We start from the raw sequence: 57,671 nt of genomic DNA on the forward strand, positions 1-57,671 counted from the left end.
GACGCGGCGGCGGTGTGCAGCGGCGCCGCGCCTGCGCGCAACTGCGCCTGGGCCTGCGCCGCCGCGGCGCCGGGCTCCGCACGGGCCTGGCCGGCAGGCAGCATGGCGATGGTCTGGCGCAGTTCCACGCCGCGCTGCACCTGGTGCTGTGCCAGTTGAGCCATGGCCAGGAGCTGCGCCGCAATCGCGACCAGCGCCACAGCGAGGAACAAGCGCGGCCAGCGCGGCGGCGCCGATGGCGAGGAGCGCGAAGGGAAAGGGGTCGGCAGGGCTGGTGGCATGGTGTAAAAGCTGCGCGGGGCAGCCGCAAGGAACATGGCACGAATGCTAGGCAGCGGCGCGGCCCGCCGGGCGCGGCACAACACCCATTGCACTGTAGGAGAGGGCCGGCAGTGGCAGCGCTACAGTCATGGGCATGCCCGAAACCCTGCCTCCACCCCCTTCTCTTCCACCGTCCGGCCGGCTGCTCGACGGCCCCCACACTGCGGCGCGCCTGCCCTGGAACGCGCTGGCCGACGAGATCGCGCTGGTGCTGCGCGACCCGAGCGTCCGCGTGCCGGCGCGCCTGGTGCTGCCGCTGGGCGGCGGCGGCAGCCTGTTCGTGATGCCCGCGACCGATGCGCACGTGGCCATGACCAAGCTCATCAGCTTTACCCCGGCCAACGCCGGCACGGACCGCCCGACCATCCAGGGCGACGTGGTCGTGTTCGACGTTGCCAGCGGCACGCGCCGCCTGGTGCTCGACGGCCCCACGGTCACGGCACACCGCACCGCCGCGGTCTCGCTGCTGGCCGCGCGGCTGATGGCGCCGAAGCCGCAGGGCCCGCTGCTGATCGTCGGTGCGGGCGTGCAGGGGCTGGCGCACCTGCAGGGCTTCGTGCTTGGCCTGGGCGTGCGCGACGTCGTCGTCGCCTCGCGCAGCAGCGCCAGCGCCGAGGCGCTGGCCGAGCAGGCCCGCCAGCTCGGCGCCCGCGCGCGCACCACCGACGATCCCGATGCCGCGCTGGCCGAGTGCCCGCTGGTGGTCACCTGCACGCCCGCTGGCGCCGTGGTGCTGCGCGGCCTGCCGCGCGCTGACGCCTTCATGGCCGCCGTGGGCGCCTTCACGCCCGCCATGGCCGAACTCTCGCCCGCGCTGTGCCGCCACTTCGTGCAGGCCGGCAGCGTGGTCGTCGACACCGTGGACGCGGTGCACGAGGCCGGCGACCTGCTGCAGGCCGATATCGATGTGGGCGCCCTGGCCACCTTGGGCGACGTGATGCGCGGCGTGCGCGTGCCCGGGCCGGGCCCGGTGCTGTTCAAGAGCTGCGGCTGGGGTGGCTGGGACCTGGCCGCGGCGCGCTTGGCGCTGCGCACCTGAAGGCGGCGCAAACCGCTGGCCCCCTGTGGCGCGCGGTGCAGAGCCGCTGCCTATTATGTATAGCCTATTTAACGCAGATTGGCGTGCGCGGCGGGGGTGAATTTTGCAGAACATTCCCTGATGCAGGCGGCTGCCCGCTGCTGATAGGCTGCCACGGCGTTCCGCGCATTGACCCATCTCACTATTCCGCCGATCAGAAAGAGACACCGAATGAACCCACGCCCCTTCCTGCCGTCCCCGTCCTGCCTGGCCGTCGCCGCGCTCTCGCTGCTGGCCGCCGGCGCCAGTGCCCAGGACACCCGGACCGTGAAAATTGCCCACGCCGGTCCGACCTCGGGCGCCATTGCGCACATCGGCAAGGACACGCAAAACGGCGTCAGCATGGCGCTCGAAGAAATCAACACGCAGAACCTGGTGATCGGGGGCAAGAAGGTCAAGTTCGAACTGGTGGCCGAGGACGACGCGGGCGATCCGCGCCAGGCCACGGCCGTCGCGCAAAAGCTCTGCGACGCGCGGGTGGCCGGCATCGTCGGCCACCTGCAGTCGGGCACCACGATTCCCGCGTCAGTTGTCTACAGCAAGTGCGGCATTCCCCACATCACGGCGGCGGCCACCAACCCCGATGTCACCAAGCCCGGCTACAAGACCACCTTCCGCCTGATCGCCAACGACAACGCGCTGGGCGCGGCGCTGGCCATCTACGCCCACGACACGCTCAAGCTCAAGCGCGTGGCCATCATCGACGACCGCACCGCCTACGGCCAGGGCCTGGCCGACGTGTTCAAGGCCACGGCACGGCAAAAGGGCATGGAGGTGGTGAGCGAGGAATTCACCAACGACAAGGCCACGGACTTCATGGCCATCCTGACGTCCATCAAGGGCAAGAAGCCCGACGCCGTGTTCTTTGGCGGCCTGGACGCACAGTCCGGCCCCATGCTGCGCCAAATGGAACAGCTGGGCCTGTCGAATGTGAAGTATTTCGGTGGCGATGCGCTGTGCACCGAAAAGCTGCCCGAGCTGGCGAGCAAGGCCGGCACGCTGGCCAACGTGACCTGCGCCACCGGCGGCGCCTCGATCCAGAAGATGCAGGGCGGCGCCGAGTGGAAGAAGAAGTACGACGCCAAGTTCCCCGGCCAGTTCCAGAACTACAGCACCTATGCCTATGACGCGACCTATGTGCTGGTGGACGCCATGAAGCGCGCCAACTCGGCCGATCCGAAGGTCTATGTGCCCTTCATCGGCAAGGCCAACTACAAGGGCGTGACCGCCCCCATCACGTTCACCGCCAAGGGCGAGCTGACCCAGCCGGCCGTCACGCTCTATGCCTTCCGCGACGGCGCGCGCGTGCCGCTGAACTGATGCCGCAGCCGGGGCGCAGCCGCCCCGGCCCTGCCCAGCGCCGCCATTCCCGCGGGAATCAGGCCTTGGGCAGGGTCACGCCGTGCTGGCCCTGGTACTTGCCGCCGCGGTCCTTGTAGCTGACTTCGCAGACCTCGTCGCTCTCGAAGAACAGCACCTGCGCGCAGCCTTCGCCGGCGTAGATCTTGGCCGGCAGCGGCGTGGTGTTGGAAAATTCGAGCGTCACGTAGCCTTCCCATTCGGGCTCGAACGGCGTCACGTTGACGATGATGCCGCAGCGCGCATAGGTGCTCTTGCCCAGGCAGATGGTGAGCACGTTGCGCGGGATGCGGAAGTACTCGACCGTGCGCGCCAGCGCGAAGCTGTTGGGCGGGATGATGCAGCTGTCGCCATGGAAGTCGACAAAGCTTTTTTCGTCGAAGTTCTTCGGGTCCACCACGGTGCTGTGGATGTTCGTGAACACCTTGAACTCGGGCGCACAGCGGATGTCGTAGCCGTAGCTGCTGGTGCCGTAGCTGATGATCTTGCGCCCTTCGGCCTCGCGCACCTGGCCGGGCTCGAACGGCTCGATCATGCCGGTTTGCTCGGCCATGCGGCGGATCCACTTGTCGCTCTTGATGCTCATATTGCTTCCTCGCAAGACTATTGTTTTGATAGCTATCAGCGCTTGACCAACAAGCGTTAGAGCCGTATTTTGCTCCATAAATGCCGCAACCCGCCAGCCGAGCACGGACACCAGGCAGGCCTGCGCTGCGGCCCAGGTGCAGCGCCGCAAGCTTAGCCGCCCGGCGCAAGCGGGCCCCGCAGGGCATGCGGGGGAATGGGACCGCACGCCCTGCACCCTGCTGCGCTGCGGCGCCCCATCGCGGAAAAGCAGCGCCCCGGCCCTATTCCACGAACAGCAGTGCCGGCGTTTCGAGCAGCGCACGCATGGCCTGGATGAACTGGGCGGCGTGCAGCCCATCGACCACGCGGTGATCGAACGAGGACGACAGGTTCATCAAGAGGCGCCCCACGACCTGCCCCTCGCGCAGCATGGGGCGCAGGGCGATGCGGTTGACGCCGACGATGGCCACTTCGGGGTGGTTGATGACGGGCGTGCTGGCAATGCCGCCGAGCGCCCCCAGGCTTGTCAGCGTGATGGTCGAACCCGACAGCGCCGCGCGCACCGCCTTGCCGCTGCGCGAGTCCTCGGCCACGCGCGCGATGCCGGCCGCGCAGGCCCACAGGTCGAGCGCCTCGGCGTGGCGCAGCACCGGCACCATGAGGCCGAGCACGGTCTGCGTGGCGACGCCCAGGTGCACGGCCGCATGGCGCGTGACCACGCCGGCCTCGTCGTCAAAGCGCGCATTGATCTGTGGAAACTCGCGCAGCGCCAGCACCATGGCGCGCACCAGGAAGGGCAGCAGTGTGAGCTTGCCACGCGCCGCACCGTACCGTGCGTTGAGCTCGGCACGCAGCGCCTCGAGCGCGGTCACGTCGATTTCTTCGACGTAGCTGAAGTGCGGGATGCGGCGCTTGGACTCCTGCATCTTCAGCGCAATCTTGCGGCGCAGCCCGATGACGGGAACGGCCTCTTCGCCCTCGCGCTCGGCATAGGCCGTCGGACCCGCCTGTGGCGCCGGCCGGCTGGCCAGCAGATAGGCGTCGAGGTCGGCGTGCTGGATGCGTCCGGCCAGGCCGCTGCCGTGCACCTCGTGCAGCGCAATGCCCAAGTCCCGCGCGCGATGGCGCACAGCGGGTGCGGCCAGCGCGCGCTCGGCGGCCTGCGGCGCTGCCGCTTCGGCACGCGACGCTGGCGGGAGTCGCGCCGCAGCAGGTGCTGACACGGGCGCAGCCGCCGGCGGGGTTGCCGCCGCGCTGGCCGTGGCCGCTGGCGACGGTACCGGGGCAGACGCGGCTGCAGGAGCGGGCGCGCTGCCCTGGAGGTTGCCCGCGTCTTCCACCTCCAGCCGCAGCAGCTCGGAGCCCACGGCCAGCGACTGGCCCACCTCGCCGCCGCGCGCCAGCACCTTGCCGGCCCGCGGCGACGGGATCTCGACCGTGGCCTTGTCGGTCATCACGTCGGCCAGCGGCTGGTCGGCGGCCACGGTGTCGCCCGGCTGCACATGCCAGGCCACCAGCTCGACCTCGGCAATGCCCTCGCCAATGTCGGGCACCCGGATGGCGTAGAGACCCATGGTCATGCCTCCACCGTGCGTTGCAAGGCCGCGCCCACGCGCGCCGGGCCCGGAAAGTAGGCCCATTCCTGGGCGTGCGGGTAGGGCGTGTCCCAGCCGGTCACGCGCTCGATCGGGGCTTCGAGGTGGTAGAAGCAGTGCTGCTGCACCAGCGCGACCAGTTCGCCGCCAAAGCCGCCGGTGCCGGTGGCCTCGTGCACGACGACGCAGCGGCCGGTCTTCTTCACCGACGCCACGACGGTGTCCAGGTCCAGGGGCCAGAGGGTGCGCAGGTCGATGATTTCGGCATCGATGCCGGTCTCGCGTGCCGCGCATTCGGACACCCAGACCATGGTGCCGTAAGTGAGCACAGTGACCGCGCTGCCGGGCCGGAACACAGCGGCGCTGCCGAGCGGCACCGTGTAGTGGCCCGTGGGCACCTTGCCCAGCGTATGCTGGGACCAGGGCACGACCGGGCGGTCGTGGTGGCCGTCGAACGGACCGTTGTAGAGGCGCTTGGGCTCCAGGAAGATGACCGGGTCGTCGTTCTCGATGGACGCGATCAGCAGGCCCTTGGCGTCGTAAGGGTTGCTGGGCATGACCGTGCGCAGCCCGCAGACATGCACGAACAGCGCCTCGGGGCTCTGGCTGTGCGTCTGCCCGCCATAGATGCCGCCGCCGCAGGGCATGCGGATGGTGATGGGCGCGGTGAAATCGCCCGCGGAGCGGTGGCGCAGCCGCGCCGCTTCGGAGACGATCTGGTCCATGGCCGGGTAGAAATAGTCGGCGAACTGGATCTCGACCACGGGCCGCAGCCCGTAGGCGCCCATGCCCACGGCCGTGCCGACGATGCCACCCTCGGAGATCGGCGCGTCGAAACAGCGCGACGTGCCGTACTTGGCCTGCAAACCTTCGGTGACGCGGAACACGCCGCCGAAATAGCCCACGTCCTGGCCATAGACGATGACCTGGGCATCGCGCTCCATCGCCACGTCCATCGCCGAGCGCAGCGCCTGGATCATGGTCATGGGAACGGTCTCTGCCGGGGCGCCCGGCTCCGGGGACTCTTGTGCGCGCGCTGCCATGGCTCAGACCCCCAGCTGCTGGCGCTGGCGGCGCAGGTGCGCGGGCAGCTCCTGGTAGACATCGTCGAACATGGTGGCGGCGCTCGGCACACGGCCGTCGAGCAGCGTGCCGTGGCTCTCGGCCTCCTTCTGCGCCGCGACCACCTCGGCCTCCAGCTCCTGCTGGGCCTGCGCATGGCGCTCGTCGGACCAGGCGCCGAGGGCGATCAGGTGCTGCTTCAGGCGCGCGATCGGGTCGCCCAGCGGAAAGCGCTGCCAATCGTCGGCCGGGCGGTATTTGGAAGGGTCGTCGGACGTGGAATGCGGCCCGGCCCGGTAGGTCACCCATTCGATCAGCGTGGGGCCGTGGTTGCCGCGTGCGCGCTCTGCCGCCCACTGCGAGGCCGCGTACACCGCGAGGAAGTCGTTGCCATCGACGCGCAGCGAGGCGATGCCGCAGCCCACGCCGCGCGCAGCAAAGGTGGTGCCCTCGCCACCGGCAATCGACTGGAAGGTGGAGATGGCCCACTGGTTGTTGACCACGTTGAGGATGACGGGCGCGCGGTAGACATGGGCGAAGGTCAGCGCCGTGTGGAAGTCGGATTCGGCCGTGGCACCGTCGCCGATCCAGCCCGAGGCGATCTTCGTGTCGCCCTGGATGGCCGACGCCATGGCCCAGCCCACGGCCTGCACGAACTGCGTGGCCAGGTTGCCCGAGATCGAGAAGAAGCCTGCCCGCTTGTACGAATACATGACGGGCAGCTGCCGCCCCTTGAGCGGGTCGCGCTCGTTGCTCATGAGCTGGCAGACCATCTCGGACAGCGGAATGTCGTCGCGCGCCAGCAGCAGGCCCTGCTGGCGGTAGGTCGGGAAGCACATGTCGCCCGGCGCCAGCGCCAGCGCATGCGCCACCGCGATCGCTTCCTCGCCGAGGCACTGGATGTAGAACGAGAGCTTCTTCTGGCGCTGCGCGATCAGCATGCGCGCGTCGAAAATGCGCGTCTTGAGCATGGCGCGCAGGCCCCGGCGCAGGCGCTCGGGCGCGAGGGCCACGGCCCAGGGCCCGACGGCACGGCCCTCGGGGTCGAGCACGCGCACCAAGTGGTTGGCGAGGTCGGCCGTGTCGGCAGCGGGGGTGTCGATCGGCGGACGCCGCACCGCGCCCGCGGGCGAGACGCTGAGGTAGGAAAAATCGGTCTTGCAACCGGGCCGCCCCGTCGGCTCCGGCACATGCAGCCGCAGGGCTGGGTGCGGGTTCATCCACGGTCTCCATGCGCGACGCTGTCGCGCCCTGGGTACAAGGATAGGCCCGCGCCAGCCCGTTCGGCCATGGGCATGCTGCGAGTGGGGTCAGCGCGCGATTTTCCCCTGCACGCCTTCGACCAGCCAGTTCATCTGCAGGATCTGCGCGTCGGTCAGCGCCTGGCCGCGCGCGATGACCTCGCGGCCGGTGTTGTCGCGCACGGCAGCCCCGGTCGCGCGAAATGGCTGCAGCTTGCCCGCGCCGATGTCCTTTTGGCGTGCCAGCACCTCTTGCTGCACGGCCTGGGGCACTTTGGAGCCAAACCCTTCCATGCGGATCATGCCCTCGCGCACCCCGCCCCAGACATCACCGCTTTTCCAACTGCCGTCCAGCACGGCGCGGGCGCGCTGCGTGTAGTAGCCGCCCCACTGGTGCGTGACGGCCACGATCTGCGCGTCGGGCCCGACGCTGCGCATGTCCGAGTGGTAGGCCACGGCGAGCTTGCCGCGCTCCTGGGCGGCGGCCATCACCGCGGTCGATGCGGTGTGGAACGAGACCACGTCCACGCCCTGGTTGAACAGCGCCATGGCGGCATCGCGCTCGCGCGGCGGGTCGAACCAGGTGTCCAGCCAGACCAGCTTGACCGTTGCCTTCGGGTTCACCGAGCGCATGCCAAGCGTGAACGCGTTGATGCCCTGCAGCACCTCAGGGATGGGAAAGCCCGCCACATAGCCCGCCACGCCGGTCTGGCTCATGCGCCCGGCCGCGATGCCGGCCAAGTAGCGGCCCTCGTAGTAGCGTGCATTGGCCGTGGCCACATTGGGCGCCTGCTTGTAGCCGGTGATGGACTCGAACTTCACGTTCGGAAAATCCTGCGCCACCTTGAGCGTGGGCTCCATGTAGCCAAAGCTGGTCGTGAAAATGAGCCGGTGCCCGGTCTGCGCCAGGTCGCGGATCACGCGCTCGGCGTCAGCGCCCTCGGGCACGCTTTCGACAAAAGTCGTCTCGACCCGCCTGCCCAGCGCCGCCTCCACGGCACGCCGCCCTTGGTCATGCTGGCGCGTCCAGCCGGCGTCGAGCACCGGCGTGACATAGACAAAGCCGATCCGCAGCGGTTCTTTGGACGGCGCCTTGGCGGCCGGGGTCTGGGAAAAAACGGGGAAGAAAAAACAGGCGGCCGCGAGCGCAGCTGCGAGGTTTTTGTACATGGTGTTCCTCTACATGGTCCTGGATGAAAAACGAAAAAGCCGCAGGACAACAGCCTTTCCGTGGGAAAAACGCAAGCAGTGCGTGGAGGGAGTTTGCTAGGGGATTACTCCCGCGCAATGAAAGCGATATTGCAACAATGTCGAGATAAGGGTCACCTCAGGCGCAGCGCCTGCGATGCCGCGCCCAGGCGGAAGGCGCCGACCACATCGGCTAGGCGCGATGCCTGATCCTTGAGGCTTTCGGCCGCGGCCGTGGACTCTTCCACCAGTGCGGCATTCTGCTGCGTCATCTGGTCGAGCTGGCTCACCGCCACGTTCACCTGGCCAATGCCCTGGCTCTGCTCGGATGCCGCGGCGCTGATCTCCCCGATGATGTCGGAAACACGGCCCACGGAGCTGACGATATCGGTCATGGTGCTGCCGGCATCCCGCACCAGCGCCGCACCCGACTCCACCTTCTCCACCGAGACGCCAATCAGCGTCTTGATCTCCTTCGCCGCCTGGGCAGAACGCTGCGCCAGCGAGCGCACTTCGCTGGCCACCACCGCGAAACCGCGCCCCTGTTCTCCCGCACGGGCGGCCTCTACCGCCGCGTTGAGCGCAAGGATGTTGGTCTGGAACGCAATGCCGTCGATGGTGCCGATGATGTCCGAGATTTTCTTGCTGCTGGCGTTGATCTCATCCATGGTGCTGACGACCTGGGCCACCACCGTGCCCCCACGTTGCGCCACCTGCGCGGCCGACGCTGCCAGCTGGTTGGCCTGCATGGCAGAGTCCGCACTCTGGCGTACGGTACTTGTGAGCTCTTCCATCGAGCTGGCGGTCTCTTGCAAGCTGCTGGCGGTCTGCTCGGTGCGTGCGCTCAGGTCCTGGTTGCCCGTCGCGATCTGGGTGCTGGCGGTGGAGATGCTGTCCACCACGCCGCGCACCTGCGACATGGACGTGTGCAATTCGGTGCGCATCACATCCAGCGCACGCAGCAGGCGGCCGGTTTCATCGCCAGCGTAGCTCGACTGGAGCGCTCCCGTGAGGTCCATGCCGGCGATCGACTCGGCAATCGCCTCGGCCTGGCGCAGCGGGCGCGTGATGCTGGTGGCCAGCAGCCAGGCCAGCAAGGCCCCCAGCAGCAGCGAAACGCCCGTGCAGATCGCCAACAGCATAGAGGTCTGGGCACGCAGTTCTTCGCTGTGTTTGCCTGCCGCATCCAGCTCGGTGCGCTGGGCGTCCACCATCTGTTGCACCCCAGCGAGGTAACTGCGCGACGTGGGCTCGAACCGCTCGTTGAAGACCTTGTTGGCGCCTTCGGCGTCACCGGCCTGCTTGAGTTTGCTCACTTCTTCGCGGGCTGCAAGGTAGTTTTTGCGCAACTCGGCCACCTTGGCAAACAGCTGCTTTTTTTCTGGCGTATCCATCTTGGATTCGATGAACTTCTGCAATTCATTGGTTTCCTTGATCGACGCGGCCGTGGCCGGAGCGAAATACGGAATCAGGTCGGCATCGCTGCTCTTGGCAATGGCCGCCGCGCGCTGTACGCCCGATGTGGTGTGGCGCAACCAGTCGGAGCCCGCACGCTCCGCCTTGATGTTGCCATTGACCATGGCGTCGATCTCTTTGCCCAGCTGGCTCAGCTTGACCACCGCCACCACGCTGCTGGCCAGAAACAATGCCAGGATCAGACCCAGCACCACGGCCAAGCGCTTGCCGATGGAAAGTTGATTGAGAAACATGGAACGACTCCGATAAGGAACAAGGCTGAGGGTGCGCGCAGACAACAGCCGCCGGGCGAGCGACATACCGCGCCACGCTACAACCTGCCAATCGACGCGTACAAAACCTCACAATTCTAGTTTTTTCCAGGGTTTACCCGAAAACTCATTGCGCCCTCCAACGCCACGGATGGGTCGCAAGCCGGTGTCTGAGCCCGTGTTTCCACAGGCAATTTGCCGTTCCACCCGATTTTTTCCGGTGCCTCGCAGTGTTGCGCGGCAAACACATCGCAGCCGCACAACACCAGCCTTTTCGCCACAGCTCAGCCGTCGTGCGCGACAAAACGCTCGAAGGTTTCCTTGAGTTTGTGCTCCCACAAACGCTTGTCGGAATTGCTGGCAAAGCTCGCCTCAAAGCTGTTCAAAGCAAGCTGGTAGGCATCCTGCGCGGTCATGCCTGTGGCCGCAAACACCTGCGTGAAGTTTTCGTTGATGTAGCCACCAAAGTAGGCTGGGTCGTCGGAATTGACGGTGGCGGCCAGCCCTGCTTCCAGCAGCTTGCCCAGGTTGTGGTCTGCAAGGTTCGGGAACACGCGCAGTTTCTGGTTCGACAGCGGACACACGGTGAGCGCAATACGGTCCTGCGCAAGGCGCCGCATCAGCACAGCGTCATGCACTGCCTGCACGCCATGGTCGATGCGTTCGACCTTCAGCACATCCAACGCGCTCCAGATATAGGCCGGAGGGCCTTCCTCTCCCGCATGGGCCACAAGGTGCAGGCCCAGTTCGCGGCAACGTGCGAACACCCGCGCAAACTTCTCGGGCGGGTGTCCGACCTCGCTCGAATCGAGCCCCACGCCCACGATCCTGTCGAGGACCGGCAATGCCTGCTCGAGGGTTTCAAAGGCCGACTCCTCACTCAGGTGGCGCAGGAAGCACAGGATCAGCGCGGCGCTGATGCCCAGCTCGGCGCGCGCATCGGCGCAGGCGCGGTGCAGGCCATTGACCACGGCCGCCATCGGTACGCCGCGCGCCGTGTGGGTTTGCGGGTCGAAGAAAATTTCCGTATGCACTACGTTATCGATAGCAGCCCGCGCAAGATAGGCGCGGGCCATGTCGTAAAAGTCCTGCTCATGCAACAGCACGCTGGCGCCGGCGTAATAAATGTCGAGAAAGCTCTGCAGGTTGCTGAACGCATAGGCGCTGCGCAGCTCCTCCACGCTGGCGTAGGGCAGCGGCACGCCGTTGCGCTGTGCCAGGGCAAAGATCAGCTCGGGCTCCAGCGAGCCCTCGATGTGGATGTGCAGCTCGGCCTTGGGCATGCTGCACAGCAGTGCGGGCAGCCGGTGCGTGGCGATGGGCGGGACCTGGAACATCAGCAGACTCCAAAGGTGGTGCCGCTGGCCTTGAGGAAGCGGCGGTAGGCCGACGAGGCCTTGTCGGCGGCGGTATGCAGCTCGGCGCGCAGGTCCAGCGGCAGGCGCTTGGGATTCTGCGACTCGAGCACCGGCTGGTCCTGCGTGAAGATGGTGTGCTGGAAGGCCTGCAGCTTGGCATCGGGCGAATCGAAATCGGCCACGGCCAGGCGAAACCACACGCGGCTGCTTTCGGGCGTGAGCGGGCAGACATAAAGCGCGATCGACTCGCGCCAGCCCTGCACGGCCGTCGAGCCCTCTTCCGGCACCTTGGTCAGCACGGCGGTATACGGGCCGGTGACTTCATAGGTGTATTCGACCTGCGCCGGCGCCGTGGAATGCAGGTTGGACTGCGGCTGCCAGGCCTTGCAGCCCGTGGCGCGCAGGCCGGTGGGCGTCGGCTCGACGCGGTAGTCGTCGATCGCGGTGGCCGCGCGCGTGCCGAGCCAGCCTTCGTGGACGAAGCCAAAATGCGACATGTCGAGAAAATTCTCGATGATGCGCGGCGCGCTGGCGGCCACATCGTAGGGCCCGCAGTTGAGCTTGCGCAGGCGCGCGTCGCTCTCGGCCTCGAAGGCGGGTAGGCCCGCCGTGCCCGCTTCCAACCGCACCCAGACCAGGCCCTGGGCCTCGCAGGCTTCAAAGCGGTGCGCACAGTGTGCGGCGGAAGGCGTGAAGGTGGGCAGCGCCGGCACGTGTACGCACTGGCCGCTGGCGGCGAACTGCCAGCCGTGGTACGGGCACTCCAGCTTGCCGTCGTGCACGCGGCCCAGCGACAGGCGGGCGCCGCGGTGCGGGCACTGGTCGGCAAAGGCCTGCAGCGCGCCGGTGCCGTCGCGCCACAGCACCACATCGCGCTGCAGCAGGCGCACGGGCACGGGGGCCTGCGCCACGTCATTCGACAGCGCCACCGGGTGCCACAGGGTTGCTTCCATCATGGGAATTTCCTTAAGAAAAAAGGGCCGCCTGCTGGCGGCCCTGGTGCGTGCGGTGGGGCGCGCGCTCTCTTACTTCTTGTCGCCGCCCGGGACCTTGCCTTCCACGCCCTTGACGTAGAAGTTGATGCCGCCGAGGAACTTGTCGTCGGCGACCGCGTCCTTGGCGATCACTTCCGTGCCGCTGTTGTCGAGGATCGGGCCCTTCCAGATCGCAAAGCTGCCGTCCTTCAGGCCCTTCTTGACTTCATCGACCTTGGCCTTGGTTTCGGCGGGCACGTCTTCGGCAATCGACACCATGTCGATTGCCCCTTCCTTCACGCCCCACCAGGCCTGGCCGGTGCTCCAGGTGCCATCGAGCACGTCCTTGACGGCCTTGGTGTAGTAAGGCGCCCAGTTGATGATGGCCGAGCCCAGGTGGGCCTTGGGTCCGTAGGCGGTCATGTCGGAGTCCCAGCCGAAAGCGCGCTTGCCCTTTTCCTGCGCCGTCTTGAGCACGGCGGGAGAGTCGGTGTTCTGGAACAGGATGTCGGCGCCGCCGTTGATCAGCGAGGTGGCGGCTTCGGTTTCCTTGGGCGGGCTGAACCATTCGTTGACCCAGACCACCTTGGTCGTGATCTTGGGATTGACCGACTGCGCCCCCAGCGTGAAGCTGTTGATGTTGCGGATGACCTCGGGAATCGGCACCGAACCCACCACGCCCAGGGTGTTGGACTGGGTCATGGCGCCCGCGATCACGCCGGCCAGGTAGGCGCCTTCGTAGGTGCGGCTGTCGTAGGTGCGCAAGTTGGGCGCCGTCTTGTAGCCGGTGGCGTGCTCGAACTTGACGTCCGGATTGTCCGCCGCCACCTTCACCATCGACTCCATGTAGCCAAACGTGGTGCCGAAAATCAGCTTGTTGCCCTGGCCGACGAAGTCGCGCAGCACGCGCTCGGCGTCGGCAGACTCGGGGACGCTTTCGACAAACGTGGTCGCGATCCGGTCGCCAAACTCTTTTTCCAGCGCCTTGCGGGCGTTGTCGTGCGCGTACGACCAGCCGCCGTCGCCCACGGGGCCGACATAGGCAAAGGCAATCTTCAGCGGCTCCGCCTTGGGTGCAGGGGCGGCCGCAGGCGCCGCTGCAGGCGGTGCCGGCTCCTCCTTCTTGCCACAGCCCACCAGCGCGACGGCGGCGACGGCGGACAGCGCCGTCGCCTTGAGCAGGGAGCGTTTTTGAAGATCGGTCATGGTCTTTTCCTTAAAGGGTTCTCTGGATACAACAGGGGAAAGAGGCGGGGCATCGCAACGCTGCGTGCCGGTGGCTGCTCGGGTAAGCCCCGCAAATATAGGCAAAAAACACCGGGGTTTTCGCGGGTTCTCCCGAAAACGACAGTCTGGCCGGTCGCAGGCGCCCAGAAGAAAGGCCCCGCAGGGCCGCTCTTGCTCGGGCGTCGCGCTTATTTCGCGCCAGGCACCTTGCCTTCGACGCCGTGGACGTAGAAATCGATGCCGGTCAGGAAGGCGTTGTCGCCGACCTTGCCCGCGGGCAGCACTTCCTTGCCGGCGTTGTCCTGGATGGGGCCGGTCCAGACATGGAAGCTCTCGTCCTTCATGCCCGCCTTGGCCTTCGCGACCCGGTCCTTGACCTCCTGGGGCACGTCGTCGGCGATCTTCACGAGGTCCATCGCACCTTCCTTGACGCCCCACCAGAACGAGCCGCCTTCCCACTTGCCGTCGAGCGTGTCCTGGGTGACCTTGGTGTAGTACGGTGTCCAGTCGATCACGGCCGAGCCCAGGTGGGCCTGGGGCGCGAAGGCGCTCATGTCGCCGTCCTTGCCGAAGGCGCGGACACCGCGCTCCTGCGCCGTCTTGAGCACGGCAGGCGAGTTGGTGTTCTGGTACATCACGTCGACACCGCCATTGATCAGGCTGGTCGCAGCTTCAGACTCCTTGGGCGGGCTGAACCACTCGTTGACCCACACCACCTTGGCCTTGATGGCCGGGTCCACGCTTTGCGCACCGAGCACAAAGCTGTTGATGTTGCGCACCACTTCCGGGATCGGCACGGACGCCACCACGCCGATGGTCTTGGTCTTGGTCATGCCGCCCGCCACGATGCCGGCGAGGTACGCGCCTTCGAAGGTCTTGGTGTCGTAGGTCGCCACGTTGCCAGCGGTCTTGTAGCCGGTGGCGTGCTCGAACTTCACGTCCTTCAGGTCTGCGGCCGCCTTCTGCACAAACTCCTGATAGCCAAAGCTCGTCGCAAACACCAGCTTGCTGCCCTGGCCGGCCATGTCGCGCATCACGCGCTCGGAGTCGGCACTTTCGGGCACGCTTTCGACGAAGGAGGTTTCGATCCGGTCACCGAATTTTTCCTGGATGGCGCGGCGGCCCAGCTCGTGCTGGTAGGTCCAGCCGCCGTCGCCCACGGGGCTCACGTACATGAAAGCGATCTTCAGCGGCTCGCTCTTGGCAGGCGCCTCGGCCCCCGGGGCTGCGGCGGGAGCGACCTCCTCCTTCTTGCCACAGCCCACCAGGGCGGCAACTGCCACGGCGGTCAGTGCGACCGTCTGGAGCAGCGAGCGTTTCTGCAGATTCGTCATTGGATTTCCTTGCGAGTAAAAAAAACGGGGAACGGCTGGCTCAGGAGCCCGGATAGAACGGTTTGCCGAGCGAGGCCGGCATGTTGACGCGAATCCAGGTCGGATTGCGCGAAATGAGCGCCAGCACCACGATGGTGGCCACATAGGGCAGCATGCTCAACAGCTGGCTGGCCACCTGCACGCCTGTGGCCTGCAGATGGAACTGCAGCATGGTCACGCCGCCGAACAGGTAGGCGCCCAGCAGCACGCGCGCCGGCCGCCATGTGGCAAAGGTCGTGAGCGCCAGCGCGATCCAGCCGCGGCCCGCCACCATGCCTTCGACCCACAGCGGCGTGTAGACGGTGGAAATGTACGCACCGGCCAGGCCGCACAAGGCGCCGCCCGCCATCACGGCGGCCAGTCGGATGCGGCGCACCGGGTAGCCCAGTGCATGCGCCGATTGCGGCGACTCGCCCACCGAGCGCAGCACCAGCCCCGCGCGCGAGCGGTACAGGAACCACACGAGCGCGGCGGCAAAGGCGATCGTCAGGTATACCAGCGGGTGCTGGCGAAACAGCGCGGGCCCGGCGAGCGGAAGGTCGCCGAGCACGGGGATGGCGTATTTGGGCAGCTCGGGCAGCTTGGCCTGCACATACTGGATGCCGGCAAAGGCCGAAAAGCCCACGCCAAACAGCGACAGGGCCAGCCCCGTGGCGTACTGGTTGGTGCCCAGCCAGATGACCAGCACGCCGAAGATGGCGGCCAAGAACGCGCCCGCGGCCATGCCGGCGGCAAAGCCCAGCCAAGTATTGCCTGTGTGCACCACGGTGGCAAAGCCGGCGATGGCGGCGCACAGCATCATGCCCTCGGCCCCCAGATTGACGATGCCGGCCTTCTCGTTGATGAGCAGGCCTAAAGCGGCAATGGCCAGCACGGTGCCCGCGCTCAGCGTGGCGCCGATCAGCAATGCATAGGATTCCATGTCAGAGCCCTCCCTTCAGGGCCGTGGGGGTGCGCACCCAGCGGATGCGGTAGGCGATCAAGGTGTCGCAGGCCAGCAGCGTGAACAGCAGCAGGCCCTGGAACACGCCCGTGAGCGACTTCGGCAAGCCCAGGCGCGACTGCGCCAGCTCGCCGCCGATGTAGAACATGCTCATCAGGATGGCGGAAAACACCATGCCCACCGGGTGCAGGCGCCCGACAAACGCGACGATGATGGCGGCAAAGCCGTAGCCGGCCGGCACATAGGGCGTGAGCTGGCCGATCGGCCCGGCCACTTCCAGGGCGCCCGCGAGGCCGGCCGCGCCGCCCGAGATCAGCAGTGCGGTCCACAGCGCGCGGCGCGTGGAAAAGCCCGCGTAGCGCGCCGCCGCCGGTGCCAGTCCACCGACTTGCAGCGCAAAGCCCGAGCGCGTGCGAAACAGGAACACCCACAGCGCCCCCGCGCCGGCCAGCGCCAGCAGCAGGCCGATGTTCATGCGCGAGCCGGCCATCAGGCGCGGAATCTGCGTTGCCTTCTCGAAGGTCTTGGTCTGCGGGAAGTTGTAGCCCATCGGATCCTTCCACGGCCCGAACACCAGGTAGCCCAGCACCAGCGTGGCCACGTACACCAGCATCAGGCTGACCAGGATTTCGTTGGCGTTGAAGCGGTCGCGCAGCAGGGCCACGAGGCCCGCCCAGACCATGCCGCCCAGCACGCCCGCGAGCAGCACCACCGGCATGATCCAGGGGCCGGTGGTCTTGTCGGCCAGCAGCGCCATGCCGCCGGCCGCGATGGCGCCCATGACGAACTGCCCTTCGGCGCCGATGTTCCAGATATTGGAGCGAAAGCACACGGCCAGGCCCAGCGCTATCAGCAAGAGCGGCGTGGCCTTGACCATCAGCTCGCCGAGCGCGTACGGCGACTTGATGGGCTCCCAGAAGAACACCTGCAGGCCGCGCACCGGGTCCTTGCCCAGGGCGGCGAACAGCGCGATGCCGATCAGCACCGTGATCGCCAGCGCCAGCAGCGGCGAGCCGTAGCTCCACCCGCGCGAGGCCTGGGGGCGGGGTTCAAGCTTGAGCATGGGGGGTCTCCTGGTCCAGTGCGTGCCGCTGCGCTGGGCTGCGGGCCAGGTGGGCCTGCACGTCGGCGTGCCACAGGCCACTCATCCACTCGCCAATGCGCTCGACCGTCGCTTCGGCGCGGTCCACCGAAGGCGACAGGTGCCCCTTGGCCATGACGTAGAGCCGGTCGCTGACGTCGAACAGCTCTTCGAGTTCTTCGCTGAGCACCAGCACGGCGCAGCCGGCGTCGCGCAGCGCCAAAATGGCGCTGCGGATCTGCTGCGCCGCGCCCACGTCCACCCCCCAGGTGGGCTGGGAGACGATGAGCAGCTTGGGGTTCGCGTCGATCTCACGGCCGACGATGAATTTCTGCAAGTTGCCTCCCGACAGCGACTGTGCCGCTGCATTCGGGCCGCCGGCCTTGACGCCAAAGCGCGCGATGATGCCCCGCGCCTGCGCCTGCAGCGCGCCCATGCCGATCCAGCCGAAAGCGCCCACGGCGTCGCTGCGCGTCAGCAGCAGGTTGTGCGCCAGGCCCATGCCGGGCACCGCGCCACGGCCCAGGCGCTCTTCCGGCACAAAGTGCAAACCCAAGGCGCGGCGTGCGCGCGGCGAAAGGCGCCCGGCGCGCCGGCCAGCCACCTGCACCATCGCCGGCTCGGCGCGGGGGTCTTCGCCCGAGAGCGCATACAGCAGCTCCTTCTGGCCGTTGCCCGACACCCCGGCAATGCCCACCACCTCGCCGGCGCACACCTCCAGTTGCAGGTCGAGCAGATCGACCCCAAACTGGTCGGCCCGCGGCAGGCTCAGGCCCTGCACGCGCAGCACGGCGGCGCCGGCGTGCACGGGGCGGTGCGTGAGCGCTGGGGGCTCGGCGCCGATCATCAGGCGCGAGAGCGAGGCGTTGGACTCTTCGGAGGGATTGCACACGCCCGTGACCTTGCCGCCGCGCAGCACCGTGCACGCGGTGCACAGGGCGCGGATCTCGTGCAGCTTGTGGCTGATGTACAGGATGCTGCAGCCCTCCGACGCAATCTTGCGCAGCACCACGAACAGCTTCTCGACCGCCTGGGGCGTCAGCACCGAAGTCGGTTCGTCGAGGATCAGCACCTTGGGGTCGGTGAGCAGGGCACGGATGATCTCGACGCGCTGCATCTCGCCCACGCTGAGCGTGTGCACCGGGCGCAGCGGGTCGATGTCGAGGCCGTACTCGGCCGCCTTGGCCGTGATGCGCTGCGTCACTTCGGCCAGGCCCAGGCGCTTGTCCAGCCCCAGCCACACATTCTCGGCCACCGAGAGCGTGTCGAACAGGCTGAAGTGCTGGAACACCATCGCAATGCCCAGGGCGCGCGCCTCCTGCGGGTTGCGCACCTGCACCGGCTTGCCGTTGAACGCCACCGTGCCCTCGTCGGGGCGGGTGGCGCCATAGATGATCTTCATCAGCGTGGACTTGCCCGCGCCGTTTTCGCCCAGCACGGCATGGATTTCGCCCGGCTGCACGGTCAGCGAGACGCCGCTGTTGGCCACCACGGCGGGGTAGCGCTTGGTGATGCCGGTCAGCTGCAGCCGCGGCGGCGGCGCGCCCGGGCTGGGGGAGGGTGCGGTGAAACTCATGCGGGCGATTGTCTCTCAGTTTGATTTTGGCATTCGATGAAATAGGCCTCTGGCGCAGCATGGACGTGCGCTGAAAGCTATTGTTTTCGTAGCGACTCCGCCACCGCCTTCACACACTCGCGCAGCCACATGGCGGCGGCAGACTGGTGCGTGCGCGCATGCCACAGCTGGTAGTACATGAGCGGCGGAAAGGGCACGGGGCACGGCAGGATCGCCAGCGGCAGCTGCTCGGTGTAGCGCTCGCAGTACTGGCGCCCGGTGGTCAGCACCAGCAGGCTCGACGCCACGATGTCGGGGATGGCGCTGAAGTGCGCGCAGCGCGCCGTGATGCGGCGCGACAGGCCCAGGCTTTCCAGGTGCGCATCGATCACGCCCCGCGCCCCCGGGTGCGTGGGCGTGGGCGCAATGTGCTCGGCCGCCAGCCAGTCCTCCGGCACCCAGCCGCGGCGCACGGCCGGGTGCTCGCAGCTGACCAGGCAGACCACTTCGTCGGCGAACAGGCGGCCCATGTGCAGGTCGCTCGGCGGCTGCGGCCAGTTGCCGATCACGACGTCGACCTCGCCCTGCTCCAGGTGCGCGTGGTAGTGCGCGTCGGGCGTCAGCGCCAGGATGTCGATGGGGCACAGCGGCGCCTCGGACTTGATACGCGCCACCAGGCGCGGCAGGAAGCGGGGGTCGAGGTAGTCGCTGGCGGCCACGCGGAAGGTGCGCGTGGCGCTGCGCGGGTCAAAGCCGCGAGCGTCGGAGAAAAGCGCCTCGGCCGCGCGCAGGATGGCGCCGGCAGGCTCGACCATGCGCAGCGCCGCATCGGTGGGCAGCATGGCGGCGCCCGAGCGCACCAGCAGCGGATCGCCCGCCAGGTCGCGCAACCGCTTGAGGGCGCCGGACACGGCCGGCTGGTGCATGCCCAGGCGCACGGCGGCGCGCGAGACGCTGCGCTCGGTTAGCACCGTGTGCAAGACCCGGATGAGGTGCAGGTCTATCTTGTCTAGAAGGGCTTGGTCTCTCATGGGGGATGGTGCTTCCGGTCTGGTGCGCAGGCCTGTGCGGCGCCGTCTTTCCAGGCCCGCAGGCGTGCCCCGCACTTCGTCCGAAGCGGCCAGCCCCGGGCGGCGGCCAATGTACCACTGGGCGGCACCGGGGCCGGCCCGCGCGCCTAAACGTCCACGGTCCGCGGCGCACCAGGCGCTGCGTGCACCACCACCTGGTTCCGGCCCGCGCGCTTGGCGTCGTAGCAGGCCATGTCGGCGGCATGCAGCACGGCCGCCACGCCGTGCGCGCGCGCGTCCAGCACCACCATGCCCACGCTCACGCCCAGCGTGAAGCTGCGGCCCTGGTACACGGGCTCCCAGGCCTGCACGGCCGCGCGCAGCTGCTCGGCCACCAGCGCGCCGTGCGCCGCCGTGCAGCCCGGCAGCACCACGGCAAATTCGTCGCCACCGAGCCGGGCGACCCAGCCGCTCTGGCGCACCTGGCCCTGCAGCAGCTGCGCCACATGGCACAGCACGTCGTCGCCCGCGCCGTGGCCGGCGACGTCGTTGACCACGGTGAAATGGTCGATGTCGAGGTGCAGGAACACGCCGTCGCAGGGCGCCGCATCGGGCGCTGCGGGCGGCGAGCCCTGCCCGGCGCGGTCCAGCCGCTCTGCCAGCAGCAGCTGCAGGCGCTGCTCGCAGCCCAGCCGGTTGGCCAGCTGGGTCAGCGGGTCGTGCGTGGCGGCCCAGGCGTTTTGCTGGCGCGCCTCGTGCGCCGCGGTCAGGTCGTCCAGCGTCCAGACGTTGCCGCCCTCGAGGCCTTCCACCCGCACACTGCGCCCTTGCACGCGCGCCCAGACGGCGCTGCCGTCCTTGCGCCGCAAGCGCACGTCGCCGGCATAGGCGCCGTGCGCGGCAAAGCCGGCGCGCACGCGGGCGGCGGTGTCGGCGTAGTCGGCGTCGGACAGGTAGAGCATGCGCAAGGGCCGGCCCCGCAACTCGGCCTGCGCATAGCCCAGCATCTGGCAGACCTGCCGGCCCAGCACCTGCAGGCGGCCCTGGCGCGTCACCACGATGCCGATCGAGGCATGGTCCAGGATGGCCTGGAACTGTCCGCCCACGGCCTGCTGCAGGCGCGCCTGGTGCGCGCGCTGCCCCTGCAGCGCCTGCAGCACCTGCACCAGCGCATCGACCTCGCCCGGGGAGGCGGGCCAGGGCAGGTCGGCAGCCGCGTCGTCGTGCAGCAGCAGCGCGGCACGGTCGCGCAGGCGCTCCAGGGGCAGCAGCAGCCACCACAACAGCGCCACCGCGAGCGCTGCGCTGAGCGCAATGCCCGCTGCGGCCAGCCCCCAGGCGCGTTGCTGGGCGCCCTGCAGCGGCTGCAGCACCTGCGGCGTGTCGCTGACGCGCGCCACCATCCACTGCGGCAGCGGCATGCCGGCCATGCTGACGATGTGCCCGGGCAGCACCGTGGTGCTGCCCGGTCCCGGCACGGCGCGGGCCTGCGCCAGCCACTGCGCGTAGACCGCGGCGAGGCCGGGCTCGTCGCTCACATTGCCCATGACGCGCTCGGGATCGGAGTGCGACAGGATGGTGCCGTCGCGCGTGAACACCACCAGGCGCGAGTCGCTGCGCTGCGGCTGCGCGATGTAGGCGGGCAGCAGGCCCTGCGACTGCAAGCGCAGGGCGCCGGCCAGCGCCCCCGTCACCGCGCCGTCGGCGGCGTGCAGCGGCATGGTGAACATCACGCGCGCCTCGCTCGTTCCGCCGCCCACCAGTTCGGAGACCATGGGCTTGCCCCCGACCAGCGTGCGGCGCAGGTAATCGCGCTCGGCCGGGTCGAGGTTGGCCACGCCCTCGAGGCGGCCATGCTGCAGGTTCAGCCGCAGCTCGCCGTCCTTGCGCGCCACCTGCATGGAGTCGAAGAACTGCACGGCCGGCAGCCCCTGCTGCAGCACCCACTCGAGCGATGAAGGCGATTCGAGCATGTCCGTGGTGATGCCCGACGCGACGGTGCGCAGCACTTTCTGGCTTTGTTCGATCTTGCTGGCCAGCAGCCGGGCCACCAGCTCGACCTCGTCGCCCTGCTGGTCCACCAGGCGCTGCACCGCTTCCTGGTCCGAGGCCCGGTCCACCAGCCAGCCCGCCAGCGTGCCCGACAAGACCACCAGCAAGACGACCAGCACCGCGAGCTTGAGGGCCAGCGCGCCGGGCAGGGTCCAGGCCCCTGCCCCATCGGAAGATGGCGCAAGGTCTGGGGGTTTCACGGCCGCTCCGCGCAGGAAGCGTCCGCGTCGCGTGCAAAAACTGCAGGGGGCATGGTCGCAGAGAGGTGGAAGCGGGAGCACCCAATATACGCAGCCGCCCGCTCCCTTGCGTGGGGTCGAACCCTCAAAGGCCCCGAGGACAAACCCTGACGGCCACCCGCAGGCGCCCCCACGCCGCGGCGGACTCAGCGGCCCGCGACCTGCTGCAGGATCTCGGGCAGTGGCAGCTGCAGCACAGCGCCCGTGCCCTTGATGAGCCCGCTCTCGCGCAGGTTGCGCAGCACGCGCGAAAACGTCTCGGGTGCAATGCCCAGTTGCGCCGCGATCAGGCGCTTGCGCTGGCACAGCGTCACGCTGGCGTGGCCCTGCGCATCGCGCTGTGCGTGCTGCAGCAGCCACTGCGCGCAGCGCGCTTCCGCATCCTGCGCCAGCCGGCTTACCGCCAGCTCGGTCTGCTGGCGGTAGCCCGAGGCCATGTCGCGCAGCAGCATCTGCGTCGACGCGGGCAGCATCTGGACCTCGTGCAAGAACACTTCCAGAGGCTGGCGCCGCAGCCGCACGCTGGTCTCGGCCACCATGTCCACCGCAGAGGGCAGCCCGAGCAGGGCCGAAGCGGCATCCAGCCAGAACGGGCCCTCCACGACGCCGAGCTGGTGGCGCATGTGGCCATCTTCCCGCACCCCCAGTACCACGCGCCCGCTTTCGAGGTGCAGCACCGAGGTCAGCTGCTGCTGGCGCTGGCGCAGCACCTCCCCTGCAGCGGCCATTTCGGGCGCGGCATGCAGGTCGGAGCTGGAGAAGGACAACATGGAGGCCACTGTGCCGGGCGACTTCCCTGCGCGCCTTGCGCAGGATCAAAAAAACGGGTGATGCAGGCACGCAACAGATTGTCTGTTTTGTATACAGCTTCCCGGCAATTGCCCGCGCAAAACGGCCCGGGAGCCGCAAAGTTACTTACCATCACACCCCGCCCAGCCGTGCGCGCACGGCTGGGCGCCCCTTTTGGGCCCCGCATTTCCCCCGCCGCCATGTCGGCATCCTTTCCCTTTGCAGGAGTTTCAATGTCCAAAACCCTCATGGCGCTGAGCGCCGCCCTGCTGTGCGCCGGCGCAGCCCACGCCCAAAGCTCGGTGCAAGCCACCGGCCTGGTCGACCTCTATGTCGGCTCGCTGAAGTTCGCTGGCGACGCCAGCAGGAAAAACGTCGTCGACAGCGGCGGCCTGACCACGTCGTGGATTGGCTTCACGGGCACCGAAGACCTGGGCGGCGGCCTCAAGGCCCAGTTCAACCTGACCTCGTTCATGCGCGCCGACACCGGCACGCCCGGCCGCTTCGTGAACGACACGTTCTTCTCGCGCGACGCCAACGTGGCGCTGTCGGGCGCGTTCGGCTCGGTCCAGCTGGGTCGCGGCATGGCGCCCAACTTCCTGCCCACCATCGTGTCGAACCCGCTCGGTGATTCGTTCACGTTCTCGCCGCTGGTGCTGCACGCCAACGTGCCGCTGTTCAACGCCTCGGGCTGGCAAGGCACCACCCCGTCCGACACGGGCTGGTCCAACCAGGTCGTCTACAGCACGCCCGACATGGGCGGCCTCAAGGCCAACCTGCACTACCAGTTCGGCGAGCAGGCCGGCAGCAACGGAAAGAAGAACATCGGCCTGAACGCGCTGTACTTCAGCGGCCCGATCACGCTGACCGGCTTCTACGAGCGTGACCAGGTCAGCAACCCGGCCGTGCCCAACACGCTGCTGCCGAACACCCAGAAGAGCTGGATGCTGGGCGGCGCCTACGACTTCAGCGTCGCCAAGGCCTTCCTGAGCTATGGCCAGTCGTCCGCCGACGGCTCGAACATCAAGGCCAAGACCGGGCAGCTGGGCGCGTCGGTGCCGCTGGGCGCGGGCAAGGTGCTGGCCTCGTACGCGCAGACCAAGCTGTCGTCCACCGACATCTCGCGCAAGACCTTCACCGTGGGCTACGACTACAACCTGTCCAAGCGCACCGATGTGTACGCCATGGTCATGAACGACCGCATCACCGCGCAAACCACCGGCACCAGCTTCGGCGCCGGCATCCGCCACCGCTTCTGAGGCTGAAGGCGCCGGGCTGCAGCGCGCACGCCGCTGCAGCCCGGCGCTATGGGTGCGTTGCGCCATCAAAAAAGAGAGCGCCTTGCGCTTGCCCTGTCTGCGTTTCGGAGTGAAAATCCTCTGAAATACAGCAGTGACAAGCGCAAGGCGCTCTCTTTTTTGATGATCGGAAGCACCGCGGCCCTGCCCCCGCAGGCACCGGCCGCTCCCCACCGCGGGCACCGGCCGTGCAGGCGCTGCGGCCTGCCGCCGGCCTACAGCGCCGGGGGCACCGGCGCTGCCGGGGCAGCGTCGGCCGTCCAGCCGCCACCCAGCGCCTTGTACAGCGCCACCTGGTTCTGGCGCTGCGCCAGCTGGGTCTGCGCCAGCGCCTGCTGCGTCGCAAACAGCGCGCGCTGCGCGTCGAGCACGTCCAGGTAGTTGGCCACGCCATTGCGGTAGCGCAGGTCGGCCAGGCGGAAGCGGTCGGCCTCGGCGTCGGCCTGGGCCTGCTGCGCCTGCAGCTGCTCGCCCAGCGTGGCGCGGCCGGCCAGGGCATCGGCCACTTCGCGGAACGCGCTCTGGATGGCCTTCTCGTACTGCGCGACGGCAATCTGCCGCCCGGCGCGGGCCGCGTCCAGGCCGGCCTGGTTGCGGCCGGCATCAAAGATGGGCAGCACGGCCTGCGGCGCCAGCGTCCAGCCCCACGAGCCGCTCTTGAACAGGCCCGACAGCGCGCCGCTGGCCGTGCCGGCGCTCGCCGTGAGCGAAATGCGCGGGAAGAACGCCGCACGCGCAGCGCCGATGTTGGCGTTGGCCGAGATCAGCTGCTGCTCGGCCTGGCGGATGTCGGGCCGGCGCGCCAGCAGGTCGGACGGCATGCCTGCGGGCACATCGGGCAGCATCAGGGCCGCGCTGCTTTCGGGTGGCGCCAGCAGGGCGTCGGGAATCGGCTGCCCCACCAGCAGCGTGAGCGCGTTGACGTCCAGCGCCCGCTGGCGGCGCTGCTCGGCCAGCGCCGAGCGGGCGGCGGCCGTGAGCGACTCGGCCTGGCGCAGGTCCAGCGCCGAGGTCACGCCCTGCTCGAAGCGCAGCCGGTTCAGGCGCAGCGAATCTTCGCGCGTGGCCAGCGTGCGCTGCGTCAGCGCCAGCAGTTCGTTGTTGGTCTGCAGGCTCAGCCAGGTGCTGGCCACCGAGGCCACCAGGCTGGTCTGCGCGGCGTTGCGCGCTTCCTCGGTGGCAAGGAACTGCGCCAGGGCGGCCTCCTTGAGGCTGGCGACCCGGCCAAAGAAGTCGATCTCCCACGACGCCAGCGCCAGGCCCGCGGTGTATACGCTGGCGATACCGTTGCTGCCGTCGACCGCCGGCTGGCGATTGCCGGCAACGGCGGCATTGAGCGTGGGCAGCTGGTCGGCCCGCCGGATCTGGTACTGCGCCCGCGCCTGCTCGATCGACAGCACCGCCACGCGCAGGTCGCGGTTGTTCTGCAGCGCCAGCGCCACCAACTCACGCAGGCGCGCATCGCCGACGAAATCCTGCCACGGAACGTCGGCCGCCGCCGTGGCGGCACGCGCCGTCTCCGTCGCAGCAAAGGGCCATTGCGCAGCGACCGGCGCCGCAGGGCGTTCGTAGGTCGGGATCATCGAGCAACCGGCCAGCAGCGCCGCAGCGCTCGCTGCCAGCAGCGGGGAAAGTTTGTTCTTACGCATGGGGCTTACCTTCATTTCCTGCTGGATCCTGTTCGATGCCGGCGGCTTGCGCGTGGGCCGCGTGCATCCGGCGCTGCCGGTCGCTGCCCTTGAAGAGGCTGCGCACCACAACAAAGAACGTCGGCACGAAAAACACCGCCAAGGAGGTGCCGACCACCATGCCCGCGATCACACCGGTGCCGATGGCGCGCTGGCTGGCCGAACTCGCGCCAGAGGCAATGGCCAGCGGCACCACGCCCAGAATGAAGGCGAGCGAGGTCATGACGATCGGGCGGAACCGCAAATGGGCCGCCGCCAGCGCCGACTCGACGACGCCCTTGCCCTGCGCCTGCAGATCCTTGGCGAATTCGATGATCAGGATGGCGTTCTTCGCCGACAGGCCGATGATGGTGATCAGCCCCACCTGGAAGTAGACGTCGTTGTTCATGCCGCGCAGGCTGACGCCCAGCAGCACGCCCAACACGCCCAGCGGCACCACGAGAATCACCGACAGCGGGATCGACCAGCTCTCGTAAAGCGCCGCCAGGCACAGGAACACCGCCAGCACGGCGAAGCCATACAGCACGATGGCCTGCGAGCCGGCGAGCTTTTCCTCGCGCGACTGGCCCGTCCATTCGAAGCCGAAGCCCGCCGGCAGCTGCGCTGCCAGGCGCTCCATCTCGGCCATGGCCTCACCGGTGCTGTAGCCCGGCGCGGCGCCGCCCGCAATGCGCATGGCCGGATAGCCGTTGTAGCGCACGGTCTGCATGGCGCCGCTGATCCAGCGCGTGGTGGCGAACGACGACAGCGGCACGGCCTTGCCCTGGCTGTTGAGCGCCGTCAGCTGCAGGATGTCCTCGGGCTGCATGCGGGCCTCGGCCTCGGCCTGCACCACGACGCGCTGCATGCGTCCGGCGTTCGGGAAGTCGTTGATGTAGGCCGAGCCCAGTGCGGTCGAGATCGTGTTGTTGATGGCGGCAAAGCTCACGCCCTGCGCGCTGGCCTTGTCACGGTCGATATCGACCTGCAGTTGCGGCGCATCCTCCAGCCCGTCGGGTCGCACGCCGGCCAGCACCTTGCTCTGGGCAGCCATGCCCAGCATTTGGTTGCGTGCCGCCACCAGGGCGTCGTGGCCGTTGCCACCGCGGTCCTGCAGGCGGAACGTGAAGCCGGAGCTGACGCCCAGCTCAGGAATCGGCGGCGGGCTCAGCGCAAAGATGAACGCATCGCGCACGCTCGAGAGCGCGCCCATGGCCCGGCCCGCAATGGCGTCGGCGGTGTGCTCGGCGCCCGCGCGCTCCGACCAGTCCTTGAGCGTCACGAACGCCAGACCGGCGTTCTGCCCCTGGCCGGAGAAGCTGAAGCCCAGCACGGCGACCATGTTCTTCACTTCGGGCTGCTTCAGCATGAAGCCCTCGACCTTTTCGACCACGGCCTGGGTGCGCTCCAGCGTGGCGCCCGGCGGCAGCTGGATGTTGACCAGCAGGTTGCCCTGGTCTTCGCCGGGCAGGAACGAGGTCGGCAGGCGCATGTACAGCACGCCCACGGCCGCGATCAGCGCAACGTAGATGACCATCACCCGCCCGCCCCGGCGCAGCAACTTCGCCACCCAGCCTTCATAGCCCTTGGCAGTGCGCGTAAAACCGCGGTTGAACCAGCCGAAGAAGCCCGTCTTGGCATGGGCATGGCCCGCCTGGACCGGCTTGAGCAGCGTGGCGCACAGCGCGGGCGTGAGCGACAACGCCATGAACGACGAGAACGCGATCGACACCGCCATCACCGCCGAGAACTGGCGGTAGATGTTGCCCACCGAGCCGGCAAAGAACGCCAGCGGCACAAACACCGAGATCAGCACCACGGTGATGCCGATGATGGCGCCCGAGATCTGGCCCATGGCCTTGCGCGTGGCCTCGAGCGGCGGCAAGCCCTCCTCGTTCATGATGCGTTCGACGTTCTCGACCACCACGATGGCATCGTCCACCACGATGCCGATCACCAGCACCATGCCGAACATGGTCAGCACGTTGATCGAGAAGCCCATCGCCAGCAATGCGCCGAAAGTGCCCAGCAGCGCCACCGGCACCACGATCGTCGGAATGATGGTGTAGCGGATGTTCTGCAGGAACAGGAACATCACCAGGAACACCAGGGCGATGGCTTCAAGCAGGGTCTGCGCGACCTGCTTGATGGAGATCTTGACGAAGTCAGAGCTGTCGTAGGGAATGGTCCAGCTCACACCGGGTGGAAAGAATTTCTCCAACTCGGCCATGCGCGTCTTCACGGCCGCGGCCGCAGCCAGCGCGTTGCCTGTGGGCGACAGCTGAACGCCCATGCCCGTGGCCGGCTTGCCGTTCAATCGCGCCGTGGTGGCGTAGGACTGCGCACCGAGTTCGATGCGGGCCACGTCCTTGAGCCGAACCGTGGAGCCGTTGGGGTTGGCGCGCAGCACGATGTCGCCGAACTCCTTGGTCGAACTGATCTGCCCGGGCACCACCACGGTGGCCGAAATCGTCTGGCCTGTGAGGTTGGGCAACTCGCCCAGGCTACCGGCCGAGACCTGCGCGTTCTGCGTCTGGATGGCGCTGGCCACGTCGGCGGCCGACAGGTTGAAGCCCTGCAGCTTGGCCGGATCGACCCAGACCCGCATGGCGCGCTCGGCGCCGAACAGCTGCACCTGCCCAATGCCGGGCAGGCGCTGCAACTCGGGCAGCACGTTGCGCGCGGCATAGTCGCTCAGCGCATTGACGTCAAACCCTGGATCGGACGACGACAGCATGGTGAACAGCAGGAAGTTGCTGCGCGACTTGTCGACGCGTACGCCCTGCTGCGTCACCACGGAGGGCAGTCGCGGCGTGGCACGCGAGAGGCGGTTCTGTACCTCGACCTGCGCCAGATCGGGATTGGTGCCAGGCTCGAAACTCAGCGTGAGGGTGCCCGTGCCGTTGGCCTGGCTCACAGCCTCCATGTAGGCCAGACCGGGCGCGCCGTTCATTTCGCGTTCGATCACGGCCAGCACGCTGTCTTCCAGCGTCTGTGCCGAAGCGCCTGGATAGGCTGCGGACACCACGATGGTCGGTGGCGCTACGGACGGGTACTGCGCGATGGGCAGCTGGGTGATCGACACGGCACCAAGCACCATGACGAACAGGGCGATCACCCACGCAAAGATGGGGCGGTCAATAAAGAACTTGGCCATGGGGCTGGCTCCTTATTTCTGACCGGCGCCGGAGGCCGCCGCAGGAGCGCTGGCCGCTGGCGCAGCACCGGATGCGGCTGTGGCCGGTGCAGCGGCAGACGGCGCAGCGGCGGCGGGTGTCGCGCTGCCGGGGGCTTGCCACGGCACGGCCTTCACGGGCGTACCGGGCGGCATCATCTGCAGCTTTTGGAAGCCATCGACCATGACCTGCTCCCCTTCCTTCAGGCCTTCGAGCACGATCCACTGGTTATTGCGTGCCGCGCCGATCTTCACCGTGCGCTGGCTGAGCTTGCCGTCGGCGCCTACCACTGTGATCTTGTCGCCCTGCTGGGTGCGCGTGACCGCCTGCTGCGGCAGCGTGATGGCATTGGCCACCTGGGCCTGCTCCAGCCGCACCCGCACATACAGGCCCGGCAGCAATTCCCCCTTGGGATTGGGCACCTCGGCGCGCAGCGTGATCTGGCCCGTGCTGGCATCCACTGTCAGGTCGGAGAACAGGAGCTTGCCGGCACGGCTGTATTCGCTGCCATCCTCCAGCAGCACGCGCACGCTGGCGGCATCGCTGCCGCCAGCCCGCTCAAGCTTGCCCTCGGCCATGGCGCGGCGCAATTTCATCACCTCGCCTGCCGACTGGGTGAAGTTGATATAGACCGGGTCAATCTGCTGGATCACCGCCAGCGGCGTGGCCTCGCCCTGTCCTACCAAGGCACCTTCGGTGACCAGGGCGCGGCCGATGCGGCCCGAAATGGGCGCCGTCACGTTGGCGTAGTTGAGGTTGATGCGCCCGGTCTGCACAGCCGCCTTGCCGACGGCCACGTCGGCTTCAGCCTGTTTTTGCGCCGCCACGGCATTGGCGTATTCCTGCTGGCTCACGGCATTGGCTTCAAGCAGCGGCTTGTAGCGCGTGGCCAATGCGGTCGCTTGCGTCAGGTTGGCCTGCGCGCGTGCCAGCGTGGCCTCGGCGCTTTGCAGGGCTGCCGCATAGGGAGCGGCGTCAATGGCAAACAGGGGCTGGCCTGCCTTGACGTCGCTGCCTTCACGGAAAAGGCGCTTTTGCAAAATGCCCGCTGCCCGCGCCCGCACTTCGGCGACGCGCGATGCCTCCAGTCGCCCTGGCAGTTCTGTGACCAGTCCCACTTCACCAGGCTGGGCAATGACCACGCCCACCTCGGGCGCAGGCATGCCGCCAGCGGCCGCAGCGGACGGCGCATCGCCCTTGCCGCAGGCGGACAACAGCAAGGCAAGGGACAAGCCACCGGCTGCCACGCCCCAGCGCAGGTGCGCAGGAGGCTGGGCAGGGGCAAGCACGGGGGCAGTCTTGACAGAAGGCAAGGCAGGCATGGTGTTCCTTTGGTACGGGAAAAGCGATGGCTTGAAGAAGAGGCCGCGCCAGTTTAGTGAATCGGCCCATGGCGCGTGTGACGCGCCCAGCGCCAGTGCTGGATGAAACGGCGAAGTATACATACATTCTAGAATGTATGTATAGTGACGGCATCGACACCCATGCCGGAGGTATTTACATGGCCAGACGCACCAAGGCAGACGCCCAGGCGACCCGCGCGGGCCTGCTGGATGCCGCCGAAACACTGTTCCAAATGAAAGGCGTGTCGCGCACATCGCTGAACGACATTGCGGTGGCAGCGGGCACCACGCGCGGCGCCATCTACTGGCATTTCAAGGACAAGGCCGACCTGTTCAACGCCATGATGGAGCGCGTGACGCTGCCCCTGGAGCGAACGCTGACGCTGGCCAACGTGATCACGGCAGACGACCCGGTGGCCGAAATCCGCAGCGCCATGCTCGAGGCGCTGCGCATCATTGCGACCGATGCACAAACGCGCCGCGTGTTGACGATCGCCACGCACCAGGTGGAATACACCGCCGAGCTCAGTGCCGTGCAAGAGCGCCATGTGCGGGTGCACAGCGAATGCGTTGCGCGCAACCAGGCGGCCTTGGCCCGGGCTTTTGCGGCCCGCCGGCTGTCCGCGCCGATGCCCCTGGAGTGCGCGGCGCTGGGCCTGCAGGTGTTGATCGAAGGGCTGGTCCAGAAATGGCTGCTGGACCCTTCGGCCTTTGACCTGGCGGCCTGCGGAGAAGCCACCCTCGATGTCTATCTGGCGGGCCTGGGCTTGCGCGCCCGGCCCGCCCCCCCTGCCGCCTGATCAGTGCGTGGCGGCGCCAGCCTCGTACCAGCGGCCGATCAACGCGCGCTCGTCGTCGGTGATCTGGGTGGCGTTGTTCATGGGCATGAGTTTTTGCACCACCACCTGCTGGTAGATCGCCTGCGCATGCTGCTGTACGCTTTCGGCCGAATCCAGGCGCAGGCCCTTCATCTGCACCTGGGCGCCGTGGCACTGGGTGCAGCGCTGCTCCAGCACGTGCTGCAAGCTCTTGAAGTCCACCGGGGTTGGCGCGCTGGCGGCTGAGGCGCCGGCCGCTGCCGCGGCGGGTGCGGGACGCAGCCAGGCGATCAGACCCGCGAGGACGCAGATGCCCACCAGCGCGTAACCCAGCGGATTGCCGTTGCGGCCGAGCTTGTAGCCATGGCGCATCACGAAGAACTGGCGGATCGCGGCGCCGGCAAACATCATGGCAATCAGAATGACCCAGTTCTGCGGATGGCTCCAGGTGAAGCTGTAGTGACCGCTGAGCATGGCAAAGATCACCGGCAGCGTGAAATAGGTGTTGTGCACGCTGCGCTGCTTGCCGCGCTTGCCGTGGATCGGGTCGACCGGCTGGCCGGCCTTGATCTGGGCGACCATGGTGCGCTGGCCAGGAATGATCCAGAAGAACACGTTGGCGCTCATGGACGTGGCGATCATCGCGCCGACCAGCAGGAACGCGGCGCGGCCGGAGAACCAGTGGCATGCGAGCCACGAGGCCACGCACACCAGCACCAGCACCAGCGCGCCCACGATGGCGTCGCCGTTCTTCTTCTGGCCGAAGACGCGGCAGATGCCGTCGTAGAGCAGCCAGAACACGACCAGGAAGGCCAGCGCCACGGCGATCGCCTCGGCCGGCGCCCAGTCCATCTTCGACTTGTCTACAAGATAGGTGCTGGCGCTCCAGAGGTAGGACACGGTGAACAGCGCAAAGCCGCTCAGCCAGGTCGTGTAGCTCTCCCAATAGAACCAGTGCAGGTGCTCGGGCAGTTGGGGCGGTGCGCCGGCGAACTTGACCGGGTGGTAGAAGCCGCCGCCATGCAGGGCCCACAGCTCGCCGCTCACGCCCTGCTTTTTCAGGGCCTCGTCCTCGGGCGACGTGAGGCTGCTGTCGAGGAACACGAAATAGAACGACGAGCCAATCCAGGCAATGGCGGTGATGACGTGGACCCAGCGCAGCAGCAGGTTGGCCCAGTCGAGATAGTAGCTTTCCATGGCTCTCAACCTTGGCGGCTCTGACGGGCCGCGTTCGCAACCTGCTCACCACTGCGGGGCGCTCTGAGCAGACAAAGGGGCCGCGCTCCACGGCAGTGGCCTGCCAGGCTCCGCTGCGACCGGAGGACAGGAAGTGTATGCAAAAACTGCGCACCCTTTGAGACGGCGCAGGCAGAAACACACCGGATTTACCCTGCCCCTGTCTGGGCCGCACGGTGCCACAGCACCCCCGATGCAAGCCCAGGCCGGCACGCACTGCCGCCATGCCCGTTCCCATGGCGCCGCGCCTTGGGTAGACTGCGCCCTCACGGGGCGGCCCGCAGCAGCCTCCAGGCCCTCCGACCACCCACACCCTGTCGCCCAACCACCACCCGCCCGCAGCCACGCACCGTCCATGCGCTGGACTGCCCGCAGCACCGCGATACGCACCATGCCCCACACACCGCCCCCGCACCGCTCCGCACACCGCAGCCACTGGCTTGTGGCCGGCCTCATGGCCGCCGTGGCGGCATTGGTAGCCGCCTGCAAGTCGGCGCCCGACACCCCGCAGACCTCCGACAGCCGCTGGCCCGGCACCGATGTGCCCACCGCCACCGGCCCGGGGGGCGCCGCCGTCGCGGCGCGCGCCTCGGCCGCAGCCACGGCCCGGGCCTACCGCCAGGATGCGGCCACGCACCTGTACGGACTCAACGCCCACCGCATCTACAAGGGCAAGATGCCGCCCATGCTCTACGCCATCGGCGTGCTGGAGGTGGACATCGACCGCACGGGCCGCGTCACGCGCCTGCACTGGATGCGCGCGCCGCGCCATGCGCCCGAGGTGGTGGCCGAAATCGAACGCACGGTGCGCGCCGCAGCGCCGTTCCCGGTGCCCGCGCGCCTGGGCCGCGTGACCTACACCGACACCTGGCTGTGGGACAAGGCCGGCCAGTTCCAGCTCGACACGCTGACTGAAGGGCAGCTTTGAGCGAACGGACGCCCTGAATCGCTCCTGAAAAAAGAGCAGCCCGCGCTTACAGGCCATGGATTTCTAGATGCTTTCATTCTGAAACCCAATCGCCACAAGCGCTGGCTGCTCCTTTTTTTGATGCATCCACCGCTGCACCGCGCCTCAAGAGCCGCGGTAGGTCGAGTAGCTCCAGGGGCTGACCAGCAACGGCACGTGGTAGTGCTGGTCGGCGTGGGCGACGCCGAAATCCAGGCTCACCTGGCCGAGGAAGTTGGGCTCCGGCAGTGCCACGCCGCGGGCCTTGAAATACCCGGCCACATCGAAAGTCAGGCGGTAGGTGCCCACCTTCAGGCTGGCGTTGTCGAACAGCGGCGCATCGGTGCGCCCGTCGTGGTTCAGCACCAGGCGCTGCAGCAGCGTGGCCTGCCCGCCCGTGGTGGCATACAGCGCCACGTGCATGCCCGCCGCGGGGCAGCCGTTCATGGTGTCAAGGACGTGGGTGCTCAGGCCCATGGGATTTCTCCTTCAGTGATGCCAAGCGCAAAGCTGCGCATGTAGACCAAAAGTGTATACACTTTTTGGCAATCTCTCTATCATGTCGCCATGGAATCCTCTACCACCAGCAGCATCGTCGAGGCGCTGACCCGCGCCATCGTCGACCACCGCCTCCACCCGGGCGCCAAGCTCGCCGAGCAGAAGCTGGCCGACCACTTCGGTGTCTCGCGCACGCTCGTGCGCCAGGCGCTGTTCCAGCTCGCGCAGAACCGCCTCATCACGCTCGAGCCCGCGCGCGGCGCCTTTGTCGCCAAGCCCTCGGTGGCCGAAGCGCGCCAGGTGTTCAGCGTGCGCCGCATGCTCGAGGCCGAGATGACGCGCGCGTTCGTGCGCAGCATCACGCCCGCCAAGATCCGCGCGCTGCGCGCCCACGTGGCCAGCGAGAAGGCCGCCCTGGACCGCGCCGACGTGGGCCAGCGCACCGAGCTGCTGGGTGACTTCCATGTGCGCATGGCCGAGCTCATGGGCAACGACGTGCTGGCCCAGTTGCTGGGCGACCTGATCTCGCGCTGCGCGCTCATCACGCTGGTCTACCAGTCCACCACCGCCGCGGAACACTCGCACGGGGAGCACGGCCAGATCGTGGACGCGCTGGCCGCGCGCGACGAGGAGCGGGCCGTGCAGCTCATGCAGGCGCATCTTTTGCATGTGGAAGAAGGCCTGGCCTTCGACCGCGAGCCCCCGAGCAACGACCTCTCCATGGCCCTCTCTTCCGCTGCCCCATGACCTACGACGCCACCCTGCCCTACCCCCGCGACCTGATCGGCTACGGCCGCAACCCGCCCCCTGCGCAATGGCCCGGTCAGGCGCGCGTGGCCGTGCAGTTCGTGCTCAATTACGAAGAAGGCGGCGAGAACTGCGTGCTGCACGGCGATGCCGCCTCCGAGCAGTTCCTGTCGGAGATGTTCAACCCGGCCGCCTACCCCGAGCGCCACATGAGCATGGAAGGCATCTACGAATACGGTGCGCGCGCCGGCGTCTGGCGCCTGCTGCGCGAATTCGAGAAGCGCGGGCTGCCGCTGACGGTGTTCGGCGTGGCCACGGCGCTGCAGCGCTCGCCCGACGTGGCCCAGGCCTTTGTCGACCTGGGCCACGAGATCGCCTGCCACGGCCTCAAGTGGATCCACTACCAGGGCGTGCCCGAAGGCATCGAGTGCGCCCACATGGAGCTGGCCATGGGCATCTTCCAGGACCTATTCGGCGACCGCAGCGAGCACGGCCTGGGCTGGTACACCGGCCGCGACAGCCCCAACACCCGCCGCCTGGTGGCCGACTTTGGCGGCTTCGCCTACGACAGCGACTACTACGGCGACGACCTGCCGTTCTGGATGAAGGTGAGGAAAAGCGACGGCAGCACGGCCCCGCAGCTCATCGTGCCCTACACGCTCGACTGCAACGACATGCGCTTTGCGCTGCCGCAGGGCTATTCGCATGCCGATCCGTTCTTCCAGTACCTCAAGGACACGTTCGACGTGCTCTACGCCGAAGGCGACCCCGCAGGCGACAACGCCCCCAAGATGATGAGCATCGGCATGCACTGCCGCCTGCTGGGCCGCCCCGGCCGCATCACCGCGCTGCAGCGTTTCCTCGACCACATCCAGGGCCACGACAAGGTCTGGGTCTGCCGCCGCATCGACATCGCGCGCCACTGGGCGCACACCCACCCCTGCCAGGACTGAAACACCATGCCATTGACGCTGGAACAACTCAACGCCGCCGATGCGGTCACCGCCGCCGCCCTGCTCGACGGCCTGTACGAACATTCGCCCTGGATCGCCGAGACGGCGCTCGCGCAGCGCCCGTTCAAGTCGCTGGCGCACATCAAGCACGCCATGGCGCAGGTGCTCGCCCAGGCGCCCGGGCAGGCCCAGCTCGACCTGATCCGCGCCCACCCGGAGCTCGCCGGCAAGGCCATGGTGGGCAACACGCTCACGGCCGAATCGACCAACGAGCAGAACCAGGCCGGCCTGACGCAGTGCACGCCGGAAGAATTTGCGCGCATCCAGCAGCTCAACGCCGACTACAACGCGCGCTTTGGCTTCCCGTTCATCCTGGCCGTGCGTGGCCCGCGCGGCCAGGGCCTGCCCAAGCAGGAAATCATCGACACCTTTGCGCGCCGCCTGGCCAACCCGGTCGACTTTGAACGCGCCGAGGCGCTGCGCAACATCCACCGCATCGCCGAGATCCGGCTCAACGACAAGTTCGGCTACGCGCCCACGCTGGGCAACGACGTCTGGGACTGGCAGGAGCGCCTGGCGCAGCACAGCGACGCGGGCTACGCCGAAAAGGGTCAGCTCACCGTCACCTACCTCACCGACGCGCACCGCGCCTGCGCTCAAGCGCTCAGCCACTGGATGCGCGAATGCGGCTTTGACGAGGTCGAGATCGACGCTGTCGGCAACGTCGTGGGCCGCTACCACGGCGCCACGCCCGATGCCAAGGTGCTGCTCACCGGCTCGCACTACGACACCGTGCGCAATGGCGGCAAGTACGACGGCCGCCTGGGCATCTTCGTGCCCATGGCCTGCGTGCGCGAACTGCACCGCCAGGGCAAGCGCCTGCCATTCGGCATCGAGGTGGTCGGTTTTGCCGAAGAGGAAGGCCAGCGCTACAAGGCCACGTTCCTCGGCTCGGGCGCGCTTATCGGCCAATTCAACCCGGCCTGGCTGGAGCAAAAGGATGCCGATGGCATCGCGATGCGCGAGGCCATGCAGCATGCGGGCCTGTGCGTCGACGACATCCCGAAGCTGCAGCGCGACCCGGCCCGCTACCTGGGCTTCATCGAAGTGCACATCGAGCAGGGCCCGGTGCTCAACGAACAGGGCATTCCGCTCGGCGTGGTCACCTCGATCAACGGCGGCAAGCGCTATGTCTGCGAAATGATCGGCATGGCCAGCCACGCCGGCACGACCCCGATGGATCGGCGCCGCGACGCGGCCGTCGGCGTGGCCGAACTCGCGCTCTACGCAGAACAGCGTGCTGCGCAAGACGGCGACTCGGTCGCCACCATCGGCCAGCTCACCGTGCCCAATGGCTCCATCAACGTGGTGCCGGGGCGCTGCCAGTTCTCGCTCGACATGCGCGCACCGACCGACCCGCAGCGCGACGCGCTGGCGGCCGACATCCTGGCCGAGCTCGAAGCCATCGCCCGGCGCCGGGGCCTGCGCTTCAGCGCCGAACTGTCGATGCAAGTGGCGGCAGCCCCCAGCGCCACCGCATGGCAGCAGCGCTGGGAGCGCGCCGTCGAGGCGCTCGGCGTGCCGGTGTTCCGCCTGCCCAGCGGCGCCGGCCACGACGCCATGAAGCTGCATGAAATCATGCCCCAGGCCATGCTGTTCACGCGCGGTCTGCACAGCGGCATCAGCCACAACCCGCTCGAGAGCACCACCAGCGACGACATGCAGCTGGCCATCGATGCCTTCTCCCATGTCCTCCACCAAATCGCCACGGAGACCCCATGAACGCACCCAACCACGGCCACAACGCCCTGACCTACCGCCAGCTCGACGCCTGGATCGACCAGCATTTCGACGAGGAAGTGCGCTTTCTACAGGCGCTGGTGCAGGTGCCCACCGACACCCCGCCGGGCAACAACGCCCCGCACGCCGAGCGCACCGCCGAGTTGCTGCAGGACTTTGGCTACACCGCTGAAAAGTACGCTGTGCCCGCCGCCGATGTCAAGGCCTACGGCATGGAGTCGATCACCAACCTGATCGTGCGCCGGCCCTACGGCGACGGCGGCCGCACCATCGCCCTCAATGCCCATGGCGACGTGGTGCCACCGGGCGAAGGCTGGACGCACGACCCCTATGGCGCGGACATCGCCAACGGCGACATGTACGGCCGCGCCACTGCCGTGAGCAAAAGCGACTTTGCCAGCTTTACCTACGCCGTGCGCGCCCTCGAAGCCGTGGCCAAGCCCAGCAAGGGCGCGGTCGAGTTGCACTTCACCTACGACGAAGAGTTTGGCGGCGAACTCGGCCCCGGCTGGCTGCTCAAGAACAAGCTGACCCAGCCCGACCTGATGATCGCCGCCGGCTTCAGCTACGAAGTCGTGACGGCCCACAACGGCTGCCTGCAGATGGAAGTCACCGTGCACGGCAAGATGGCGCACGCCGCCGTGCCCCACACCGGCGTGGACGCCCTGCAAGGCGCCGTCAAGATCCTGAACGCGCTGTACACACAGAACACGCTGTACCGGCAGGTGACCTCGCAGGTCGATGGCATCGAGCACCCCTACCTGAACGTCGGCCGCATCGAAGGCGGCACCAACACCAACGTCGTGCCCGGCAAGGTGGTGTTCAAGCTCGACCGCCGCATGATCCCCGAAGAAAACCCGGCCGAGTTGGAAGCCAACATCCGCCAGGTGATCGCCGATGCCGCCGCCCAGTGCGCCAAGGGCACCACCGTCGAGATCAAGCGCCTGCTGCTGGCCAACGCCATGAAGCCCCTTGCCGGCAATGCGCCGCTGGTCCAAGCCCTCCAGAAGCACGGCGGCGAGCTGTTTGGCGAGCCGATTCCGTCCCGGGGCACGCCGCTGTACACCGACGTGCGCCTGTACGCCGAGCACGGCATTCCGGGTGTGATCTACGGCGCCGGCCCGCGCAGCGTGCTCGAATCGCACGCCAAGCGCGCCGACGAGCGCCTGCACCTCGAAGACCTGCGCCGCGCCACCAAGGTGATCGCGCGCAGCCTGCACGACCTGCTGGCCTGAGCGCGCGGCAAGCCAGTAGCGCTCGCACCACTGCCCGCTCTACACTGCCAAGGACTTGCCCCGCCATCGGTGCAAGTCCTTTTTTACGCCCGAGGAGACAAGCATGCACATCCGCCACACCCTGCTGGCCAGCAGCCTTGCGCTGGCCCTCGCCAGCCTCGCCGCCTGCAGCAACACGCCGCAGCAGATGCCCCCCGCCGCGGCCACGCCGGCGGTCGTGCAGCAGACCGCCGCCGCCCAGGCGGCCAGCGCCGCCTACGACTTCGACATGGACGTGTTCCACCCGGTCGTGGCACGCAACGGCATGGTGGCCACCGAGCAGGAACTGGCGTCGCGGATCGGCCTGGACATCCTCAAATCCGGCGGCAACGCGGTGGATGCGGCCGTGGGCATCGGCTTTGCCTTGGCCGTCGCCTTGCCCAATGCGGGCAACCTGGGCGGCGGCGGCTTCATGGTGGTGTACGACGCCAAGACCGGCAAAAGCGTGGCGCTCGACTTCCGCGAAGTGGCGCCGGGCAAAGCCACGCGCGACATGTACCTCGACGCCAAGGGCAATGTGATCGATGGCAAATCGCTCTACACCCCCTACGCAGTGGGCGTGCCCGGCACGGTGGCCGGCATGGAGCATGCGCTCAAGACCTGGGGCACGCTGCCGCTGTCCACGGTGGTCGCGCCGGCCGTCGCGCTGGCAGACAAGGGCTTTCCCGTGAGCGAGCCGCTGGCCAAGATCCTGCAGCAGGAGAAGAAGAACATGGGCCAATGGCCTGCCACGCGCGAGATCTTCTGGCGCAACGGCGAACCGCTCCAGGTCGGCGACACCCTGGTGCAAAAAGACCTGGCGCAGTCCATGCGCCTGATCGGCCAGCAGGGCTCCAAGGTGTTCTACGAAGGCGCCATCGCACAACAAATTGCCGCCGAGATGGCACCGTATCCCGGCGCCCTCTCGCTGCAAGACCTGCGCGAATACAAGGTGGCCGAGCGCGAACCGACGCGGGGCAGCTACCGCGGCCATGAGATCGTCACCATGCCGCCGCCCTCTTCCGGCGGCCCGCACCTGGTGCAGATCCTGAACATGATGGAGCAGTGGCCGATCGCACAATGGGGGCCCAACAGCGCCCAGACCATCCACTACATGGCCGAGAGCATGAAGCTGGCCTACGCCGACCGCGCCGAATACCTGGGCGACCCCGATTTCGTGAAGATTCCGCTCAAGGGCCTGACCTCCAAGCGCTACGCAGCGGCGCTGGCCAAGGGCATCGATCCCAACATGGCGCGCAGCGGCAAAAGCATCAAGCCCGGCCAGCCCCAGCCGTACGAGAGCGACCAGACCACGCACTACTCGGTGGTGGACAAGGCCGGCAATGCCGTGGCCGTGACCTACACGCTGAACACCAACTTCGGCAGCGGCATCGTGGCCAAGGGCACGGGCATCCTGCTCAACAACGAGATGGACGACTTCTCGGCCAAGCCCGGCGTGGCCAACGCCTACGGCCTCGTGGGCGGCGACGCCAATGCCGTGGCCGCGAAGAAGCGCCCGCTCTCGTCGATGACGCCCACGCTGGTGCTCAAGGACGGCAAGCCCGTGCTGATCACGGGCAGCCCCGGCGGCGCGCGCATCATCACGACCGTGTTGCAGACCGTGGTCAACACCATCGACTTCGGCATGAACCCGGCCGAGGCCGCGTCGACCCCGCGCGTGCACCACCAGTGGACGCCCGACGAGCTGCGCATCGAAAAAGGCCTGAGCCCCGACACCATCGCCCTGCTCAAGCAGCGGGGCCACAACGTGGCGCTCAAGCCCTCGATGGGCCGCACGCAGACCATCCAGCTCAGGGACGGCAAGCTCTACGGCTACTCCGATCCGCGCAACCCCGACGGCAAGACGCTGGGCTACTGAGCCCAGCACAGCCGCGCTGAACGCGCCAGCTACAGGCCATGGCCATGCCTGTAGCTTTTTTTTGCCCCGCACGTTGCCGGCGTGGCGTGGCGCGGTGGACCCGGGGCCGGAGAGCGCACGCGCCGAATTTCGGCGGTCATCCAACGCATTCGCGCGGGTTTCCACTATGAATTTTTACCCCGGAATTGCATACACTTTTTCCATACACCAACCCTTGTTCTGCCTCTGAGTCCATTTCAGCCCGCCCCGGAGCACGCTGCCCACCCAGGAAAACCCATGACTTCCCAGGTCCATCCCGTTGACGAGAAACTTCCGGCCGGCCGACTCACGGCCTTGGGCCTGCAGCATGTGCTGGTGATGTATGCCGGCGCCGTCGCCGTGCCGCTCATTGTCGGCCGCGCCCTGCAGCTGAGCCCCGAGGAAATCGCGCTGCTGATTTCCGCCGACCTGTTCTGCTGCGGCATCGCCACGCTGATCCAGTCGCTGGGCGCCACGCGCTGGTTCGGCATCCAGCTGCCCGTGATGATGGGCGTGACCTTTGCGGCCGTGGCGCCCATGGTCACCATCGCGCAGAACAACCCCGGCGCCGCCGGCGCGCAGCTGCTGTTCGGCTCCATCATCGGCGCCGGGGTGGTGTCCATCGTGATTGCTCCGACGGTCTCACGCATGCTGCGCTTCTTTCCGCCGGTGGTCACCGGCACCATCATTGCGGTCATTGGCATCAGCCTGATGCGCGTGGGCGTGAACTGGATCTTCGGCAACCCCGTGGGGCCGACCGCGCCGTCCATCGTCAACCCTTCGCACGCACAGTGGCTGGCCCAGGTGACCGGCCCGGGCTCGGACATCCCGCCCCTGCCCAAGGGCTTTTCCATCATGCCGTCGGTCCCCAACCCGCGCTATGCCGACCTGGCCGGCGTGGGCGTGGCGGGCGTGGTGCTGGTCAGCATCCTGCTGCTGGTGAAGTACGCCAGGGGCTTCATCGCCAACATCGCGGTGCTGCTGGGCATCGTCGTCGGCGCCATCGTGGCCACCGCCACCGGCCTCATGACCTTCGAGAAGGTCGGCAAGGCGGCCTGGGTCGACATCGTGCTGCCGTTCCACTTTGGCATGCCGATCTTCGACCCGATCATGATCCTGACCATGTCGCTGATCATGGTGGTGGTGATGATCGAGTCCACCGGCATGTTCCTGGCGCTGGGCGACATGACCGGCCGCAGGATCTCGCAGCAAGACCTCAGCCGCGGCCTGCGCACCGACGGCCTGGGCACCCTGATCGGCGGCATCTTCAACACCTTCCCCTACACCAGCTTCTCGCAAAACGTCGGCCTGGTGGCGGTCACCGGCGTGCGCAGCCGCTATGTGTGCGTGGCCGGCGGCCTCATCCTGATCGTGCTCGGTCTGCTGCCCAAGATGGCGGCACTGGTCGAGTCCCTGCCCACCGTGGTGCTCGGCGGCGCCGGCATCGTGATGTTCGGCATGGTCGCGGCCACCGGCATCCGCATCCTGAGCGGCGTGGACTTCAAGAACAACCGCCACAATGCCATGATCGTGGCGGTTTCGATCGGCATCGGCATGATTCCGCTCGTGGCCCCCAACTTCAAGCAATGGATGCCGCACGCGCTGCACTCGCTGATCGAGTCGGGCATCCTGCTGGCCTCCATCTCCGCCGTGCTGCTGAACCTGTTCCTCAACGGCGCCCGGTACGACGCCGAAGCCACCATCGCCGCCGCCAAGCAGGCCGAGGCCCACTGACCCCGTGGGCGCCACCCGCGGTGCACAGCGCACTGCGCCGCGGGACAGGCAGAAATCCGCGCCAGCGCATGAACAAATTGCGCACAAATCTCCCGCTGGCGTGCGCCATAAGCTATAGTTTGCATAGCACAAATGGGGCAATCGCGCAGGAAGCGTGGCACCCCACCTTCCCGCCCCACACCTGGCCGAACCTTGCGCAAACCGATCTCCGCTGTGCCAAAGCAGCCTTCCCGCCGCAGCCACCCCCGCTGCCATGGGCTCTGGCACACTCGTCCTACCCGAGGCGAGTGATCTTTCCGTTCTCCATTCCTCCCCAGTCAACGTCATCAGGAGTCCGCTGTGGCACATCCCACCTCCGCCGCCGAACAGGCTTTGCGCGAAGCCGCGCTCGAATACCACCGCAATCCCAACAAGGGAAAGATCTCGGTCACGCCCACCAAGCCGCTGTCGAACCAGCGCGACCTGTCCCTCGCGTACTCGCCCGGCGTGGCCTACCCGTGCCTCGACATCGAGGCCGACCCCTCGCTGGCCCACGAATACACGGCACGTGGCAACCTGGTCGGCGTCGTTACGAACGGCACGGCCGTGCTGGGCCTGGGCAACATCGGCCCGCTGGCCAGCAAGCCGGTGATGGAAGGCAAGGGCTGCCTGTTCAAGAAATTCGCCGGCGTCGATGTGTTCGACATCGAACTGGCCGAGAACGACCCCGACAAGCTGATCGACATCATTGCGGCGCTTGAACCCACGCTGGGCGGCATCAACCTCGAAGACATCAAGGCGCCCGAGTGCTTCTACATCGAGCAGGAGCTGTCCAAGCGCATGAACATTCCGGTGTTCCATGACGACCAGCACGGCACAGCCATCATCTCCAGCGCCGCGCTGCTCAACGGGCTCGAGCTCGTTGGCAAACAGATCGGCGACGTGAAAGTGGCCGTCTCGGGCGCCGGCGCCGCCGCCATCGCCTGCGTGGGCGTGATGGTGGGCCTGGGCGTCAAGCGCGAACACATCTTCATGTGCGACTCCAAGGGTGTCGTCTACGAAGGCCGCCCCGGCGGCTACGACGCGTCCAAGGCGCTCTATGCCCAAAACACCGACGCGCGCACGCTGGCCGATGCGGTCCACGGCGCCGACGTGTTCCTCGGCTGCTCGGCCCCCGGCGTGCTCACGGTGGACATGGTCAAGACCATGGCCGACAAGCCCATCATCCTGGCACTGGCCAACCCCGAGCCCGAGATCCGCCCCGAACTGGCCAAGGCCGCGCGCCCCGACTGTATCATCGCCACCGGCCGCTCGGACTACCCCAACCAGGTCAACAACGTCCTGTGCTTCCCGTACATCTTCCGCGGCGCGCTCGACTGCGGCGCCACCAAGATCACCGAGGCCATGAAGCTGGCCTGCGTGCGCCAGATCGCCGACCTGGCCAAGGCCGAGCCGAGCGACGAGGTCGCTGCCGCCTATGCCGGCAAGGACCTGAGCTTCGGCCCCGACTACCTGATCCCCACGCCGTTTGATGCGCGCCTGATCCTGCGCATCGCCCCGGCCGTGGCCCAGGCGGCGGCCGACTCCGGCGTGGCCACGCGCCCGATCGCCGACATCGCCGCCTACCGCGAGAGCCTGACGCGCTTCGTCTACCAGACCGGCATGTTCATGCGCCCGGTGTTCCACGCCGCCAAGCTGGCGCAAAAGCGCGTGGCCTATGCCGAGGGCGAAGACGAGCGCGTGCTGCGCGCCGTCCAGACCGCCGTGGACGACGGCCTGGCCAAGCCCATCCTGATCGGCCGCCCGGCCGTGATCGCCGCACGCATCGCCAAGGCCGGCCTGCGCATCCAGCCCGGCAAGGACGTGGAGATCTGCAACCCCGAGGACGACCCGCGCTTTCGCCAGTACTGGGAAACCTACCAGCGCCTCATGGGCCGGCGCGGCATCACGCCCGAGACCGCCAAGGCCGCCGTGCGCCGCTCCAACACGCTGATCGCCTCGCTCATGGTGCACCTCGGCGATGCCGACGCCATGATCTGCGGCCTGGTGGGCAAGTTCGACAGCCACCTGGACCACATCCGCGACGTCATCGGCCTCAAGGAAGGCACGCCCAAGCTGGCGACCGTGAACGCCCTGATGCTGGAAAAGCACACGCTGTTCATCGCCGACACCTACATCAACGAAAACCCCGACGCCGCCGAACTCGCCGCCATCGCCCTGATGGCCGCCGAAGAGGTGCAGCGCTTTGGCGTGCCGCCCAAGGTGGCCTTCCTGTCGCACTCGAACTACGGCTCGTCCTCGCGCGAATCGGCGCGCAAGATGCGCGCGGCGCGCGACCTGTTCGTGCAGGCGGCGCCACACATCGAGTGCGATGGTGAACTGCACGGCGACGCCGCCCTGTCGCAGGTGATCCGGACCGCCGCGCTGCCCGAGACCACGCTGACCGGCGCGGCCAACGTGCTGATCTGCCCGAACCTCGACGCCGCCAACATCTTGTTCAACGTGCTCAAGGTCACCAGCACCCAGGGTGCGACCATCGGCCCGATCCTGCTCGGCGCGGCCGCATCGGCGCACGTGCTGACGCCTTCGGCAACCGTGCGCCGCGTACTCAACATGACGGCCCTGGCGGCCGCGAACGCGGTGCGCGGCTAAACCTCCGCCGCACTCCCCCACAGCTGCCTCCAGACCGTGAACGGGTCTGGAGGCAGTTTGCTTTGGCGGGAGCGATCCGCGGGCGCCGACCGCAGCGCGGCGCCCGGCAAGCACACGCAACACCTGTTCGGGTCGCGGACAAAGCCGGTGCCGGCGCCGCGCCACCGCGGCATTCCACGCCAGGAAAATCAAAAAAGAGAGCTTCTTTCGCTTACGCAGAAAGGGTTTGAGGCGCTTTTTGCCCAAAACGTCTCTGGGCCACGCGCTGTGCCGCCCCCTCCAGCATGCTGGGTGTGTGGTTTTCCACCCGCACGGGCGGAAACCCGCCGCAGAAAGCGCTAAATCCGGGCATCACTCCAGCGGAGGCACCATGGCCACCCACCCACGCCTTGCGGGAAAGCTTCCCTTCTACCGCTCGCTCTACCTGCAGGTGCTTGCCGCCGTGGTGGTCGGCGTGCTCCTGGGGTATTTCTATCCCGCGCTGGGCGAGAAGATGAAGCCGCTGGGCGACGGCTTCATCAAGCTCATCAAGATGGTCATCGCGCCCATCATCTTTTGCACCGTCGTGGTCGGCATCGCCGGCATGGAAGACATGAAGAAAGTCGGGCGCACGGGGGGCCTGGCGCTGCTTTATTTCGAGGTGGTCAGCGGCATCGCGCTGGTCATCGGCCTGCTCGTGGTCAATGTGCTGCAGCCGGGCGCCGGCATGAACGTCGACGTCTCCAGCCTCGACACCAAAGCCATCGCCGCCTACACCGCGCCGGGCAAGCTGGGCACGACCACCGAATTCTTGATGAACATCATCCCCACCACGCTGATCGATGCGTTTGCCAAGGGCGAGATCCTGCAGGTGCTGCTGATCGCGGTGATGTTTGGCTTCGCGCTGCACCGTTTCGGCGGGCGCGGCACGTTGGTGTTCGACATGATCGAGAAAACCTCGCATGTGCTGTTCACCATCGTCGGCTACATCATGAAGGTCGCCCCCATCGGCGCGTTCGGCGCCATGGCATTCACCATCGGCAAGTACGGCGTGGGCTCGCTGCTGTCGCTGGGCAAGCTGATGGGCGCCTTCTACCTGACCTGCCTGCTGTTCATCTTCCTGGTGCTGGGCTCGATTGCGCGCTTCCACGGTTTTTCGATCTGGAAGTTCATCAAGTACATCAAGGAGGAACTGCTCATCGTGCTGGGCACGTCGTCGAGCGAGTCGGTGCTGCCGCGCATGATGGAGAAGATGGAGAACCTGGGCGCGAAGAAATCCACCGTCGGCCTGGTCATCCCCACCGGCTACTCGTTCAACCTCGACGGCACCTCGATCTACCTCACGATGGCCGCCGTGTTCATCGCCCAGGCCACCAACACGCCCATGACACTGACGCAGGAGATCACGCTGCTGGCCGTGCTGCTGCTCACCTCCAAGGGCGCTGCCGGCATTACCGGCAGCGGCTTCATCGTGCTGGCGGCCACGCTGTCGGCCGTGGGCCATGTGCCGGTGGCGGGGCTGGCGCTGATCCTGGGCATCGACCGCTTCATGTCCGAGGCGCGCGCGCTCACCAACCTGATCGGCAACGGCGTGGCGACCGTGGTCGTGGCCAAGTGGACCGACGAACTCAACACCGAACAGCTCCACGCCCGCCTGAACAACCAGGACTGGGTGGACGCCCAGGAGCCCGAAGTGCTGCTCAACGCCACGACCGCGCGCATGGACACATCGGGCGTCCATTAGCGGCCTTTGGCCCCTGGCAAATCCTATTTCGGTAGCTCGAAGCGCTTGCTCCATCAGCGTTTGCGGCCAAAAACGTCCAAAACAGGCGTTTCTGCCGGCCTGCCCGTGTGCCCAGGCCTCCCGGCTCGGTCGGGCCGTGTCCGGGCGGCGCCGGACGCTGCGGTGACCCGCTAGAATACGCAGCTCCTTCCAGGAGACTTGGGTGAGTGGTTTAAACCAGCAGTCTTGAAAACTGCCGACGGGCAACCGTCCGTGAGTTCGAATCTCACAGTCTCCGCCAGATGCAGCTCTAAGTTGTTGATTTCAAACAACTTTTTAGCAAGTCATCAAATCGTTATACGGCTGGTTATACGGTTGCTTTCAGCCACTTAATGGCAGCGAAAGTGGCACCACACCAGCATGAAGAAGTTCTAGCGCCCCCAGGCTCTAGAACTTTTTTCATTGGTGGCTTCCATTTTTACATTACCAGCCGCCAGCTCGGCAGCAGGCCCCATCGGCTTTCCTGCCAGCGTCGCCATGCCGCGCATCAGCAACCAGTGCTCGGCAGCAATCAGCGCTGTGTCCTGCGCCCAGCGCCTGACATCGGCCACCGCCATATCGCGGGACATCCACAAAGCATCTTCCCAGCGCCATGTCGCCAGCCATGTGGCGCGCTGACCACTGACAGCGTTCAAATACCGTAGCTGCGGCGCCAGGTGCCCTGCCGCCTCAAACCGCTCGGCAATCGCCGCTTGGTGCGCAGCCGACAGCCGCCCCTCGCCCTCAATCTCCAGCCAGAGCCCCAACCCCTGAGCCCAGCTCTTTTGGCTCAGTCGCATCGCCGTGGCGATTGGTGTATCAGTTCGCAGCGCCCGCGCCTGCGGCTCCAGCACCACCCCCGCTTCGGCGTAGCGCAATGCCGCAGCCGGTGACAGTTCGACGCGCCATTCATCGCTGTTGCCCTGCTCCTGGGCTATATGCGCTTGCAATGCATCAGCCACACACTGCCACCACAGCACACGCAGGCCCGGCGCATCGTCAACGCCCATCGCAGCCCGCTCCAAATGGGCCACTTGCCGCGCCAGCACCAGTTGCGGCACGCCCATCGCCTCTGCCGCATCCCGAAACGCCAGCATGGCATGGCCCTCGCTGACCGAACGCCCCAGCACCCTCCGGGCAAACCTCAGCACCCAAGCATGGTCTGTTCGCCCCGACTTGGCTTGCCACAAAAGCAGCGCAGCCACAGCGCCCAGCGTATCCAGCGACTCGCGCAAAGCTTCCTCAAAACCAACTGTATGCATCCACGCAGGCCATTGCACCAGCCCGGTGATGTCGTGCACAGCCAGAAACCACACCAGCACACGCAGCGCTCGCACATGCTCCCCGGTGTGCACGTTCCACAGTAGTCGGGCCACCTCACCATCGCCTTCGTCGCTTGGCGGGTACTGCTCCAGCAAGGCTTGTAGATCCCGCAAGGACCCCACGCCCAGGCGGTGGCGGGCATGCTTGCAGAAATACCGCACCGCCGCCATGCGCTGCGCCCACGCGGGGGGAGTGTGCAGCGCCGTGTCCATTACTTCGAGCAGCAGTTGCGCCGCACCATCCCCATATTCATGGGGCGACTGTGGCGGCGGCAACTCCAACAGTGCGGTCAGCAGCCGCTCAAACGGCTCGGGCGTCAAGGAATCGTCGAGCATGGAAAGCACCTCCAAAGAAGCGAAATAACGCACAGAAGCAACTCCCGCCCATGCGGCAGCCGCACCTTGCACAAAGCTCGGCGCGACGAAAGGCGGAAATGGAGAAAAGAAAAGGGGAATGAAAACCGAAGGGACGAACGAGCCGAACGGGGCTACTCGTCCTCTTGCGCCTGCGGCACAGGCGACAGCACCAACACAGCGTCGATGTTCACGCGCTCACTGAAGGTTGCCACCACACGCCGTGGCTGCTTGCTCGCCCAGCCGGTCAGCATGGCATTCCACGGCACCAGCGGTATTGGTGCCATGGCGGGGTCCAGCACCAGCAAATCGCTGCGCTCTCCCACCGCGCAGCGCACCCCCACGGCCAGCACCCAGTGCATGTAGCGCTCGGTAGAAAAGCACACTAAACACAGCTTGCCTTCGGCCAGCACATCCAAGGTGCGTTCCGCCACGCGCGAGCGCAATTCCTTGCAGTGCACCCGCTCGGCATAGGGGGCCAGTTGCTGCTGTAGTTCCTCAACCTCGCAGCCATCGAAGTAGTACCGCTGCGCCAACTTGCGCAACGCTTCCAGCCTCGCATCCTTGGTGTCCCAAATCAGCGCATTGCGCCGCACTTGGCCAAACACCATCAGCGCCATCAATACGCAGTGGTAGCCGCAAGTGGCGTCAACCTCGCCCTGGCGCACATGCAGCCGCTGGTTGCCCACCATGGGGCCGTGCATGCCAGCGCCCAGCCGGGGGTGGCAATGGTAGGAATGCTGCATTGCTCAGTATTCCTCCGGCAGCAGCAGCGTGGTCGAGCGCCGGTCAGCCTCAGTGATGATCCACAGCCGGTGGTTCGGGGGAATGTCATAGGCGGACAGCAAACCGCTGCCATACGTGAGCGCTGCCGCATTCGCTTGCTTGTCCTCGTCGCACAAGTCACCCCAATCCCCGGCGACATGGCGAAGCACAAACGGCAGCGGCGCCAACTGCAGCACTTCGAGCATGTCGAGCGCACCGGGCGTGATCAGCACTTGGCCCAAGGGGAACAAAGGGCGGCGTTGTTGTTCGTAACGCGCCAATGCGGCGGCCTGACCAGGCGAAGAGGTCATGGAAATGCTCCTGAAAAGAAAGAGAGAAAAGGAAGGGAAAGGAAAAGACGAAAAGCGCTGTGCCGAGTGCCAAGCACCGAACCACGCAAAGCGCGGCGCTGCACTCGCTCCTTCCCGCTACAGACCCTGGCGCGAAACGCCGCCATACCGCCACGACCACGGCGATGACCACGGCCACGGCTGCGCCATGCGTGCTGTCATGGCGACAGCCGCGCGCAAGCGAGCCACCGTGGTGGCACGGCGTTCGGTGGAATCAAACGGGGGGAATAGGCCCGGGAATGCAGGCAGGAAGAAAGTTGATATTGCTTTTTCGATCACTGGCCAAATCAAGCCAACTAATCAAAAATCAATATCAGCTCATCGGCATTATACCACAATGCCGGCACTATCGATTTTGGCAGTCAATATCAGCGATATTGCGCAAATAAACCTCCATTTGCCTGCAGTTGTCAAGTCAGGGAAGTTGCCAGAAGTGAAAAGCGCGCAGAAAAGCCATTCATATGAAAATGACGGAGTCCTGTCGCTTTACCAATCGAATTCGCGGATATTCATTGGTTATATGCGTGAGTAAAATTGAGAGAGCGTAGTTTAATTGACCAACGCAACTTAATAAATTATTTCGCCTTTGTCTCAACAAACTCCGACACCCCTCTCGTGAAAATGCTTTCTTTGGTTTTTAACCCATATTTCTTCACCAGTTCTCGATAAAGATCGGCTCTATTTCCACTGTACTTGTGTCGGGCATTTTTTCTTGTGGCCTTTCTAAGTTCTGCAATCTTTCCTGAATTGATTGCCTTATCTATGGCTAGTTTAATTTCTCCGAGATTTTTTCTGCCTATTACTTCGATGATGCCCTTCTTGGTTATTTTCTTGATTGGTTGATGTGAAATTAGGGGGCTATCAATTCAATTTGAGTATCTATTTCTTCTTTTGATGGGATGCCGCACAACAGAAAAATATCAATGGGAGTTGACTTTTGGTTAGTCGCTTCATTTTCGGTGATGCATAAAACTTCAAAATATTGCGATCCCTTTGATTCTCTCCAGCCGGTGTAATGCTCAATGAAATAATCCTTATTCAGTACGCCGCGAAGAATAAGATAAAGCCATATTCTGTACCAAATTATTCTATGAAGTTTTGTTCTGGGCTTAATTGCTGGAGCTTCATTTGCTAGTATCTTCTCAATTATTTCTCTTATTTTTGGCTCGCCTTTTGATTCAATCGAAGTGGGTTTCGATCTAGTTTTCTGCAATCCCAAAAGCCCCGCAATATTATTGGGGGCTTCCTTCTTATTGATGTCAATATCAGTCTTCTTTTGTGGTGTTTCAGGCTCTTCAGAATTCGATATTAATTCGATGAAAAACTCGCACGTCCAATTTTTTGGAGAGATGAGTAATGATTCTTGTTTTTTCATGGCTGTGGTTACTAGTTGATATTGGATTGGCTGCGGTTTTGTCTGCCTGATAAATAGCCGCCGTAGGCGTCGCCTATGAAAGGGATCGCCAAGAGTGAGTGGCGCCACTTTCCTCGTGCCGCTTGCGTCATCAGTGGCGCCTCGTTCCTCTCCTTGTTTGTACACCAGCACGGCACCGGGTGCACCTCTTTCCTCCTAGTTGGTGTCGCGCGCTCGCTTCGATTTTTCTCTTTCCTCTCGTCTGCGTCGCGGCGCAAGCTTCCATTTCCCTTCTTCCTCTCGTCTGCGTCGCGGCGCAAGCTTCCATTTCCCTTCTTCCTCTCGACGGTGCGCGCTGCATTGCGCACCGTCAGATCAGACGCAGCTCGGCGCACATCGCTTGGTCTGCAAAGCCAGCTTTGGCGCGGCTTTGCAGCGAGTTGACCAACATTCCAAAAAAAGAAATGTAAAGACTTTCAGCTGGGCATGCGCATGTTGCGTTCTGCCCGTAGCACTTTGATGGAGTTCGTCCATGAACGAAAAGATGCTGGCTGTAGTGACTGATCAAGCGGTGCCGTCGCGGGGATGCATGAGGGCTGTTCCTGCCTTCCCGATCCTCTGCGCAACTTCAGCGGCCTTCCCGATGAAGCCTTTGTTCGCCTGCCCGTGGTGCTGATGCTGCTGGGGGTATCCCGCGCGACCGTCTGGCGGCTGTGCAAATCCGGCGCTTTGCCCGCTCCTAAAAAGCTGGGCAGCCGTATTGCCGTTTGGAGCGTTAAGGATTTGCGCAATGTTCTGAATTCAGGTTCCCTTTGGAAGGGATCTGCCACGGCATAAAACGGGGTTTTATCAACTGAGCATGACGTTAATAAAAACCACGTTGACGTCAAAAAAGCGCTTGTTTTTGAGCATTAATAGGGCCGGTTGACGAGATCGAGCACCGCGCAAATGCACTGTTTTGTAGTAATTCAATAAGTATGACCAACCAATCAAATCAATCGATCAAACCAGCCAATCATGTAAAGCAATTGAGTGTGAGCATGTGAGCGGCGCCATCACCCAGTCAGGATCATCGCCGCCAAAGCGCCAACTATCACCATTGAAAGAGTTTATGTCTGATTCCCAAACGTCCATCTTCTATATGCCAGAGCCCATCAAAAAGCATGGGTTCGTAAAACTTCCAGCAAAGTATGGCATCATTTTTAACAACAACGAGATTTGCAACCTCAATGCCATGAGCGACCATATTCAGGGTTTGACGGAAGCTCAGAACAAGATCACAGCAAAACTCAACGCTGAGTACCGAGTCTGCGGATACCATATCTCATCGAATCACCCCGCGACACTTATTGGGAACAACGTGTTGATGAGCAATACGGTCTACCAAGCGGCATTGACCCAGAAATATATGGTTCAACTCCACTTGATCAAAGATGGGGTCAATCCCGAGTATGTGGAGACAATCGGTGTAGAGCACTGCGAGTTGCAGGCGGTCACCCTGATCTACTGCTTGAAGTATGAATCCGCAAAGGACGCTATAAGCTTTCTGAAGAAGCTCAAGCAGTATGCTGGGGTGGTCCTCAAGTCGCCCCAAAATCAACGTGAGAAAGTATCGAAGAAGATTGGAGTTGCAGCGACCGGAGACAATCAGTCCTGGTATATCAACAAGGTGGACAAGCGCTCGGTCTTGTTCTATGTGAAGGACCGACACCAGCCGCGCAAGTTCTCCAGCTTTCCCTCGCCCGAGGTGGAGAGCGCCATCTACGTACTTGGCCAGCGCGTGCTTCGGGTGGAAATCAAGCTCAGCTCTAAATATCTCGCTGCCCATGGGCTGGAGAAGCCAGAAGCCTGGCGCGGTGTCAAGGGGCAAGAGAGCTACAAGCGTGAGTTCAACTGGCTGCGCTCGTTGCTGAAGGTGGATGCGGACTATCGGGTCAACAAACCTCAGCAGCGCCATATTGACCTTCTGTCGGAACGTGATCAGTTGGTGCTCGCCTGGTATCTCAAGGGTAAGCCGGTTAACCAGTACCCTCAAATCAAGTCAGGCGAGTGGAAGAAGTCGCCGATCAAACAGCGCATTCAGGAGCGCTTGCGCATTGACATTGATATCCCCTGGAAGACCCAGTGCCGCATGGCGATCCCTGGGCTGGCCAACTTGTTGTCGCTGGAGCGGCTGGTGGAGCCTCCGCAGGAGCTGCTGGATCACTGCCATGTGCCCTCGACGGTCAAGCGCAAGAACCAGGAGCTGCGCAAGCTCGTCGAGGCGGAAATCGCTGCGGCAAAGGCTAAGTGGGAGAAGAAGGGGCGTGGCAATGGCAAAGGCAAAGGCAAGCGTGGCGCTGCTGGCTCTGACACTGTGGCTTCCTTCCCTGTCTCCGCGTTGGAGGCGGTTCTGGAGGCGTTGCGGCTGGCTGGAGTGCTCATGCGGTCACCATCAGACGGCACCACCAGCGATGTCGCTGACTTGATGGGGTAGTGTTTTTTGCCCCTTGGTTATCCCAAGGGGCAACGTCACAAACTGGGTACGGCGGAACCGTTGAAAAGGCAGTATGGCCTCAGTGTTCGAGATGGATATTTTGCCCCGGAGGTTGGGTTATGCGACTGCTCCAGGCTGGTTGCGGCCAGTCGAGTTTGCACTTCGAACGACTGTCGGTTGTGAAACATGTCATATGGGAATGAATGATCGGTGGACTGTCGTGCGAAGCGGTGGATTGGTCTAATAGCCGTGATGATCATCCCGCGCATGACCTCTCCCTTTCTCGTCCGGCTGCTGCTATGGCGCCTAACAGTACGCGGACGACGTTTGGTTTGACACTGGGGTGTCTTCGGCAACACCCGAAGACGGTCGCGCGCTTTTCCAGCATTAAGCGTCCCTCCCGATGTGGTCCGAGATTTCGCCGCAGATATCATGGGCCGCGGGGCGCTGCCCTTAGTAACCGTCGTAATCGAACTCACAGCGGAGCAGCGCCTCGGTGGGCGCGTAATCTCCGCGTCTGCCACGCGATCGACCCGCCTCCGAGATCAGGTGCAAGTTTTTGCGAGCGCGCGATGCAAGGACGTATAGCAACTTGCTCGCCGCGACATCACCGTCGACATTGAACCGCACCGGGATTTGAGGAGGCTATTTGGTTTAAGTCGGGCCGCCAACGCGGTGGGCTGACTGGCGAGTTGCTGGTAGTAGTTTGCCTCAGCTTCTGCAGGCGGGATGTACCCGATGGGTTCGAGCAGGCGATGGTGGTTGAACCAGGACACCCATTCGAGCGTCGCGAACTCCACCGCTTCCTTGGTTTTCCACGGCGCCCGGCGATGGATTAACTCGGCCTTGTAGAGCCCGTTGATGGTCTCGACCAACGCGTTGTCGTAGCTGTCACCTTTGCTGCCCACAGAGGGCTCGATGCCCGCTTCAGCAAGCCGTTCGGAGTACCGGATGCTGACGTATTGCGAGCCTCTATCGCTGTGGCAAATCAGGCTTCCATCACGCTCGGGCTGCCGGGCATACAGAGCTTGCTCCAGCGCATCGAGCACAAAGTCCGTGCGCATTGAACTGCTCACCCGCCAGCCCACGATGCGGCGGGCGAACACGTCGATGAAGAAGGCCACGTACAGCCAGCCCTGCCAGGTCGACACGTACGTGAAGTCGCTGACCCACAACTGGTTCGGACGCTCAGCCCGGAACTGCCGGTTGACCCGGTCCAGCGGGCACGGTGCCTTGGCATCCCCGTTGGTGGTGCGAATGACCTTGCCTCGCCGGACACCGCGCAGACCCAGATTGCGCATCAAGCGCTCGACCGTGCAGCGAGCCACCATCACGCCTTCGCGAACTAGTTGGCGCCAGACTTTCTTGACACCATAGACCTGCATGTTGGCCTGCCAGACGCGCTGTATCTCTGGAATCAGCACATCGTCTCGACGAACCCGTGCGCAGCGCTTGTGAGGTTCTCGCTGCAGGGCAGCATGCCGCCGATACGCTGACGGGGCGACCTGCAGAACCTTGCAGACCGGCTCGACCCCGTACGTATCGCGATGCTTGTCGATGAAATTCCTCAGGACTTCAGCTGGCGGTCGAGCTCCGCCTGGGCGAAAAACGCGCTGGCCAACTTCAAGATCTCGTTGGCTCGGCGCAGCTCTTTGACTTCGCGTTCCAGATCCTTGACCCGCTGTGCTTCGCTGCTGGTGACGCCTTCGCGCACGCCGCTATCGACCTCGACACGCTTGACCCATTCGTGCAGCGTCTGCGGCACGCAACCAATCTTCGGCGCGATGGACTCGATGGCGGCCCACAGCGACGGGTACTCCACACGGTGCTCCTGCACCATCCTCACCGCGCGCTCGCGGACCTCGGGTGAGAACTTGTTCGACTTCTTCATGGCTCAATCCTCTCAGAGATTTGAGCCTCCTCAAAAACCGGGGTGATTCAGCCTCAAGCCGAAGTCCTGCTTGAGGTCTTGGTAGTGGCGCTCGATACGCCAACGCTGGTAGGCGCAGCCGACCAAATCATTCAAGGGGGGTGCTCTCGGGTAGCAGCGCTGACGGACGCCACACTCTTAAAGTTGTCGCAAATGTGGGCTTGGCATAGGGGGCGTCCATGTACGTCCAGCGAAGTCAGCGCTCCAGCGCACCCACCGCACCACCGAGAAGCCGCGCAGCAGGCAGAAGATGATGGCGTGTGACCGAGCATGGTCCACGTCGCATCACCAGTCCTCACGATTCAAGACGCGGAGCGGCCAACCGGCTTCTGCACCCCCCGTTTGGCTTGGTCAGCCGCCGCTGCCGAAATTAAGTGAAGCACTTCGGTAAAAAATCCTGTTGACCATTCGTACGTAATGACATTATGATGACATCATGTGCGGCAGCCATCTGCTGCGTCCCAGCGACTGCCTTGTTCAAACCAGGAGACAGAACTTGAAAATGATTTCTTTTGCCGCAGCCGCCGCTGCACTCGCAGCCTTTGGCGCAGCGCACGCGCAATCCTCGGTCACTATGTATGGCCGCGCCGATGCAACTGTGGGTCGCCCGATCGGCAGCGACAACTTGGTGGTAAACAATGGGACCGGAAGCCGTCTTGGTTTTCGCGGCGTGGAGGACCTGGGCGGCGGGCTTTCGGCTTTCTTCACACTGGAGCACCGCTTCAACATTGACACGGGTGCGCCCACGGAAGCCGCCCGCTTCTTCCGTCAGTCCTATCTCGGTTTGCGGAGTAACCGGTGGGGCACGCTGCAGCTCGGGCGCGATTACACGCCGGCCTACATAGACGCGATGGTCCCCGCGGACCCCTTCGGGCATGGGACGATCGCCTCCCTTCTCACGATCCACACTGGGGGTATAAGTCCGCTGCGGGTGGATGACCAGGTCAAGTACAGCCTTCCCATCGGGCCCGTCAAGGCAACTGCCATGGTTTCGATTGACCGCAACACGCCGCCTCTAGCGCCATACCCGCATCGGCCAGTCAGCCTCTCGCTCGTGTACGACGCCAAGCCGCTGCGCGTGGCGTACGGCTACGAGAACCCAGGGGCGAACCGCGATTTCTGGCACGCACTCACCGCCTCGTATCAATTCAGCTTTGCGTCCTTGCGAGCCTTTTACGGCACCGGTCGCTTCACTACTGGTGCGGAACGGAAGGGCTGGTCTCTGGCGGCGGTGGTCCCGACAGGAGCCTCGGGGCAGGTTCTCATTGCGCACGGCCGACTGAAGGAAGACAGCGCTGCGGGAACACTGCAGTCGCGCACCGCCATTGGCTACTATCATGCGCTGTCCAAGCGCACTACCGTATACGCAGACGTGGCGCACGACAGCAAGGCGACCATGCGCAAGACCGGTTTCGACTTCGGCCTTCGGCACGACTTCTGAGACCTTCACGAAAAGCGCTGCAGCTCTGCTACGGATCTCCATGCATGATGCTCACATCTGTGTCTTTTGCAGCGCAGTGTCTGCGAGTCCACTGGTTCAGAAGCTGCAGTTCAAACAGTGGTCGCTCGAACGTCAACTAATGCGTCTTTTTTCGCGGGGAGCGGCTTCGCTCCAGGTACAACATGAAGCATATCGAATTGGCATATCCCGCGCTGTTCAGTCCTACGCATTTGGCGGGCAAGCGGCTTAGAAACAGGATCATCCACGCGTCGATTTCGCCTCACGTCGATTCTGGGAATGGTGTTCAAGACAGACTGATCAATTACTACAAGAATCGTGCAAAAGGAGGTGCCGCTGCCGTTGTAACCGAGCCGATTGGGATCGCACCACACCAGCAAAGCTCTCGCATAAGGGCGTTCGACGCGTCCATGGAGAGTGATCTCCGGCGACTTGCGGATGCCGTCGAAAGTGAAGACTGCAGGCTGATAGGTCAGATCCAAGATTCGGGACGCGGGCGACACGTTCCTGGCCGAAACTACGGGGCTATTGGCCCATCGGCTCTGCCGGATGATCTGAGCTGGACGATGCCAGAGCCGCTTAGTCCGACGCGGATTTTGGAGTTGATCAAACTCGCAACCGTATCTGCCATGCGGATGCAGGATTGCGGGTTCTCGGGTGTCGAACTGTCTGCTGGACACGGCCACCTCATTCACCAATTCCTGTCTGCGCACTCCAACAACAGAACGGATGAGTACGGCGGATCGTTCGAAGGAAGGACGCGCTTTCTGCGCGAACTGATTGCCTCAATCAGGGCTGGATGCGGAAGCGGGTTCATCATTGGTGCGAAGCTCCCCGCAGACGACGGCGTGACCGATAGCATTTCACCTGATGAAGGCGGTCGGATCGCGCGTCATGTCGCCGAGGCCTGCTCCGTGGATTACCTATGTTACGCCCAAGGGTCGCATCACAACTCCTTGGAGATGCATATTCCGGACGACAGCTACCCTCGAGTCCCCTACCTTGACCTGATGAAGCGGATGCGCGAAGGGACCGGCTGCATACCGACGGCGGCACTCGGGCGCATCACAGATCCGGCTGAAGCCGAAGGGATTCTCCAACGCGGAGACGCAGAGCTGATCGCGCTTGGACGTGCGCTGATAGCCGACCCTGAGTGGCCAAACAAGGCCCGGCTGGGCAAGGCA

46 protein-coding genes, 1 tRNA gene and 1 other annotated feature (1 of these 48 running past the window's edge) are annotated in these 57,671 nt (G+C 65.6%); of the genes, 20 read left to right on the forward strand and 27 right to left on the reverse strand.

Features of this window, described 5'->3' with window-relative positions; genetic code table 11:
• Window positions 1–281 (reverse strand): hypothetical protein (locus B2J89_RS09295; RefSeq protein WP_169168804.1); only part of this gene is annotated, 281 nt, incomplete at its 3' end.
• A gap of 134 nt (window positions 282–415) precedes the next feature.
• Here B2J89_RS09295 and B2J89_RS09300 point away from each other — a divergent pair.
• On the forward strand, window positions 416–1,360 hold the full coding sequence (locus B2J89_RS09300; protein ID WP_169168805.1) for a delta(1)-pyrroline-2-carboxylate reductase family protein: 945 nt from the start codon (window positions 416–418) through the stop codon (window positions 1,358–1,360).
• A 210-nt stretch (window positions 1,361–1,570) separates the two neighbouring features.
• Complete coding sequence (locus B2J89_RS09305; RefSeq protein WP_169168806.1) at window positions 1,571–2,719, forward strand: branched-chain amino acid ABC transporter substrate-binding protein; 1,149 nt, start codon at window positions 1,571–1,573, stop codon at window positions 2,717–2,719.
• A 58-nt stretch (window positions 2,720–2,777) separates the two neighbouring features.
• Here B2J89_RS09305 and dcd read toward each other — a convergent pair whose 3' ends face one another.
• From dcd to B2J89_RS09385, 16 genes are all read right to left on the reverse strand, one after another.
• On the reverse strand, window positions 2,778–3,344 hold the full coding sequence (gene dcd, locus B2J89_RS09310) for a dCTP deaminase (protein WP_169168807.1): 567 nt from the start codon (window positions 3,342–3,344) through the stop codon (window positions 2,778–2,780).
• 262 nt (window positions 3,345–3,606) lie between these two features.
• A complete protein-coding gene (locus B2J89_RS09315) occupies window positions 3,607–4,899 on the reverse strand; it encodes a dihydrolipoamide acetyltransferase family protein (protein WP_169168808.1) in 1,293 nt (430 codons plus the stop codon).
• A gap of 2 nt (window positions 4,900–4,901) precedes the next feature.
• Complete coding sequence (locus tag B2J89_RS09320; RefSeq protein WP_169168809.1) at window positions 4,902–5,906, reverse strand: alpha-ketoacid dehydrogenase subunit beta; 1,005 nt, start codon at window positions 5,904–5,906, stop codon at window positions 4,902–4,904.
• Between the two features lie 60 nt (window positions 5,907–5,966).
• Window positions 5,967–7,202 (reverse strand): 3-methyl-2-oxobutanoate dehydrogenase (2-methylpropanoyl-transferring) subunit alpha, encoded by a 1,236-nt coding sequence (locus tag B2J89_RS09325; RefSeq protein ID WP_169168810.1) that lies wholly within the window; start codon window positions 7,200–7,202, stop codon window positions 5,967–5,969.
• A 90-nt stretch (window positions 7,203–7,292) separates the two neighbouring features.
• Window positions 7,293–8,393, reverse strand: a complete 1,101-nt coding sequence (locus B2J89_RS09330; RefSeq protein ID WP_169168811.1) for a BMP family ABC transporter substrate-binding protein — start codon at window positions 8,391–8,393, stop codon at window positions 7,293–7,295.
• A gap of 152 nt (window positions 8,394–8,545) precedes the next feature.
• Window positions 8,546–10,120 carry a methyl-accepting chemotaxis protein gene (locus B2J89_RS09335; protein ID WP_169168812.1) on the reverse strand — a complete coding sequence of 525 codons (1,575 nt, stop codon included), beginning with the start codon at window positions 10,118–10,120 and terminating at the stop codon, window positions 8,546–8,548.
• Window positions 10,121–10,422: 302 nt separating this feature from the next.
• Window positions 10,423–11,475 (reverse strand): adenosine deaminase, encoded by a 1,053-nt coding sequence (locus B2J89_RS09340; protein WP_169168813.1) that lies wholly within the window; start codon window positions 11,473–11,475, stop codon window positions 10,423–10,425.
• Complete coding sequence (locus B2J89_RS09345; protein ID WP_169168814.1) at window positions 11,475–12,452, reverse strand: aromatic ring-hydroxylating dioxygenase subunit alpha; 978 nt, start codon at window positions 12,450–12,452, stop codon at window positions 11,475–11,477. Before B2J89_RS09345 ends, B2J89_RS09340 begins: the two co-directional genes overlap by 1 nt.
• Window positions 12,453–12,521: 69 nt before the next feature.
• On the reverse strand, window positions 12,522–13,676 hold the full coding sequence (locus B2J89_RS09350; RefSeq protein ID WP_169168815.1) for a BMP family ABC transporter substrate-binding protein: 1,155 nt from the start codon (window positions 13,674–13,676) through the stop codon (window positions 12,522–12,524).
• Window positions 13,677–13,885: 209 nt separating this feature from the next.
• Complete coding sequence (locus tag B2J89_RS09355) at window positions 13,886–15,031, reverse strand: BMP family ABC transporter substrate-binding protein (RefSeq protein WP_169168816.1); 1,146 nt, start codon at window positions 15,029–15,031, stop codon at window positions 13,886–13,888.
• Between the two features lie 40 nt (window positions 15,032–15,071).
• Window positions 15,072–15,992: an ABC transporter permease gene (locus B2J89_RS09360; RefSeq protein WP_169168817.1), complete on the reverse strand. Its 921-nt coding sequence runs from the start codon at window positions 15,990–15,992 to the stop codon at window positions 15,072–15,074.
• A gap of 1 nt (window position 15,993) precedes the next feature.
• Entirely contained in the window at window positions 15,994–17,076 is a 1,083-nt protein-coding gene (locus B2J89_RS09365) for an ABC transporter permease (RefSeq protein WP_169168818.1), read from the reverse strand.
• Complete coding sequence (locus B2J89_RS09370; RefSeq protein WP_169168819.1) at window positions 17,063–18,670, reverse strand: ABC transporter ATP-binding protein; 1,608 nt, start codon at window positions 18,668–18,670, stop codon at window positions 17,063–17,065. The genes B2J89_RS09365 and B2J89_RS09370 overlap by 14 nt, the downstream gene beginning before the upstream one ends.
• Before the next feature lie 77 nt (window positions 18,671–18,747).
• A complete protein-coding gene (locus tag B2J89_RS09375; protein ID WP_169168820.1) occupies window positions 18,748–19,680 on the reverse strand; it encodes a LysR family transcriptional regulator in 933 nt (310 codons plus the stop codon).
• A gap of 146 nt (window positions 19,681–19,826) precedes the next feature.
• Window positions 19,827–21,911, reverse strand: a complete 2,085-nt coding sequence (locus B2J89_RS09380) for a diguanylate cyclase domain-containing protein (protein WP_371809054.1) — start codon at window positions 21,909–21,911, stop codon at window positions 19,827–19,829.
• Between the two features lie 185 nt (window positions 21,912–22,096).
• The gene (locus B2J89_RS09385) at window positions 22,097–22,720 is read right to left on the reverse strand and encodes a Crp/Fnr family transcriptional regulator (RefSeq protein WP_169168821.1); all 624 of its coding nucleotides are present in this window, start codon (window positions 22,718–22,720) and stop codon (window positions 22,097–22,099) included.
• 252 nt (window positions 22,721–22,972) lie between these two features.
• On the opposite strand from B2J89_RS09385, the gene B2J89_RS09390 reads away from it, so the two are divergent.
• Window positions 22,973–23,998 carry a porin gene (locus B2J89_RS09390; RefSeq protein ID WP_169168822.1) on the forward strand — a complete coding sequence of 342 codons (1,026 nt, stop codon included), beginning with the start codon at window positions 22,973–22,975 and terminating at the stop codon, window positions 23,996–23,998.
• Between the two features lie 254 nt (window positions 23,999–24,252).
• Here B2J89_RS09390 and B2J89_RS09395 read toward each other — a convergent pair whose 3' ends face one another.
• Genes B2J89_RS09395 through B2J89_RS09405 form a run of 3 tightly spaced genes read right to left on the reverse strand, consistent with a single transcriptional unit; the run spans window position 24,253 to window position 30,193 of the window.
• Window positions 24,253–25,686 (reverse strand): efflux transporter outer membrane subunit, encoded by a 1,434-nt coding sequence (locus B2J89_RS09395; protein ID WP_169168823.1) that lies wholly within the window; start codon window positions 25,684–25,686, stop codon window positions 24,253–24,255.
• Window positions 25,679–28,861: an efflux RND transporter permease subunit gene (locus tag B2J89_RS09400; protein WP_169168824.1), complete on the reverse strand. Its 3,183-nt coding sequence runs from the start codon at window positions 28,859–28,861 to the stop codon at window positions 25,679–25,681. The genes B2J89_RS09395 and B2J89_RS09400 overlap by 8 nt, the downstream gene beginning before the upstream one ends.
• A 12-nt stretch (window positions 28,862–28,873) precedes the next feature.
• Window positions 28,874–30,193, reverse strand: a complete 1,320-nt coding sequence (locus B2J89_RS09405; RefSeq protein WP_240964801.1) for an efflux RND transporter periplasmic adaptor subunit — start codon at window positions 30,191–30,193, stop codon at window positions 28,874–28,876.
• Window positions 30,194–30,381: 188 nt separating this feature from the next.
• Here B2J89_RS09405 and B2J89_RS09410 point away from each other — a divergent pair, with 188 nt between their 5' ends.
• On the forward strand, window positions 30,382–31,023 hold the full coding sequence (locus tag B2J89_RS09410) for a TetR family transcriptional regulator (protein WP_169168826.1): 642 nt from the start codon (window positions 30,382–30,384) through the stop codon (window positions 31,021–31,023).
• Here the strand turns inward: B2J89_RS09410 and B2J89_RS09415 are convergent, their stop codons facing one another.
• On the reverse strand, window positions 31,024–32,238 hold the full coding sequence (locus tag B2J89_RS09415) for a urate hydroxylase PuuD (protein WP_169168827.1): 1,215 nt from the start codon (window positions 32,236–32,238) through the stop codon (window positions 31,024–31,026).
• A gap of 430 nt (window positions 32,239–32,668) precedes the next feature.
• Between B2J89_RS09415 and B2J89_RS09420 the strand changes: the two genes are divergently transcribed.
• Complete coding sequence (locus B2J89_RS09420) at window positions 32,669–33,205, forward strand: hypothetical protein (protein ID WP_371736082.1); 537 nt, start codon at window positions 32,669–32,671, stop codon at window positions 33,203–33,205.
• A 144-nt stretch (window positions 33,206–33,349) separates the two neighbouring features.
• Here the strand turns inward: B2J89_RS09420 and uraH are convergent, their stop codons facing one another.
• On the reverse strand, window positions 33,350–33,700 hold the full coding sequence (gene uraH, locus B2J89_RS09425) for a hydroxyisourate hydrolase (RefSeq protein ID WP_169168828.1): 351 nt from the start codon (window positions 33,698–33,700) through the stop codon (window positions 33,350–33,352).
• 90 nt (window positions 33,701–33,790) lie between these two features.
• On the opposite strand from uraH, the gene B2J89_RS09430 reads away from it, so the two are divergent.
• From B2J89_RS09430 to B2J89_RS09470, 9 genes are all read left to right on the forward strand, one after another.
• On the forward strand, window positions 33,791–34,468 hold the full coding sequence (locus tag B2J89_RS09430) for a GntR family transcriptional regulator (protein ID WP_169168829.1): 678 nt from the start codon (window positions 33,791–33,793) through the stop codon (window positions 34,466–34,468).
• Entirely contained in the window at window positions 34,465–35,421 is a 957-nt protein-coding gene (gene puuE, locus B2J89_RS09435) for an allantoinase PuuE (protein WP_169168830.1), read from the forward strand. The genes B2J89_RS09430 and puuE overlap by 4 nt, the downstream gene beginning before the upstream one ends.
• A 6-nt stretch (window positions 35,422–35,427) precedes the next feature.
• The gene (uraD, locus tag B2J89_RS09440; protein ID WP_169168831.1) at window positions 35,428–37,203 is read left to right on the forward strand and encodes a 2-oxo-4-hydroxy-4-carboxy-5-ureidoimidazoline decarboxylase; all 1,776 of its coding nucleotides are present in this window, start codon (window positions 35,428–35,430) and stop codon (window positions 37,201–37,203) included.
• On the forward strand, window positions 37,200–38,456 hold the full coding sequence (locus B2J89_RS09445) for a M20/M25/M40 family metallo-hydrolase (RefSeq protein WP_169168832.1): 1,257 nt from the start codon (window positions 37,200–37,202) through the stop codon (window positions 38,454–38,456). The genes uraD and B2J89_RS09445 overlap by 4 nt, the downstream gene beginning before the upstream one ends.
• 103 nt (window positions 38,457–38,559) lie before the next feature.
• On the forward strand, window positions 38,560–40,353 hold the full coding sequence (ggt, locus tag B2J89_RS09450; RefSeq protein WP_169168833.1) for a gamma-glutamyltransferase: 1,794 nt from the start codon (window positions 38,560–38,562) through the stop codon (window positions 40,351–40,353).
• A 276-nt stretch (window positions 40,354–40,629) separates the two neighbouring features.
• Window positions 40,630–42,105, forward strand: a complete 1,476-nt coding sequence (locus tag B2J89_RS09455; RefSeq protein ID WP_169168834.1) for a nucleobase:cation symporter-2 family protein — start codon at window positions 40,630–40,632, stop codon at window positions 42,103–42,105.
• 339 nt (window positions 42,106–42,444) lie between these two features.
• Window positions 42,445–44,736 carry an NADP-dependent malic enzyme gene (locus tag B2J89_RS09460; protein WP_169168835.1) on the forward strand — a complete coding sequence of 764 codons (2,292 nt, stop codon included), beginning with the start codon at window positions 42,445–42,447 and terminating at the stop codon, window positions 44,734–44,736.
• A gap of 370 nt (window positions 44,737–45,106) precedes the next feature.
• Window positions 45,107–46,459 carry a dicarboxylate/amino acid:cation symporter gene (locus tag B2J89_RS09465; protein WP_169168836.1) on the forward strand — a complete coding sequence of 451 codons (1,353 nt, stop codon included), beginning with the start codon at window positions 45,107–45,109 and terminating at the stop codon, window positions 46,457–46,459.
• A gap of 192 nt (window positions 46,460–46,651) precedes the next feature.
• Window positions 46,652–46,739: transfer RNA gene (locus B2J89_RS09470), tRNA-Ser, on the forward strand.
• A gap of 130 nt (window positions 46,740–46,869) precedes the next feature.
• On the opposite strand, the gene B2J89_RS09475 is transcribed toward B2J89_RS09470, so the two are convergent.
• The 3 genes from B2J89_RS09475 to B2J89_RS09485 form a co-directional block, all read right to left on the reverse strand.
• Window positions 46,870–48,135, reverse strand: coding sequence for a hypothetical protein (locus B2J89_RS09475; RefSeq protein ID WP_169168837.1), 1,266 nt, complete (start codon window positions 48,133–48,135; stop codon window positions 46,870–46,872).
• Between the two features lie 152 nt (window positions 48,136–48,287).
• A complete protein-coding gene (locus tag B2J89_RS09480; protein ID WP_169168838.1) occupies window positions 48,288–48,899 on the reverse strand; it encodes a hypothetical protein in 612 nt (203 codons plus the stop codon).
• 3 nt (window positions 48,900–48,902) lie between these two features.
• Window positions 48,903–49,229 carry a type I restriction endonuclease subunit M gene (locus B2J89_RS09485; protein ID WP_169168839.1) on the reverse strand — a complete coding sequence of 109 codons (327 nt, stop codon included), beginning with the start codon at window positions 49,227–49,229 and terminating at the stop codon, window positions 48,903–48,905.
• On the opposite strand from B2J89_RS09485, the gene B2J89_RS09490 reads away from it, so the two are divergent.
• Complete coding sequence (locus B2J89_RS09490; RefSeq protein ID WP_169168840.1) at window positions 49,228–49,800, forward strand: hypothetical protein; 573 nt, start codon at window positions 49,228–49,230, stop codon at window positions 49,798–49,800. The genes B2J89_RS09485 and B2J89_RS09490 overlap by 2 nt on opposite strands.
• Before the next feature lie 318 nt (window positions 49,801–50,118).
• Here the strand turns inward: B2J89_RS09490 and B2J89_RS09495 are convergent, their stop codons facing one another.
• Window positions 50,119–50,814: a hypothetical protein gene (locus tag B2J89_RS09495; protein WP_169634538.1), complete on the reverse strand. Its 696-nt coding sequence runs from the start codon at window positions 50,812–50,814 to the stop codon at window positions 50,119–50,121.
• Window positions 50,815–51,154: 340 nt separating this feature from the next.
• Here B2J89_RS09495 and B2J89_RS22725 point away from each other — a divergent pair, with 340 nt between their 5' ends.
• The 3 genes from B2J89_RS22725 (at window position 51,155) to B2J89_RS09505 (ending at window position 53,098) form a co-directional block, all read left to right on the forward strand.
• Complete coding sequence (locus B2J89_RS22725; RefSeq protein ID WP_240964789.1) at window positions 51,155–51,298, forward strand: hypothetical protein; 144 nt, start codon at window positions 51,155–51,157, stop codon at window positions 51,296–51,298.
• Window positions 51,298–51,459, forward strand: coding sequence for a helix-turn-helix transcriptional regulator (locus B2J89_RS23195; protein ID WP_371809055.1), 162 nt, complete (start codon window positions 51,298–51,300; stop codon window positions 51,457–51,459). The genes B2J89_RS22725 and B2J89_RS23195 overlap by 1 nt, the downstream gene beginning before the upstream one ends.
• A 274-nt stretch (window positions 51,460–51,733) precedes the next feature.
• On the forward strand, window positions 51,734–53,098 hold the full coding sequence (locus B2J89_RS09505) for a hypothetical protein (RefSeq protein ID WP_169168843.1): 1,365 nt from the start codon (window positions 51,734–51,736) through the stop codon (window positions 53,096–53,098).
• A 545-nt stretch (window positions 53,099–53,643) separates the two neighbouring features.
• Here B2J89_RS09505 and B2J89_RS09510 read toward each other — a convergent pair.
• A protein-coding gene (locus B2J89_RS09510; protein ID WP_240964791.1) for an IS3 family transposase occupies window positions 53,644–54,989 on the reverse strand; the annotation gives its coding sequence in 2 pieces (ribosomal slippage) (window positions 53,644–54,701 and window positions 54,701–54,989; 1,347 coding nt in all).
• Window positions 54,595–54,711: a sequence feature (AL1L pseudoknot), on the reverse strand. (Overlaps the previous gene by 117 nt.)
• A gap of 541 nt (window positions 54,990–55,530) precedes the next feature.
• Between B2J89_RS09510 and B2J89_RS09515 the strand changes: the two genes are divergently transcribed.
• Both B2J89_RS09515 and B2J89_RS09520 read left to right on the forward strand, forming a co-directional pair.
• Entirely contained in the window at window positions 55,531–56,469 is a 939-nt protein-coding gene (locus B2J89_RS09515; protein WP_206041850.1) for a porin, read from the forward strand.
• 182 nt (window positions 56,470–56,651) lie between these two features.
• Window positions 56,652–57,671: the 5' portion of an FAD-dependent oxidoreductase gene (locus B2J89_RS09520; RefSeq protein ID WP_169168845.1), read on the forward strand. 969 nt of this gene lie beyond the right edge of the window; 1,020 of the gene's 1,989 nt are visible here — the first part of the coding sequence; it begins with the start codon at window positions 56,652–56,654; its stop codon lies beyond the right edge, outside the window.

This window comes from Acidovorax sp. SRB_24, from assembly GCF_012931925.1.

Coding starts and splice junctions, on each gene's coding strand:
- B2J89_RS09370 (WP_169168819.1), bottom strand. CDS start 18,670: ATGAGTTTCACCGCACCCTCCCCCAGCCCGGGCGCGCCGCCGCCGCGG.
- B2J89_RS09355 (WP_169168816.1), bottom strand. CDS start 15,031: ATGACGAATCTGCAGAAACGCTCGCTGCTCCAGACGGTCGCACTGACC.
- B2J89_RS09390 (WP_169168822.1), top strand. CDS start 22,973: ATGTCCAAAACCCTCATGGCGCTGAGCGCCGCCCTGCTGTGCGCCGGC.
- B2J89_RS09305 (WP_169168806.1), top strand. CDS start 1,571: ATGAACCCACGCCCCTTCCTGCCGTCCCCGTCCTGCCTGGCCGTCGCC.
- puuE (WP_169168830.1), top strand. CDS start 34,465: ATGACCTACGACGCCACCCTGCCCTACCCCCGCGACCTGATCGGCTAC.
- B2J89_RS09465 (WP_169168836.1), top strand. CDS start 45,107: ATGGCCACCCACCCACGCCTTGCGGGAAAGCTTCCCTTCTACCGCTCG.
- B2J89_RS09415 (WP_169168827.1), bottom strand. CDS start 32,238: ATGGAAAGCTACTATCTCGACTGGGCCAACCTGCTGCTGCGCTGGGTC.
- B2J89_RS09445 (WP_169168832.1), top strand. CDS start 37,200: ATGAACGCACCCAACCACGGCCACAACGCCCTGACCTACCGCCAGCTC.
- B2J89_RS09430 (WP_169168829.1), top strand. CDS start 33,791: ATGGAATCCTCTACCACCAGCAGCATCGTCGAGGCGCTGACCCGCGCC.
- uraD (WP_169168831.1), top strand. CDS start 35,428: ATGCCATTGACGCTGGAACAACTCAACGCCGCCGATGCGGTCACCGCC.
- B2J89_RS09395 (WP_169168823.1), bottom strand. CDS start 25,686: ATGCGTAAGAACAAACTTTCCCCGCTGCTGGCAGCGAGCGCTGCGGCG.
- B2J89_RS09515 (WP_206041850.1), top strand. CDS start 55,531: ATGATTTCTTTTGCCGCAGCCGCCGCTGCACTCGCAGCCTTTGGCGCA.
- ggt (WP_169168833.1), top strand. CDS start 38,560: ATGCACATCCGCCACACCCTGCTGGCCAGCAGCCTTGCGCTGGCCCTC.
- B2J89_RS09480 (WP_169168838.1), bottom strand. CDS start 48,899: ATGCAGCATTCCTACCATTGCCACCCCCGGCTGGGCGCTGGCATGCAC.
- B2J89_RS09505 (WP_169168843.1), top strand. CDS start 51,734: ATGTCTGATTCCCAAACGTCCATCTTCTATATGCCAGAGCCCATCAAA.
- B2J89_RS09360 (WP_169168817.1), bottom strand. CDS start 15,992: ATGGAATCCTATGCATTGCTGATCGGCGCCACGCTGAGCGCGGGCACC.
- B2J89_RS22725 (WP_240964789.1), top strand. CDS start 51,155: ATGAACGAAAAGATGCTGGCTGTAGTGACTGATCAAGCGGTGCCGTCG.
- B2J89_RS09375 (WP_169168820.1), bottom strand. CDS start 19,680: ATGAGAGACCAAGCCCTTCTAGACAAGATAGACCTGCACCTCATCCGG.
- B2J89_RS09330 (WP_169168811.1), bottom strand. CDS start 8,393: ATGTACAAAAACCTCGCAGCTGCGCTCGCGGCCGCCTGTTTTTTCTTC.
- B2J89_RS09335 (WP_169168812.1), bottom strand. CDS start 10,120: ATGTTTCTCAATCAACTTTCCATCGGCAAGCGCTTGGCCGTGGTGCTG.
- B2J89_RS09340 (WP_169168813.1), bottom strand. CDS start 11,475: ATGTTCCAGGTCCCGCCCATCGCCACGCACCGGCTGCCCGCACTGCTG.
- B2J89_RS09490 (WP_169168840.1), top strand. CDS start 49,228: ATGGAAATGCTCCTGAAAAGAAAGAGAGAAAAGGAAGGGAAAGGAAAA.
- B2J89_RS09325 (WP_169168810.1), bottom strand. CDS start 7,202: ATGAACCCGCACCCAGCCCTGCGGCTGCATGTGCCGGAGCCGACGGGG.
- B2J89_RS09410 (WP_169168826.1), top strand. CDS start 30,382: ATGGCCAGACGCACCAAGGCAGACGCCCAGGCGACCCGCGCGGGCCTG.
- B2J89_RS09455 (WP_169168834.1), top strand. CDS start 40,630: ATGACTTCCCAGGTCCATCCCGTTGACGAGAAACTTCCGGCCGGCCGA.
- B2J89_RS09475 (WP_169168837.1), bottom strand. CDS start 48,135: ATGCTCGACGATTCCTTGACGCCCGAGCCGTTTGAGCGGCTGCTGACC.
- B2J89_RS09320 (WP_169168809.1), bottom strand. CDS start 5,906: ATGACCATGATCCAGGCGCTGCGCTCGGCGATGGACGTGGCGATGGAG.
- B2J89_RS09420 (WP_371736082.1), top strand. CDS start 32,669: ATGCCCCACACACCGCCCCCGCACCGCTCCGCACACCGCAGCCACTGG.
- B2J89_RS09300 (WP_169168805.1), top strand. CDS start 416: ATGCCCGAAACCCTGCCTCCACCCCCTTCTCTTCCACCGTCCGGCCGG.
- B2J89_RS09365 (WP_169168818.1), bottom strand. CDS start 17,076: ATGCTCAAGCTTGAACCCCGCCCCCAGGCCTCGCGCGGGTGGAGCTAC.
- uraH (WP_169168828.1), bottom strand. CDS start 33,700: ATGGGCCTGAGCACCCACGTCCTTGACACCATGAACGGCTGCCCCGCG.
- B2J89_RS09315 (WP_169168808.1), bottom strand. CDS start 4,899: ATGGGTCTCTACGCCATCCGGGTGCCCGACATTGGCGAGGGCATTGCC.
- B2J89_RS23195 (WP_371809055.1), top strand. CDS start 51,298: ATGCTGCTGGGGGTATCCCGCGCGACCGTCTGGCGGCTGTGCAAATCC.
- B2J89_RS09350 (WP_169168815.1), bottom strand. CDS start 13,676: ATGACCGATCTTCAAAAACGCTCCCTGCTCAAGGCGACGGCGCTGTCC.
- dcd (WP_169168807.1), bottom strand. CDS start 3,344: ATGAGCATCAAGAGCGACAAGTGGATCCGCCGCATGGCCGAGCAAACC.
- B2J89_RS09385 (WP_169168821.1), bottom strand. CDS start 22,720: ATGTTGTCCTTCTCCAGCTCCGACCTGCATGCCGCGCCCGAAATGGCC.
- B2J89_RS09345 (WP_169168814.1), bottom strand. CDS start 12,452: ATGATGGAAGCAACCCTGTGGCACCCGGTGGCGCTGTCGAATGACGTG.
- B2J89_RS09400 (WP_169168824.1), bottom strand. CDS start 28,861: ATGGCCAAGTTCTTTATTGACCGCCCCATCTTTGCGTGGGTGATCGCC.
- B2J89_RS09485 (WP_169168839.1), bottom strand. CDS start 49,229: ATGACCTCTTCGCCTGGTCAGGCCGCCGCATTGGCGCGTTACGAACAA.